The organism is Rhizobium sp. Root708 (genome assembly GCF_001429725.1).
GTDB lineage: Bacteria > Pseudomonadota > Alphaproteobacteria > Rhizobiales > Rhizobiaceae > Rhizobium.
Genome location: NZ_LMHV01000004.1, coordinates 55,858 through 112,933 on the forward strand (window position 1 = coordinate 55,858; position 57,076 = coordinate 112,933).

General features: G+C 60.8%; 52 protein-coding genes and 1 other RNA gene (1 of these 53 cut by a window edge). 36 read left to right on the forward strand and 17 right to left on the reverse strand.

Going from position 1 to position 57,076, the window contains the following annotated elements; genetic code table 11:
- Positions 1–163: 163 nt before the first annotated feature.
- The 4 genes from ASE04_RS04365 to ASE04_RS04380 form a co-directional block, all read right to left on the reverse strand.
- Positions 164–1,396: a lytic murein transglycosylase gene (locus ASE04_RS04365; protein ID WP_056812579.1), complete on the reverse strand. Its 1,233-nt coding sequence runs from the start codon at positions 1,394–1,396 to the stop codon at positions 164–166.
- Positions 1,397–1,477: 81 nt separating this feature from the next.
- Positions 1,478–2,275, reverse strand: a complete 798-nt coding sequence (locus ASE04_RS04370) for a glycoside hydrolase family 25 protein (protein ID WP_056812586.1) — start codon at positions 2,273–2,275, stop codon at positions 1,478–1,480.
- A 130-nt stretch (positions 2,276–2,405) separates the two neighbouring features.
- A complete protein-coding gene (locus ASE04_RS04375) occupies positions 2,406–3,074 on the reverse strand; it encodes a class I SAM-dependent methyltransferase (RefSeq protein WP_056812590.1) in 669 nt (222 codons plus the stop codon).
- Positions 3,071–4,315: a DUF3419 family protein gene (locus tag ASE04_RS04380; RefSeq protein WP_056812593.1), complete on the reverse strand. Its 1,245-nt coding sequence runs from the start codon at positions 4,313–4,315 to the stop codon at positions 3,071–3,073. Before ASE04_RS04380 ends, ASE04_RS04375 begins: the two co-directional genes overlap by 4 nt.
- A 178-nt stretch (positions 4,316–4,493) precedes the next feature.
- Between ASE04_RS04380 and ASE04_RS04385 the strand changes: the two genes are divergently transcribed.
- A complete protein-coding gene (locus ASE04_RS04385; protein ID WP_056812595.1) occupies positions 4,494–5,879 on the forward strand; it encodes a serine hydrolase domain-containing protein in 1,386 nt (461 codons plus the stop codon).
- A 7-nt stretch (positions 5,880–5,886) separates the two neighbouring features.
- On the opposite strand, the gene ASE04_RS04390 is transcribed toward ASE04_RS04385, so the two are convergent.
- The 3 genes from ASE04_RS04390 to ASE04_RS04400 all read right to left on the reverse strand — a co-directional run bounded on the left by ASE04_RS04390 (position 5,887) and on the right by ASE04_RS04400 (position 8,817).
- Positions 5,887–6,798: a lytic transglycosylase domain-containing protein gene (locus tag ASE04_RS04390; RefSeq protein ID WP_056812598.1), complete on the reverse strand. Its 912-nt coding sequence runs from the start codon at positions 6,796–6,798 to the stop codon at positions 5,887–5,889.
- 114 nt (positions 6,799–6,912) lie between these two features.
- A complete protein-coding gene (locus ASE04_RS04395) occupies positions 6,913–7,548 on the reverse strand; it encodes a LysE family translocator (RefSeq protein ID WP_056812600.1) in 636 nt (211 codons plus the stop codon).
- 57 nt (positions 7,549–7,605) lie between these two features.
- Positions 7,606–8,817 (reverse strand): pyrophosphate--fructose-6-phosphate 1-phosphotransferase, encoded by a 1,212-nt coding sequence (locus tag ASE04_RS04400; protein ID WP_056812602.1) that lies wholly within the window; start codon positions 8,815–8,817, stop codon positions 7,606–7,608.
- A gap of 377 nt (positions 8,818–9,194) precedes the next feature.
- On the opposite strand from ASE04_RS04400, the gene ASE04_RS04405 reads away from it, so the two are divergent.
- From ASE04_RS04405 to murB, 18 genes are all read left to right on the forward strand, one after another.
- Positions 9,195–9,902, forward strand: a complete 708-nt coding sequence (locus ASE04_RS04405) for a J domain-containing protein (RefSeq protein WP_056813136.1) — start codon at positions 9,195–9,197, stop codon at positions 9,900–9,902.
- Positions 9,899–10,660: an N-acetylmuramoyl-L-alanine amidase gene (locus ASE04_RS04410; RefSeq protein ID WP_056812605.1), complete on the forward strand. Its 762-nt coding sequence runs from the start codon at positions 9,899–9,901 to the stop codon at positions 10,658–10,660. The genes ASE04_RS04405 and ASE04_RS04410 overlap by 4 nt, the downstream gene beginning before the upstream one ends.
- Before the next feature lie 263 nt (positions 10,661–10,923).
- Positions 10,924–11,484, forward strand: a complete 561-nt coding sequence (locus tag ASE04_RS04415; protein WP_056812607.1) for a lytic transglycosylase domain-containing protein — start codon at positions 10,924–10,926, stop codon at positions 11,482–11,484.
- A gap of 98 nt (positions 11,485–11,582) precedes the next feature.
- Complete coding sequence (locus ASE04_RS04420; RefSeq protein WP_056812611.1) at positions 11,583–12,770, forward strand: NAD(P)/FAD-dependent oxidoreductase; 1,188 nt, start codon at positions 11,583–11,585, stop codon at positions 12,768–12,770.
- Positions 12,771–12,779: 9 nt separating this feature from the next.
- Positions 12,780–13,955, forward strand: a complete 1,176-nt coding sequence (locus ASE04_RS04425) for an NAD(P)/FAD-dependent oxidoreductase (RefSeq protein ID WP_056812614.1) — start codon at positions 12,780–12,782, stop codon at positions 13,953–13,955.
- A 54-nt stretch (positions 13,956–14,009) separates the two neighbouring features.
- Positions 14,010–14,409: RNase P RNA component class A (gene rnpB / locus ASE04_RS05365), an RNA gene on the forward strand.
- A 775-nt stretch (positions 14,410–15,184) separates the two neighbouring features.
- Positions 15,185–15,625: a division/cell wall cluster transcriptional repressor MraZ gene (mraZ, locus tag ASE04_RS04430; RefSeq protein ID WP_056813139.1), complete on the forward strand. Its 441-nt coding sequence runs from the start codon at positions 15,185–15,187 to the stop codon at positions 15,623–15,625.
- A gap of 14 nt (positions 15,626–15,639) precedes the next feature.
- A complete protein-coding gene (gene rsmH, locus ASE04_RS04435) occupies positions 15,640–16,665 on the forward strand; it encodes a 16S rRNA (cytosine(1402)-N(4))-methyltransferase RsmH (RefSeq protein WP_056812617.1) in 1,026 nt (341 codons plus the stop codon).
- Between the two features lies 1 nt (position 16,666).
- Positions 16,667–17,074, forward strand: coding sequence for a cell division protein FtsL (ftsL, locus tag ASE04_RS04440; protein ID WP_056812620.1), 408 nt, complete (start codon positions 16,667–16,669; stop codon positions 17,072–17,074).
- Positions 17,075–17,076: 2 nt separating this feature from the next.
- Positions 17,077–18,828 (forward strand): peptidoglycan D,D-transpeptidase FtsI family protein, encoded by a 1,752-nt coding sequence (locus ASE04_RS04445; protein WP_056812624.1) that lies wholly within the window; start codon positions 17,077–17,079, stop codon positions 18,826–18,828.
- 67 nt (positions 18,829–18,895) lie between these two features.
- The gene (locus ASE04_RS04450) at positions 18,896–20,356 is read left to right on the forward strand and encodes a UDP-N-acetylmuramoyl-L-alanyl-D-glutamate--2,6-diaminopimelate ligase (protein WP_056812628.1); all 1,461 of its coding nucleotides are present in this window, start codon (positions 18,896–18,898) and stop codon (positions 20,354–20,356) included.
- Complete coding sequence (locus tag ASE04_RS04455; RefSeq protein WP_056812630.1) at positions 20,353–21,786, forward strand: UDP-N-acetylmuramoylalanyl-D-glutamyl-2,6-diaminopimelate--D-alanyl-D-alanine ligase; 1,434 nt, start codon at positions 20,353–20,355, stop codon at positions 21,784–21,786. The genes ASE04_RS04450 and ASE04_RS04455 overlap by 4 nt, the downstream gene beginning before the upstream one ends.
- 22 nt (positions 21,787–21,808) lie before the next feature.
- Positions 21,809–22,909, forward strand: a complete 1,101-nt coding sequence (mraY, locus tag ASE04_RS04460; protein WP_056812632.1) for a phospho-N-acetylmuramoyl-pentapeptide-transferase — start codon at positions 21,809–21,811, stop codon at positions 22,907–22,909.
- A gap of 7 nt (positions 22,910–22,916) precedes the next feature.
- Positions 22,917–24,329 carry a UDP-N-acetylmuramoyl-L-alanine--D-glutamate ligase gene (gene murD / locus ASE04_RS04465; protein WP_056812635.1) on the forward strand — a complete coding sequence of 471 codons (1,413 nt, stop codon included), beginning with the start codon at positions 22,917–22,919 and terminating at the stop codon, positions 24,327–24,329.
- Position 24,330: 1 nt separating this feature from the next.
- Positions 24,331–25,485 (forward strand): putative lipid II flippase FtsW, encoded by a 1,155-nt coding sequence (gene ftsW, locus ASE04_RS04470; protein WP_056812640.1) that lies wholly within the window; start codon positions 24,331–24,333, stop codon positions 25,483–25,485.
- Positions 25,486–25,491: 6 nt separating this feature from the next.
- On the forward strand, positions 25,492–26,622 hold the full coding sequence (gene murG / locus ASE04_RS04475; RefSeq protein WP_056812642.1) for an undecaprenyldiphospho-muramoylpentapeptide beta-N-acetylglucosaminyltransferase: 1,131 nt from the start codon (positions 25,492–25,494) through the stop codon (positions 26,620–26,622).
- On the forward strand, positions 26,619–28,034 hold the full coding sequence (murC, locus tag ASE04_RS04480; protein WP_056812645.1) for a UDP-N-acetylmuramate--L-alanine ligase: 1,416 nt from the start codon (positions 26,619–26,621) through the stop codon (positions 28,032–28,034). Before murG ends, murC begins: the two co-directional genes overlap by 4 nt.
- Positions 28,031–29,005 (forward strand): UDP-N-acetylmuramate dehydrogenase, encoded by a 975-nt coding sequence (murB, locus tag ASE04_RS04485; protein ID WP_056812648.1) that lies wholly within the window; start codon positions 28,031–28,033, stop codon positions 29,003–29,005. The genes murC and murB overlap by 4 nt, the downstream gene beginning before the upstream one ends.
- Before the next feature lie 3 nt (positions 29,006–29,008).
- On the opposite strand, the gene ASE04_RS04490 is transcribed toward murB, so the two are convergent.
- Both ASE04_RS04490 and ASE04_RS04495 read right to left on the reverse strand, forming a co-directional pair.
- On the reverse strand, positions 29,009–30,106 hold the full coding sequence (locus tag ASE04_RS04490; protein WP_056812652.1) for a metallophosphoesterase: 1,098 nt from the start codon (positions 30,104–30,106) through the stop codon (positions 29,009–29,011).
- Positions 30,107–30,214: 108 nt separating this feature from the next.
- Positions 30,215–31,519: an MFS transporter gene (locus tag ASE04_RS04495; protein WP_056812654.1), complete on the reverse strand. Its 1,305-nt coding sequence runs from the start codon at positions 31,517–31,519 to the stop codon at positions 30,215–30,217.
- 217 nt (positions 31,520–31,736) lie between these two features.
- Here ASE04_RS04495 and aqpZ point away from each other — a divergent pair, with 217 nt between their 5' ends.
- The 9 genes from aqpZ to ligA all read left to right on the forward strand — a co-directional run bounded on the left by aqpZ (position 31,737) and on the right by ligA (position 44,006).
- On the forward strand, positions 31,737–32,423 hold the full coding sequence (aqpZ, locus tag ASE04_RS04500; RefSeq protein WP_056812658.1) for an aquaporin Z: 687 nt from the start codon (positions 31,737–31,739) through the stop codon (positions 32,421–32,423).
- Between the two features lie 257 nt (positions 32,424–32,680).
- On the forward strand, positions 32,681–33,607 hold the full coding sequence (locus ASE04_RS04505) for a D-alanine--D-alanine ligase (RefSeq protein WP_056812661.1): 927 nt from the start codon (positions 32,681–32,683) through the stop codon (positions 33,605–33,607).
- The gene (locus tag ASE04_RS04510; protein ID WP_056812665.1) at positions 33,595–34,527 is read left to right on the forward strand and encodes a cell division protein FtsQ/DivIB; all 933 of its coding nucleotides are present in this window, start codon (positions 33,595–33,597) and stop codon (positions 34,525–34,527) included. Before ASE04_RS04505 ends, ASE04_RS04510 begins: the two co-directional genes overlap by 13 nt.
- Complete coding sequence (gene ftsA, locus ASE04_RS04515) at positions 34,524–35,855, forward strand: cell division protein FtsA (RefSeq protein ID WP_056812668.1); 1,332 nt, start codon at positions 34,524–34,526, stop codon at positions 35,853–35,855. Before ASE04_RS04510 ends, ftsA begins: the two co-directional genes overlap by 4 nt.
- A 56-nt stretch (positions 35,856–35,911) precedes the next feature.
- Positions 35,912–37,657, forward strand: a complete 1,746-nt coding sequence (gene ftsZ / locus ASE04_RS04520; protein ID WP_056812671.1) for a cell division protein FtsZ — start codon at positions 35,912–35,914, stop codon at positions 37,655–37,657.
- Positions 37,658–37,945: 288 nt separating this feature from the next.
- The gene (lpxC, locus tag ASE04_RS04525; protein ID WP_056812674.1) at positions 37,946–38,902 is read left to right on the forward strand and encodes a UDP-3-O-acyl-N-acetylglucosamine deacetylase; all 957 of its coding nucleotides are present in this window, start codon (positions 37,946–37,948) and stop codon (positions 38,900–38,902) included.
- 275 nt (positions 38,903–39,177) lie between these two features.
- On the forward strand, positions 39,178–40,047 hold the full coding sequence (locus tag ASE04_RS04530) for an outer membrane protein assembly factor BamD (RefSeq protein WP_200960676.1): 870 nt from the start codon (positions 39,178–39,180) through the stop codon (positions 40,045–40,047).
- A gap of 5 nt (positions 40,048–40,052) precedes the next feature.
- Complete coding sequence (gene recN, locus ASE04_RS04535; protein ID WP_056812681.1) at positions 40,053–41,726, forward strand: DNA repair protein RecN; 1,674 nt, start codon at positions 40,053–40,055, stop codon at positions 41,724–41,726.
- Between the two features lie 108 nt (positions 41,727–41,834).
- Positions 41,835–44,006 carry an NAD-dependent DNA ligase LigA gene (ligA, locus tag ASE04_RS04540; RefSeq protein ID WP_056812684.1) on the forward strand — a complete coding sequence of 724 codons (2,172 nt, stop codon included), beginning with the start codon at positions 41,835–41,837 and terminating at the stop codon, positions 44,004–44,006.
- A 22-nt stretch (positions 44,007–44,028) separates the two neighbouring features.
- Here the strand turns inward: ligA and ASE04_RS04545 are convergent, their stop codons facing one another.
- A complete protein-coding gene (locus ASE04_RS04545) occupies positions 44,029–44,556 on the reverse strand; it encodes a GNAT family N-acetyltransferase (protein ID WP_056812689.1) in 528 nt (175 codons plus the stop codon).
- Positions 44,557–44,824: 268 nt separating this feature from the next.
- On the opposite strand from ASE04_RS04545, the gene ASE04_RS04550 reads away from it, so the two are divergent.
- The 3 genes from ASE04_RS04550 to ASE04_RS04560 all read left to right on the forward strand — a co-directional run bounded on the left by ASE04_RS04550 (position 44,825) and on the right by ASE04_RS04560 (position 46,925).
- A complete protein-coding gene (locus ASE04_RS04550) occupies positions 44,825–45,415 on the forward strand; it encodes a 3'-5' exonuclease (protein WP_056812691.1) in 591 nt (196 codons plus the stop codon).
- A gap of 62 nt (positions 45,416–45,477) precedes the next feature.
- Positions 45,478–45,972: a CreA family protein gene (locus ASE04_RS04555; RefSeq protein WP_056812695.1), complete on the forward strand. Its 495-nt coding sequence runs from the start codon at positions 45,478–45,480 to the stop codon at positions 45,970–45,972.
- Between the two features lie 83 nt (positions 45,973–46,055).
- Complete coding sequence (locus ASE04_RS04560) at positions 46,056–46,925, forward strand: aldose 1-epimerase family protein (protein ID WP_056812698.1); 870 nt, start codon at positions 46,056–46,058, stop codon at positions 46,923–46,925.
- Positions 46,926–46,949: 24 nt separating this feature from the next.
- Here the strand turns inward: ASE04_RS04560 and ASE04_RS04565 are convergent, their stop codons facing one another.
- The 3 genes from ASE04_RS04565 to ASE04_RS04575 all read right to left on the reverse strand — a co-directional run bounded on the left by ASE04_RS04565 (position 46,950) and on the right by ASE04_RS04575 (position 49,956).
- Positions 46,950–47,360, reverse strand: a complete 411-nt coding sequence (locus ASE04_RS04565) for a GFA family protein (RefSeq protein ID WP_056812701.1) — start codon at positions 47,358–47,360, stop codon at positions 46,950–46,952.
- 158 nt (positions 47,361–47,518) lie between these two features.
- Complete coding sequence (locus ASE04_RS04570; protein ID WP_056812703.1) at positions 47,519–47,989, reverse strand: chemotaxis protein CheW; 471 nt, start codon at positions 47,987–47,989, stop codon at positions 47,519–47,521.
- Between the two features lie 2 nt (positions 47,990–47,991).
- Positions 47,992–49,956, reverse strand: coding sequence for a methyl-accepting chemotaxis protein (locus ASE04_RS04575; protein ID WP_056812706.1), 1,965 nt, complete (start codon positions 49,954–49,956; stop codon positions 47,992–47,994).
- A 284-nt stretch (positions 49,957–50,240) separates the two neighbouring features.
- Between ASE04_RS04575 and ASE04_RS04580 the strand changes: the two genes are divergently transcribed.
- Genes ASE04_RS04580 through ASE04_RS04590 form a run of 3 tightly spaced genes read left to right on the forward strand, consistent with a single transcriptional unit; the run spans position 50,241 to position 52,869 of the window.
- Entirely contained in the window at positions 50,241–50,843 is a 603-nt protein-coding gene (locus ASE04_RS04580; protein WP_056812709.1) for an SCO family protein, read from the forward strand.
- Between the two features lie 4 nt (positions 50,844–50,847).
- Positions 50,848–51,975: an FAD-dependent oxidoreductase gene (locus ASE04_RS04585; protein WP_056812712.1), complete on the forward strand. Its 1,128-nt coding sequence runs from the start codon at positions 50,848–50,850 to the stop codon at positions 51,973–51,975.
- 15 nt (positions 51,976–51,990) lie between these two features.
- Positions 51,991–52,869, forward strand: a complete 879-nt coding sequence (locus ASE04_RS04590; protein ID WP_056812715.1) for a 50S ribosomal protein L11 methyltransferase — start codon at positions 51,991–51,993, stop codon at positions 52,867–52,869.
- Positions 52,870–53,036: 167 nt separating this feature from the next.
- Here the strand turns inward: ASE04_RS04590 and ASE04_RS31120 are convergent, their stop codons facing one another.
- Positions 53,037–53,210, reverse strand: a complete 174-nt coding sequence (locus ASE04_RS31120; RefSeq protein WP_194273784.1) for a hypothetical protein — start codon at positions 53,208–53,210, stop codon at positions 53,037–53,039.
- A gap of 279 nt (positions 53,211–53,489) precedes the next feature.
- Here ASE04_RS31120 and ASE04_RS04595 point away from each other — a divergent pair, with 279 nt between their 5' ends.
- A complete protein-coding gene (locus tag ASE04_RS04595; protein WP_056812718.1) occupies positions 53,490–55,325 on the forward strand; it encodes an aminopeptidase P family protein in 1,836 nt (611 codons plus the stop codon).
- A 45-nt stretch (positions 55,326–55,370) separates the two neighbouring features.
- Here ASE04_RS04595 and ASE04_RS04600 read toward each other — a convergent pair whose 3' ends face one another.
- Together ASE04_RS04600 and ASE04_RS04605 are read right to left on the reverse strand one after the other, a co-directional pair.
- Positions 55,371–55,679, reverse strand: coding sequence for an AzlD family protein (locus ASE04_RS04600; RefSeq protein WP_056812721.1), 309 nt, complete (start codon positions 55,677–55,679; stop codon positions 55,371–55,373).
- A 2-nt stretch (positions 55,680–55,681) separates the two neighbouring features.
- Positions 55,682–56,398, reverse strand: coding sequence for an AzlC family ABC transporter permease (locus ASE04_RS04605; protein ID WP_056812723.1), 717 nt, complete (start codon positions 56,396–56,398; stop codon positions 55,682–55,684).
- Between the two features lie 127 nt (positions 56,399–56,525).
- Here ASE04_RS04605 and ASE04_RS04610 point away from each other — a divergent pair, with 127 nt between their 5' ends.
- A complete protein-coding gene (locus ASE04_RS04610) occupies positions 56,526–56,774 on the forward strand; it encodes a DUF2164 domain-containing protein (RefSeq protein WP_056813142.1) in 249 nt (82 codons plus the stop codon).
- Here the strand turns inward: ASE04_RS04610 and pncA are convergent, their stop codons facing one another.
- Positions 56,775–57,076: the 3' end of a bifunctional nicotinamidase/pyrazinamidase gene (gene pncA / locus ASE04_RS04615; protein WP_056812725.1), read on the reverse strand. It continues 325 nt past the right edge of the window; only the last 302 of its 627 coding nucleotides appear in the window; the start codon falls outside the window, past its right edge — the gene reads right to left on this strand; it ends in the stop codon at positions 56,775–56,777. It lies immediately after the preceding gene.

The following is a 57,076-nucleotide window of genomic DNA, read 5'->3' on the forward strand; positions in this document are numbered from 1 at the left end:
AAGTTGATGAAACAAAAGAGGTAACCGGTCGAAAAAATTATTCACACTTTTTAACGTGAAGTAAAAAAGGGCGATCCACCGTTAACACTAAAAGCGGGATTGTGGCCGCTTTTGATGTCAAAGCCGGGAGTCGCCGGCTTTGACGGAGGTGATCTGAGAAGGCTTAGAGCGAGCCGAGCAGGGCAGGTGTCGCCCAACCGTCGGCCGGCATGCCGAGACGCTGCTGTTCCTTCTGGATGGCTACGCGCGTGCCGGAGCCGAGAATGCCGTCGATCTGGCCAACGTCATGTCCCATTGAGTTCAGCTTGGTCTGCAGTGCCTTCATCTGGTCGTTCGACAGACCCTGCTCGGGCGTTCCCTTCTGGTAGGGTTCCGAGCCGGAGAGGCGGGTTCCGAAATAGGCGGCCGAGGTCGTGTAGATGAACGACTTGTTCCACTCGAGATAAATCTGGAAATTCGGATAGGCAATGAATGCCGGTCCGAGCCGTCCCTGCGGCAGCACGAGGTCGCCGCGAAGGTTGCCGAAACCGGTATTGCCATCGCGCGGCTTCACGCCGAGCGCGAACCATTCTCCGGCGGTCAGGGAACCGCCGAGGCCGGACTTCTCCCAGGGAAGGCTGTCTGGCAGCGTGACTTCCTGCAGCCACGGCTGTCCCTTCTGGAAGCCGAGGTGCTGAATGAACTTTGCCGCGGTCAGGATCGCGTCCGGACCGCTCTGCTTCAGGCGGACATGGCCGTCGCCATCGCCGTCCATACCATAAGCGATGATATCGCGCGGCAGCATCTGTACCTGGCCGATTTCGCCGGCCCATGCGCCAGTGTTCGTCGCCGGATCGAGGTCGCCGTGCTGGACCATTTCGATGAGCGCGATCAACTGCGGCCGGAACAGTTCCGGCCGACGGCAATCGTGCGCGAGCGTGACGAGGGCGTTGCGGGTGTTGAAATCGCCCTGAACGGCGCCGAAGTCCGTTTCCATCGCCCAGAAGGCAGTGATGACGCCTGCGGGCACGCCGAACTCCTGCTCGGCGCGCGCGAAGACGTCTGCAAACTGCTTCATCTTCTGGCGGCCGATGTCGAGGCGGGCCTGGCTTACGGTACGCTGGGAAAATTCGAGGAAGGTCTGCTTGAAGACGCCCTGGGCGCGGTCGCGGCTCAGGACCTTGGGATCGATCTCGGCTCCGGCCAGAGCCTTGTCCGCTGCTTCGGCGGTTGCACCGGCAGCGATTGCTTCGGATTTGACGCCGGCGAGGAACGTCGGGAGATCGCCGTCGCAGGCAACGGCTGGCTGCTGAGCGGCAGCCGGCTTGGGGTCAGCGGTTTGCGCCGATGCGGCGGTTGCCAGGCTCGCGGTGAACAGGAGAGCGAGCATAGAACTGCTTGCAGGCGTACGGCGCATGATTTTAACCTCGTCGTTGCGGAAATTGCTGTCGATGTCCCAAATGATTGTGACGTAAGCAAGAAAAACGACGGGACGTTACTAAGAATTCGTGTCTTTTGAAACCGCAGCAACCCAGTTGTGCCAGTTCTTCGTCGAACCAGCGAACACATTGATGTCAGTAGGGCCCTTGATGCCTGGGATGACACCCGTTGATGTGTATTGCCAGAACGCCCAGCGACGGTCCGCATAGGTCACGTCAGGATGTTTCGCTACGGAGCGAACCCAGAAATGGTAGTCCTGGAAATAGCCGCTCAGATTGTCGCGATGAAAGTCGACCGATGTATAGATGATCGGGCGCTTTCCGTAATAGGCCTCCAGCCGGTCCATGAAGCGCTGAAGTTCGGCGCGCACGGTTGCCGGATCGGGGCGATATCTGCAGGTCTTCGATTCGCTGTTCCACTCGACATCAAGTACCGGCGGAAGGCGCATCGCTTGCTTCGGAACGTTGCTAATGAACCAATCAGCCTGCTCGTCCGCGGAAGAGCAGAAATAGTAGAAATGGTAGGGCGCGTGCGGGATGCCGACGGCGCGGGCCTGCTGCCAATACTCGTTGAAACGGGGATCGACGCGATCCTTGCCCTCGGTGGCCTTGATGAAGGCGAAGGAGACGCCGGAGTTGCGCACAGTCTGCCAGTCGATGTCGCCCTGCCACTTGGAAATGTCGATGCCGTGGACGGGATTTTGCAAGGGATGCTTCGGGCCGAAGTCCTGCGGGTCGGTATCCTGAAAACGCGTCTTCGGCTTTACCGACGCAGTCTGCAGGTAATCATAACCCGATGATGTGCAGCCGGCCAACATGATGGCCAAAGGCAAGACGCAAGACAGAAGCCGGCGCATGGATGTTCCGTGTTGAACCGAATGATCGTTTTGCCCCACAGCTTGACCTTCGTGAAAGACGCGTCCAGCAGAGAGATGTCCCTCTTTTCATCATATCAACGTAAAAATTCGGTTAGTTTCAAGCAAAATATTAGCGCGCCTTAATAATCGTTGCGCGCCACGCATAGCCCCGGGCGATCGTGCCGAACACAAAGGCTGCTCCATCCTCCGCCGCCTTGGCCTCCAGGATGCCGCGGAGATCGGCTCTCGGGCTCACATGAAACTTGGTCAGCCAGGATTGCAGCATCGCGCGAAACCAGCGAGGAAGGCCTTCCTGCTGCCCGAAATCGACAACGTGAAGCTGCCCGCCGGGGTTGAGCGCTGCGAGGGCCGCGTCGACGGCGCGCTCCCAGTCAGGGATCATCGACAATGCGTAGGAGATCAGGATCCGGTCAAATCCAGGCACGCCGAATTCGCGCGGCGTGAAATTCGTTGCATCGGCTACGCGGAACTCGGCCGAGGCTCCCTTTGACTCGAACGTGTTGCGCGCCGAGATCAGCATTTCCTGGGAGATGTCGAAGCCGTAGAGCTTGCTGCTGCGGTAACGTTGATGTGCCAGAGCGAGGTTGCGTCCCGTGCCGCAGGCAACTTCGAGAAGGCTGCCGCCGCTTGGCACATGTAGCTCGCGGATGGTCTGGTCGCGACCGAGCAGATAATATTTCCGCGTGAGATCATAGATGTGCCGCTGGTAGCGATACATGCCGTCCATCAGGGCCGCGTGGTTGGCCGAGCCCGCTGTTGCGGTATCCGCTTCGCTCATGGGGTTTTTCCATAGATATGGAAGCCGCCGTAGATCGCCGAGCGGTCAAGCGCGGTCAGCGCCAGCGAACGTTCCTCGAGATAGGTCCACTGCTCGCGGATAGCAGGCGAGAGGCGGCCTTCGATGATGCTCTTTTCGGCTGCCGTGCGGAAAATCACGCGTGCGCCTTCGCGGGCCGTGCGGGTGATTTCCGACCACAGGTCGTTCAACTGCTGATCCGTCATCCAGTCCTGCGCGTCGAGGAGGACGTATCGGTCGCGCGATGCGGCCGGTTCGGAAGACAGCAGCTCGGTGAAGCTCGCGTGGTGAACGCTTACGCGGTCGACATTGGCGCGAATGGCGTCGTAGTGCTCCGCCTTCAGATAGGTCGGCAGCGGGCCTTCACCGTTGGGCGCGTAGCGTCGTCCGAATGCCTGCCAGGCGAAGTAGTTGTCGTGCATCGGGAAATGACAGGCGAGCTTTTCGAGACGGTGTCTCAGGACAGGCGCGATCGAATTATCGGCCGTCAGGCTTGCCAGCTCATCATACTGCTGCGGCGGAATGCCAAGGCCGAAGAGCGAGCTCTTCTGGCTGGTGATCCAGCGGACGACCGGCTTTTCGAACAGCGGGGCGATCTTGTCGTCGAAGAACTGCCGTTGTTCGCGCAGCGAGCGCGTCTTCGTCATCTCGGTCAGGTCGATGCCGTGGAGGCGGGCCAGCAAGTGCGCCGCACCGATGAAACGTCCGAGCAGGCCGGTCTTGTAGAGGTTTCTGTCGAATACCGTGATCCGGCGGCGGCCGTACTTGCGCCCGTTCCAGTAGTCACGGGTCGCGTCGTCGAGGTTGGCGGCCAAAAAGCGGTCGAATGCCTGGCTGTTCGAGGCCTCGTAGGGAACCGCGAGGAATCGGACCAGATCGGCATGTGCGGGGAGATGGCTGAAAGCGCCGAGCTTGAGACGGTTCAGCGCGATGTGGTGAGGGTTGAGGTCGACCACATCGATCGATGCCGGGCTTTGCGACAGGTAGGCCAGCATGTTGCAGCCGCCGGAGCCGATCGTGACGATGCGATGGTGCGGTTGCAGTTCCATCGCTTCCATGTCGAGATCGGGATCTTCCCAGATTTGCGGGTAGACGAGACCAGAAAACAGGAGGCCGAACAGGCGCTCCGACAAGCCGTCCTTCGAAAGCGCCTTGTGGCGGAGGAGAGCTGCCTTGAGTTTCCGGTTCTTGCGGAAGCCGGCATCCGGTGCAAATTCCGTCATGTGAGTCTTTCACCCTTTTAGCGTTCAGGGCGTTTAGCCTGCGGGCGCTACAGTTTGATGACGCAGCCTGTGGGAGACCTGGTTGCCGGAAAATGGCAGTCACAGAAAGTGTTCGGGGAAGGGGCTTTCCCGGTCGATTTTTTCCTGCTTCTCTAGCGGCTGGAGTGGAGGGGCGGTCATGGGGTTTATGATGCGTATCGTCAGGAGCTTGGCGGTTCTCGCCGGAGCTGCCGTCGTCGCGGGTGCGGCATGGCTGCACTTCAAGCCACCGGAACTGCTGCGGGTCGGAGATGGCTACGCGGCCAAGATTGTGTGCTCAAACGTGTTCATTGCCGGTCGGGACCCGAAGGAAGTGCTTGCCGATGATGTGCAAGCGCCCGGAAACCCCTTGCTGCGGCTCATTCGCGTAGACGTCGACCGTGAGCAGAAGCGGGTTGCGGCGCGCATTTTGGGGCTGTTTGCACCGAATTATGCGATGTATCGCGGGGCTTTCGGTTGCACGACGGTTCCGGATGGTAATTTTGCGGCTGCGCAAAAGGCCTTGCCTGACGAACCGGGCGTGTCTCAGGCGGCGAGCACGGCCTCGTGGCCGACGGGCGATGACGTGGCCGCCACAGCCGACGGCAGCGTCACCGCATTGCTGACCCGCCAGGACCTTGTCGGCCCGAACATGCGTGCGGTGGTCGTGGTCCATGACGGGCGCATTCTCGCGGAGGCCTATGGTGCCGGATTCGGCCCGAATACGCCGCTGCTTGGCTGGTCGATGACCAAGACGGTGAATGCTGCGATCCTGGGCACGCTGATGTCGAAGGGAAGCATCCGGCTTGATGAAGCCAAGCTGTTGCCGCAGTGGAGCGGGGACGACCGGGCGGCGATCACGCTCGCAAATCTTCTCGGCATGGAGAGCGGCCTGCGGTTCAACGAGAATTACGGCGCCGTCTCCGACGTGACCCGTATGCTTTATCTCGATCCCGACCAGACGGCGCTTCCGGCGGGTCGTTCGCGCAAGTACGAGCCCGGCACGACCTTCAACTATTCAAGCGGCACGTCTGTGCTCATCTCGAGGATCTGGATGGATCGTATCGGCGACCAGCGCGCAGCGCTCGACTACCCGCGCCAGGCGCTCTTCGCTCCGTTGGGGATGTCCAGTGCCGTGTTCGAAACCGACGCCCGCGGCACGTTCTCCGGCGGCTCCTATCTCTATGCGACCGCGAGGGACTGGGCCCGATTCGGCCAATTCATCCTGCAGGACGGTGTTTGGAACGGCGAGAGACTGCTGCCGGAGGGGTTCGTCGGAATGATGCGGCAAGGCACGCGGTCGTCCGATGGTGCCTATTCACAGATGCAGACCTGGGTCCGGCTGCCGGGAGCCGCTGACAACGAGGCAATTGGCATTCCGTCGGATGCGTTCTGGATGGAGGGGCATGACGGCCAGAGCATTGCCGTCGTTCCGTCGGCCAAGCTGGTCGTCGTTCGGCTCGGGCTTACGCCACGCGCGTTCAACTATACGCCGCAACCATTGCTGAAAGAGGTCGTGGCGGCGCTATCTGGCGCCGCTGGATAGGGAGACGTCAGTAGTTGCCCTGAGCAACGTCGTTCATGCCCTTGCGCTTGGCATCGTAATAATAGCCGCGAGCATAGAGGCGGACGGCATCGTCTTCGCTGCTGTCCGATACCAGCCAGGCGCCGCGCAGGTACTTTGCGGCATACTTGACGTTGGTTTCGGCGTCGAAAAGACCTGCCGGCTGGCCGTCATAGCCCATCGATTTGGCAGTGTTGTACTTGATCTGCATGAGACCAAAGTATCCGCGCTTGTTATAGGCCTTCGGATTGTACCGGCTTTCGCGATGGACGACGCGATGCAGCAGCGAGGCCGGAACCTGGTAGATCTTGGAATACTTCTCGATGATCTTGGTGATCTCGCTCTTTTCGACCGTGGGAGCGCCGTCGTCGGTGTCGTCATCGCTGAACATCGGAGGCGCGGTCGGCGGATCCATCGGGCCCGAGGTATCGAAGCCATAATCCATCATCGGATGCGGTGTCGTGTCGATGATCGACAACGCGGCGACCGCGCCGTTCTGCGGGGTGGCCGCAAAGGCGAGCTGCGTCGACGGAGACGGCGTGCCCGGACGCGGGGTCGGGACAACGGACTGAATGGCCGTCATTTCAGGTGTCAGGGGAATTTGTGCGTAAGCGGCCGGTTCGACCTGCTGAGCGGCATCGGTCGCAGGCATGGCTGCGGTCGCGACGGAAGGAGCGGGCTGGTCGATACCGGCAACAGTCGCGGCTTGCGCGCCTTCAGCGGCCGGTACGGCTGCCATGGTTGCGTCTTCGCCCGGGCGCGGCGTCGGAACGACGACCTGTACCGCGGTCAATTCAGCCTGTGAGGTGTATTCGACGCTGGAGCATCCAGTGGCCACGCCGCACAGCATCGTAGAGACGATGAGGCCGCGTTTAAGGCCGGAAAATCCGTTCGCTACCATACTCTCACTTTCGTGAAACGCGCCGCCCCGGCAGCGTCAAAAGTTACCAAGAACCTTATGCCCTGATTTGCCAATTAACCTATTCGTTGCTTTTCGGCAACCCGCCGAAAATATTCACGCTGCAATTCGACGATATCCGGCCGTTACGGCGCCTGCCGCGATCAGCAAAGTGCCGCCCGTGCGGTTGACGGCGCGCTGGACGCTCGCCTTGCGAATGAGGCCGCGCGCGGCATGTGCGGCGAGCGCATACGTCGAGGCGTTGATGGTGGCCAGCACCAGGAAGGTGGCCTCCATGACGAGCATCTGGTTGACGAAGGGGAGGGCCGGATTGAGGAACTGCGGAACGAAGGCGACGAAGAAGACGATGCTCTTCGGATTGAGCGCGGTCACAACATAGGCATGAAGAAAGATCTTGAGGGATTTCTCTTCAGGAAGATTGTCGTTGTCAGCCAGCGGACCGGAGACGATCGGGGCGCGCCACAGCTTGATGCCAAGCCATATCAGATACGCTCCACCGATCCATTTCAGGGTCGTGAACAGCGCCGCCGACGTGGCAAGCAGCGCGCCCAGTCCGAAGAGGGAGGCCGTCATCGCGGTGAAATCACCGAGCGCTACGCCGGTTACCGTCGCAAATGCCGTCTTCCGCCCATGGCCCATCGCATAGGAGACGACGAGCAATATCGTCGGCCCCGGGATGGCAAGCATGATGGCGGATGCGGCAGCGAAAGCAAACCAGGCTTCGAGCGACATGACGACTCCTCCTATTCCTCAGAAACAAGCAAAGACACCATATCTACCTTGCGTCAATCATGCTGCCTTGTATTTCTGGCCGATCGTCGTCATCACGTCATCGAACCACTTCGTGGATACGTCGAAAGGCTTGCCTCCCTTGATTCGGGGAAACTCGATCGTGCGAAGCTTGCCGCCCTGGCCCTCGTCGTGGCCGGTCACGCCCGACACCTTGTTGAGGGCGCTCTCGACGGCAAGGTCGGTCATGCTCTGGATAAGGCGCAGGTCGTCGGCGTTGGCGGGCGCGGAGCGCGCGAAGTAGCCCGACTTCTGGACGAGCGAGCGTTCGGCGTTGAGGAGGCTCGCAAACTGCTTCTGGAACCAGCCGCCGACGTTGATCGTATCGATCTTCACGTGGCCGAATGCGTCGCGCTTGACGGTTTCGCCGGCAGCCTCGCGCTCGGCGACGATGGCATCGAGGCATGCGCCTTCGGAAACGAACACCGTGGCGTATCCGGTGCGATCCATGACTTCCTTCAGGCGAGCAGCTTCCTTCTCCAGATCGAACGCGAGCTCAGGCAGATAGACCGCGTTGATGCTCTTCATTCCAGCGTTGGTCATCAGGCCATCGACATATTCGTTATGCTGGTTGCGCTGAAGGTAGGCGCGTGCCGTCGCAGCCGTCAGCCAGCCGCAATGGCGGCCCATGACCTCGTGGATAATAAGAGTGCGCGGGGCCGCGGTCTGCTCGTTGCTGACGTTGTCGAAGAAATGGGCGCCGACTTCCGCTGCCGTCCAGGCGCCAAGCGACTGCTTGATCGGCACGACGTCGTTGTCGACCGTCTTCGGAAGGCCGACGACGGTGAGATTGTAGCCGTTGGCGGCAAGATAGGCAGCAAGATCAGCGGCTGTCGTGTTCGTATCGTCACCGCCGATCGTATGCAGGATCGAAATGCCATCGTTTGCGAGACGTTCGGCGGCGACGCGAAGTGGGTTTTCGCCTTCCTTGACCAGACCGCGCTTCACGCAGTCGGCGGCGTTGGTCAGCTTCACGCGGCTGTTGCCGATCGGCGAGCCGCCGTAGCGGTGCAGCAGCGCGGCTTTTTCGCGCATCTGCGGTGTGATCGCGATGCTGTCGCCGAGCAGAACGCCCTGATATCCGGATTTGTAGGCGATGAGTTCGATATCAGGCGCGACGTCGCTATATCGCTCGATAAGACCGCCAACCGCGGATGACAGACATGGTGCCAGGCCTCCAGCCGTGAGCATTGCGACTTTCTGTTTGGCCATGATCCCTCCGCCTTCCATTTCAACGCGTCCGCGTGCTTTAGGTAACGCATGGATGCGGCAGGGAAAGGGCGCTGTAAAGTGTTGTTTTCATGAAAAACGGACCGTATCCGGCGGCTTACGGTACAACAACGCGGGAAGAGCGGATATAATCGGTTCAAGCGCAGGCTGCTCGAAAAGAACTATTGTGGAAATCGGATCCGGCGGCGCTCTTTCGTGCCTCGTTCGTTGATTTTCCGATGCCGCCGGAAAACCATTCGGGCGTTCTGACCGTACAGAAATGTGAAAGGTGTTTTCGGTGGTACGACCAATCGTCGCCTTGCAAACCCGCCTTTTATTTGGTCAAGGTGACATTTGTTTTGATTAGGCGAGAGGCCTCGATGTCCTTTTGGGAAAAATTGCTCAACGCGATCGGCAACACTGCCGGGAATGCGCTTTCGGCGGTCGTTGAAGCAATCCGCACGGTTTTCGAGGGAGACCCCGAGACCCGCCGGAAGGTCGCGTTCTCCGTTGCGATTATCGCGTTGTCAGCCAAGATGGCGAAAGCCGACGGCATCGTCAGCGAGAAGGAAGTTAATGCCTTTCGCGAGATATTCGAGTTTCCCCCGGATCAGGCGACGAACGTCGCGCGTCTTTATAATCTCGCGCGCCAGGACGTTGCCGGTTACGGAGCCTATGCCGAGCGCCTGTCTACGCTGTGCGTGACCTGCGCCGCGAATTGCCCCGTGCTCGAGGAGGTCCTGGACGGGCTCTTCCATATCGCCAAGGCCGACGGTCTGATCCATGAGAAGGAAATGGCGTTCCTGGCGCACGTCGCCGAAATCTTCCATATGAGCGAAGAACGCTTCGACCGGATCGCGGCGCGTCATGTTTCCATGGGACGCGATCCGTACAAGGTGCTCGGGGTTTCGCCTTCGGATGATTTCAGCACGATCAGGCGTCGCTATCACGGTCTGGTCAGCGAGCATCATCCCGATCGGTTGATCTCCCGCGGCGTGCCGACCGAGTTCCATGCGATCGCGAACGAACGCATGGCGGCGCTGAACGCCGCTTATGAAGCGATCGAGAAGGAACGTCGCGCCGCATGACCTCGTTCGAGGCTGACTTCAAGAAGGCGATCGTTCAGGCATCCCCGAACCATGGCGAACGCGTCGATGCGCGCGTACCTGATCTGATCATTCTCCATTATACGGGCATGCCGACCTCCGAAGGGGCGCTCGACTGGCTCTGTCGCGAGGAAAGCCAGGTCTCCAGCCATTACTTCGTGCGGGAAAACGGCGAGGTGCTGCAGCTCGTTCCCGAAAGCCGGCGCGCGTGGCACGCCGGCAAGAGCATCTGGCGCGGCGAGAGCGATATCAACTCACGTTCCATCGGGATCGAGATTGCCAATGCCGGTCATCCCGGCGGGTTGCCCGCCTATCCGCAGGCGCAGATCGATGCGGTGATCGAATTGTGTCTCGATTGTGGCAATCGTTGGTCAATTGTGCCCGAAAGAGTGCTTGGGCACTCCGATATTGCGCCCCGGCGCAAGCTCGATCCGGGCGAAAATTTTCCATGGGCGGAGCTTTTTAGGGCTGGTGTCGGGCACTGGGTCGAGCCTGCCGGCATCACCGGTGGAAGATTTTTCCAACGGGGCGATAGTGGGCAGCCCATCGAGGCGCTGCAGTCGATGCTGTCACTCTACGGCTACGGAACTGACATCACAGGCGAATTTTCCGATAAGATGGCCGGTGAGATTGAGGCGTTTCAGCGCCATTTCCGCCCTCAGCGCGTCGATGGAATAGCCGATTTTTCGACGATCGACACGCTGCACAGATTGCTGGCGGCGTTGCCTCATTACTCCTGATCGCAAGCCTCTTATGAAACGCCGAACCTCCCCAGATTTTGGGAGTTCGGCGGCTTGCCACATCATTTCCCTATTATCTCCTCATTGCGATGGTCTAAAGCCGCTCGCTGAACGGCGCCAGATGCTTAGTTTGGGTGATATAGCTGGCGTAAAATTGAACAACGACGAATACCAAGGATGAGTTCCGAAATTCATCTTCTAGTTTTCTGCGCAATGCTTTTGACTGCGTCAGGAAAGTCGTTTGATCGGAGTAATTAGACTACATGAGAAAGTTTATTTCTGCTGTGGTGTGCGCGTGCACACTGCTGATGGGATTCAATTCCGCTTTTGCTGGCGACTGGGGCAACAAGTCTAAGCAGACCTTACCTTTGAAGACCGTCAACCGGACCACCGGCTTCGCGGTTCCAAATATCGAAACCAAGGGCAAAGGCGCGGTTATTCCGAATACCGATACCAAGGGCAAATACTCCGCCATCATCGTCAAGTATGCCAAGCAGTATGACGTTCCTGTAGAACTTGCCCGTGCGGTCGTCCGCGTCGAGAGCAATTTCAATCCGAATGCACGCGGCAGCGCCGGTGAAATCGGCCTCATGCAGATCAAGCCGGCGACGGCAAAGATGATGGGCTACGCTGGCTCCAAGAAGGGTCTCTTCGATCCCGATACCAACATCAAGTATGGCATGAAGTATCTCGCGGCCGCGCATCATCTCGGCGGTGGCGAAACTTGCGATACCATCCTCAAGTACAATGCCGGCCATGGCGCCACGCGCATGAACCCGGTCTCCAAGGCCTACTGCGGCAAAGTCCTGGCAATGCTGGACTGACGTCCGGAAACGCTTATCGGTGAATCACTTCCGGCGCGCACTTAATAATATGAATCAACGCGGTGCGCGTGCTATCTGACCTCGGAACGAGGTGAGACATGGCAGTCGATTTCAAGGTGATCGTGATCGGTCGGGGTATGATGGGCGCGGCCGCGGCCCGCCATCTGTCCGGGATGATCGACGGCGTTGCGCTGATCGGTCCGGGCGAACCCTCTGACCGCAAGAGTCACCACGGCGTTTTCGCCAGCCATTACGACGAGGCGCGCATCACGCGCACCTTCGACGACAATATGGTCTGGGCAACGCTCGCAGATCGATCGCTCGATCGCTATGCCGATATCGAGGCAAGGAGCGGCATCTCTTTCTTTTCGGAAGTCGGATGCCTGTTTGCCGGTCCGAAGCCACGGGCCGGCGAGGGGTACCTTGGGCGGGCGCTTGATGTCGCCGGCGCGCTCGATCTCGATGTCGAGACGCTGGATCCGGCTACGCTGCACGGGCGCTTCCCGCAATTCAACATCGACGGGTCTTTCCAGGGGTTTTTCCAGGGAAGGCGGGCCGGTCATATCAATCCGCGTGCATTGGTGCGGGCGCAGACAGCGCTCGCGCAGGCCGGCGGGGTGGACGTTATCGATGCGACGGTGACCGGCGTCCGCGATGTCGGTTCGTGCGTCGAGGTCGATGTCACCGGCAAGACTTACAGTGCCGAGCGCGTGCTCGTGGCCGCCGGCGGATTCACGAATTTCAACAATCTGCTTCCTTTGCCTGTCGACGTTCGCGTGGCGGCACGGACTGTCGTCTTCTTCGAGTTGGGCGAACGCGAACTGGAACTCTTCGGATCCATGCCGTCGACTATCGTCTTCGGCGAAACCGATGACGATCACGTCTACATTCTTCCGCCGGTCCGTTATCCCGACGGCAAGACATATCTCAAGCTTGGCGGGGACACCGAAGCCCAGGTCTTCGATAGTCTTGATTCCGCTGGCGAATGGTTCCGCTCCGAGGGCAATCTTTCCGAACGCGAGATCATCGCCGCCACCGCGCAAGCACTGATGCCCGGCCTTGCAGGGCGCCCGATCACCTCTGCTTCTTGTGTCGCGACTTTCACGAGAACCGCTTATCCCTATGCCGGGTTCACGGCATCATCCCGCATTGCCGTTCTGACCGGCGGCAATTTCGTTGCCGCCAAATCCAGTGACGAGATAGGACGGCTTGGAGCCGTGCTGATGACAGACGGAGCGCTCGGACCGGAGAATTTCGGCGAGCAACTGACGCCAGTTTTTCGGTGAGGGGATCGCATGGCCGTTGATTTCAAATGTATCGTCGTCGGGCGCGGCATGATGGGGGCTGCAGCCGCAAGGCATCTGGCGCGACAGTCGGACGGTGTGGCCGTGATCGGGCCTGACGAGCCCGTCGATCGCAAGGGCCATGACGGGGTCTTCGCCAGTCACTATGACGAGGGCCGGATTACCCGCTCTATCGACCGCGATCCGACATGGGCCTTGCTCGCCCACCGTTCGATCGCACGCTATGGCGAGATTGCCGAAAGCAGCGGCATCGACTTCTATACCGAAGCGGGCTGCATGATCGCGGCTCCCGAGGGGAGCGATTACCTTGTAAGGACGCGACAGGCCGCAGAGCGCCTGGGTGTCGAGACGGCAATGCTCGATCCCGCCGCTATGGCATCGCAATTTCCTCAGTTTGCATTTCCGGATCTGACGTGTGGGATATTCGAGGCACGCGGAGCAGGTTACATCAGCCCACGCAAGCTCGTGAAGGCACAGTCGCTGCTGGCCGAGAAGGCGGGCGCATCAATCGTGCGGGACTTCGTCGTTTCGATCAATCAGCAGGGCGGTGCCGCCGTTGTCGAGACTGCCGGTGGCAGCCAATTCACGGCCGAGAAGGTCCTGCTCGCCGCCGGCGGGTTTTCCATTTCCGAGAATCTGTTGCGGCCGTCTGTTGATATGTCGGTTAAGGGGCGGACCGTCGCTCTGTTTGAGGTGGACGAGGAAGACGCATCGCTCTTTGCGGGAATGCCCTCCCTCATCCTCGACGCACCCGGGATCGACATCTACCTTTTGCCGCCGATCCGCTATCCCGACGGCAAGCTCTATCTGAAGATCGGGGGCGATCCTGACGATCATGTGTTGCGCAGCGATAGTGAACTCCGAACCTGGTTCCGGACGGAGGGGCGTGAGGTCGCACGAGACCATCTCACCCGGATCGTTGCCGATCTCGTCCCAAAGCTGCGGCCGCGCTCGGTATCGTCGGCCGCGTGCGCCGTCTCGCATACGCCAAGCGGCCTTCCGATGATCGGCTACACGGCATCGCCTGAGATTGCGGTTCTCACAGGCTGCGCGGGCACCTCCGCCAAGAGCTCGGATGAGCTCGGCAGATTGGGTGCGGAGTTGCTTCTGCGCGGCGAAATCGGCGATCAGGGCTACGTCACCGACTTTCGTCCATATTTCCGGTAGTTGCCTGCGGAATTTCGGTGGCATTCGCAAACACTCTCCGTTAAGGGAGCGTTGTCAGTTGGCCGGGCAGCCGCGCTTTACCAATGCCGAAAGGCGGTAGGGTGAGGAAAGTCCGGGCTCCATGGAAACACGGTGCCGGATAACGTCCGGCGAGGGTGACCTCAGGGAAAGTGCCACAGAAAGCAAACCGCCGACGCCTTGGCGTCGGTAAGGGTGAAAGGGTGGGGTAAGAGCCCACCGCATTTCCGGTAACGGCGATGGCAAGGTAAACCCCACCGGGAGCAAGACCGAATAGGGATGACGCGGTAAGCGAAAGTTTGCCGGCCGGTTTCTAGGCCAGTCATCCGGGTGGGTTGCGTGAGGCGGCGTGTAAACGTCGTCCCAGAGGAATGGCTGCCACGTTCCGGTTTCGGCCGGAGCCATACAGAACCCGGCTTACAGGCCAACTGGCGATTTTTTTCCTGATGCTCGGTTCAGTGAGCGGTCTGCTTGTTGGGCAGACATTCGTCACAAATCGTGATGCTTGAAGAAAGCATAGACCAGCGCTTGAATGTCTTTCCGCAGGAAATGCATTGAATTTCCGCGGTCATTCCTTGCTTCGTCAGAGAAACCGGAGCGCCGGGTCTTTGTTTCAGCCCGTATAGAATTCCCTTCAATGTGAAGTTTGTCATGGGTGATACTCCGTGGCTTCTCTGTTTGTTCTCGAAGACGATATAATTCCGTCCTTTAATATTTCAATTGGCTAAAATACTATGTTTCATCCGTGAGAGTTCTGCGGCGTAGCCTTTAGTGGCTTCCACTTAATGATGGGAACGAATCCGGCTCATGAGGTCCTTCGTCCATTTGGCGTAGAGGCGCGAGAGAACGCAGCGGACGATGCTTCATTTTTAGACGGCTGGCGGTCTTTAATTCGCTGGTTCTCAGGCGGTGGATAACGGGCACTGGAGCTGATCCTAACCGTTTGTTAAACTTAACAGCTTATAAATTTCCGACGTGCGTTCGTCGCGAGACGGGCGTTTCCCATTGACGCCCATATGGACCCATGTTATCCCAATTAGGCACTGCACAAGGGCGATTTGATGCCCATTCATCGCAAAGTAGAGGCGTCTCCCTCAGTGGAGATGCTAGGCGGAGTTTGCTTCGCTTGGCTTGCGAGGCTGTGTCTGAGGGTGAGGGTCCCGGGCATCTGAATTTTGCTGGGGCTCTTTCGGAAACGGATGTTTCGTGTCATGAGCCGCTTCCTTTCACATGCGACCAACCGGATCGATTCCAAGGGCAGGGTTTCCGTGCCTGCGGCGTTTCGTTCCGTGCTGGCGCAGCGCAATATCCAGGAGCTGTACTGTTTCCAGGATTTTGTGTTTCCGGCGATCAGCATCGGCGGTTCGGATTTGCTGGAGCGGTTCGAGCGGCAGATTGCGTCAGAGGATCCGTTCTCGCCGGAGGCGAACCGGATGTCGCTTCTTGTTCATGGGGGCGGCGTCTTCATGAAGCTCGATGCGGAAGGGCGGTTGCTGGTCACGAACTTCGTTCGGGACTTTACCGGTATCGCGGACGAGGTGGCCTTCGTCGGTCGGGCGGATCATTTTCAGCTGTGGCAGCCCGAAGCGTTTCAGGCTGCTCAGGCAATGGCACGAGAGGGCCGCAAGCCGATTGGCGGGCGTCCCGGATAGGACAAGGGGACGGAATGGTGGCGAATCCTGGCGGAGGTTCATCTGATGCTGGCGGCGGACCGGTTCGACACATTCCAGTCCTTCTTGCCGAAGTGCTTGCGGCACTCGAGCCTGCTGCGGGCAAGGTCATTCTCGATGGCACCTTCGGTGCCGGCGGCTACACCTCGGCAATCCTTTCGGCGGGTGCCGATGTGATCGCGCTCGATCGCGATCCGACCGCGATCGCGGCGGGCGGTGCGATGGTGGCAGCCTCGGGCGGTCATCTTGCTCTGGTTCACTCCCAGTTCTCTCAGCTTGCCGAGCATGCCCCTGATTCTGGCCTCGATGGCGTAGTGCTCGATATCGGCGTCTCGTCGATGCAGATCGACGAAGCAGAGCGCGGTTTCTCCTTTCAGAAAAACGGCCCGCTCGACATGCGTATGTCGGGTGCAGGTGTCTCGGCCGCCGATGTCGTCAATCGCGCCAAGGTGGCTGATCTCATTCGCATTTTTCATTTTCTCGGCGAGGAGAGCCAGTCTCCCCGGATCGCGCATGCGATAGAGAAGCGTCGCCTTGAAAAGCCGTTCGAGACGACGCGGGACCTTGCCGGCCTGATCGAACTCGTCACGCCCCGCAAGATGAAGGACAAGATCCATCCTGCGACCCGTGTCTTTCAGGCGCTTCGTATTTTCGTCAACGACGAGTTGGGAGAGCTCGCTCAGGCGCTCTTCGCCGCCGAGCGTGCGCTGAAGCCCGGCGGGCGGCTGGTCGTCGTGACGTTCCACTCGCTTGAAGATCGTATCGTCAAGAAATTTTTCAGCGATCGTGCCGGCAAGGCGTCGGGGTCCCGGCATCTGCCGATCGCGCACGAGCGCGCCGCCACGTTCGAACCTGTCGGCAAGTCCATGGTTTCTGCGAGTGAAGCCGAGGCCGACGCGAATCCGCGCGCGCGCTCGGCAAAGCTGCGCGCCGGACGCCGGACCGACGCGCCGGCCGAACCGGCCGATCTTTCGATGTTCAGATTGCCCAACCTTGCAAGTCTCGGGAAGCTCGGAGCCTGATATGCTAAGAACCTTCGACCTTGTCCTGATTGGAGTGATGACCGCAGCGGCGGCCGTCACCTACACGATCAAGCATCGCGCTGAACTGAAGCTGGAAGAGGTTCATCGCCTCGAGGCAGAGATCAAGCTCGAGAAAGACACCATCGACCTGTTGAAGGCCGACTGGGCGCTGCTTTCGCAGCCGAACCGGCTTGAGCGTCTCGTCAACAACTATAATGGCGAGCTTCAGCTGCAGCCGACGCCTTCGACCTCGCTGGTTCATGCGCGCGAGCTGCCGATGCTGAAGTCGCAGGTTCCCGTTCCCGATATTACCGAAGCAAAAGCCGGCTCCGCCAAAAAGGCGAAGCCCGTTCCGGCTGTGCCCGAAGCCGAGGATGAGGATCTCATGGCAACCGGATCTGTGGAGTAGAGATGTCCTTTCTTTCACGTATCATGGTTTCGAAGAGCCAGGCCCACTTCTCCGCGGGCGGCTACAGCCGTAACGGCGGACCTTCGCAGCAGGTTCCCATCCAGGGATCGCGCAAGAAGCGGTCCGGACAGGCCAAGAGCCGCGTCGGTCTTCTGATCATCGGCTTCCTTGGGGTCTACGCCGTCATCGGCGGGCGCCTTGTGGAATACGCGCTGCGTGACCCTGATGTGGTCTCCAGCATTTTGCCGCCCGATCGCCTGATGGCGTCTCGCCCGGATATCCTTGATCGCAACGGCGAAGTGATGGCGACGGACATCCGGACGGTTTCGCTGTTTGCCGAACCGAACAAGGTTGTCGATCCCGACGAAGCTGTCGAAAAGCTGTCGACGGTTCTGCCGGATCTCGACATGAAGGGCACCTACAAGAAGCTTGCCAACAGAACCTCGCACTTCGCCTGGCTGCGTCGCCAGCTGACGCCGAAGCAGCAGAGCCAGATCCTGGCGCTCGGCATTCCGGGCATCGGCTTCCGCCCGGAAAAACGCCGTTTCTATCCGGGTGGTCCGACGGCCGCGCATATTCTCGGCTACGTCAACATCGACAACCGCGGCGTTGCGGGGATGGAAAAGTACATCGACGATCAGGGGCTTGCCGATCTTGCCTCGGTCGGCATGACCAGTGACCAGCCGCTTGAGCCGGTACGCCTTTCCATCGATGTCCGCGTTCAGAACATCGTTCGTGACGTCGTGGCAAACGCGGTCACCAACTACGAAGCGAAGGGCGCGGGCGCCGTGGTGCTCGACGTTCATACCGGCGAAGTTCTCGCCATGGCCTCGGCGCCGGATTTCGATCCGAACAATCCTCTGGAAGGCGCCAAGGAAGGCTGGCTGAACCGCATGTCGAACGGCACGTTCGAAATGGGCTCCACCTTCAAGACATTCTCGCTCGCCATGGCGCTCGACACCGGCAAGGTAAAGCTCACCGACAGCTTCGACGCAACGCAGCCTCTGCGCATCGGGGGCTTCACCATCCACGACTTCCACGGCCAGCGACGTTGGCTGACGCTGCCTGAAGTCTTCCAGTATTCGTCGAACGTCGGTACCGCCCGCATCATCGACATCGTCGGTATCGATGCGCAGAAGGACTACCTGACGAAGCTCGGCTTGCTGACCAGGATGAAGACCGAACTGCCTGAGGTGAAGATGCCGAGCCAGCCGAAGGTCTGGAAGAAGATCAACTCGGTGACGATCTCGTTCGGTCACGGTGTTTCCACGACGCCGCTGCAGACGGCGGTTGCCGGTGCGGCGCTCGTCAACGGGGGCAAGCTTATCGAGCCGACTTTCCTGCCGCGCAACCGCGAGCAGGCCGATGAAGTTGCTGAAGTTGTCGTCAAGAAGACGACCAGCGACGACGTCCGCTATCTCTTCAAGCTGAACGGTATCAAGGGTTCCGGCCGCAACGCCGATGTTCCCGGCTTCAACGTCGGGGGCAAGACCGGCACGGCCGACAAGGTCGTCAACGGCCGCTATGCGACGAACCTCAACTTCAACGCATTCCTCGCAGCGTTTCCGATCGACGATCCGAAGTATATCGTGCTGACTTTCTGCGACGAGCCACACAACGGCGAGAAGGGACAGAACATCGCCGCCTATACCGCTGCGCCGATGGTGAAGAACATCATTTCCCGCGCGGCGCCAATTCTCGGTGTGGAACCCAAGTTCGGTGACGACGGCTCGGCCATGTTGGTGTCTTATTAAGGCTGAATGAATGTCGAAGCCGATTCGCCACGGGGGCGCGGCGGCTCGAGAGAGAAAAGTACATTCGATGAACTTGCGAGACATCGCCGGGAACGCGTTTCCTGAACTTGAAGAACAACTGGCTGGCTCCGTCGGGGCGCTGGCGGTTTCCGGCATTTCGTCCGACAGCCGCAAGATCGAACCTGGCATGGTGTTCGTGGCCGTTTCCGGGACCAAAGCGGATGGCGCCGGCTTCATTGCCGATGCGGCCACGCGTGGCGCCGTCGTGGCAATTGCCTCCCACGGCATTGAGTCTTCGATCCCCGTCCTCGTTCTCAAGGATCCGCGTCGCTTCCTGTCCATCGCGGCTTCGCGCTTCTATGGGAAGCAGCCGGAAACGATGGTTGCCGTAACCGGTACGGCCGGCAAGACATCCGTTGCCTCGTTCACGCGGCAGATCTGGGCCTATGCGGGCCATCCCGCCGCAATGATCGGCACCACCGGCGTCGTGTCTCCGACGCGCAACGAATACGGCTCGCTGACGACGCCGGATCCGGTTTCCCTGCACAAGCTGCTGGCGGAACTTGCGGACGAAGGTGTCACCCATGCCTCGATGGAGGCATCCAGCCACGGGCTCGACCAATGCCGGTTGGATGGCGTGAAGCTTGCCGCAGCGGCCTTTACCAATCTCGGCCGCGATCACATGGACTATCACCCGACGGTCGAGAGCTACATGGCCGCGAAGATGCGGCTGTTCGATACGCTGCTTCCGAAGGGCGCTCCCGCGGTGATCTTCGCCGACGATGCGTGGTCGGAGCAGGCGATCAAGGCCGCGCGCGACGCGGGCCACGATATCCGCACCGTCGGCCGTAAGGGCGATTACCTGGCGCTGAAGCGCGTCGAGCACTTCCGTCACAAGCAGGTGGCCGAAATTCACGCCGACGGCGAGATCTTCGAGGTCGATATTCCGCTTGCCGGCGATTTCCAGGTGGCCAATGCGCTGGTGGCAGCGGGCCTTGCGATGTCGACAGGCGTGCCGGCAAAAGTTGCCATGGCTGCGCTTGAAAAGCTGCAGGGTGCATCGGGCCGGCTTGAGCTGGTCGGTCACAACAAGGACGGCGCGCTCGCCTATGTCGATTACGCCCACAAGCCGGACGCGCTTTCCAACGTCCTCGAATCCGTTCGGCCGTTCACGACCGGCCGGGTGATCGTGGTATTCGGCTGCGGCGGCGACCGTGACCGCGGCAAGCGCCCGATCATGGGCGAGATCGCCTGCCGTCTGGCCGATGTCGTGATCGTCACCGACGACAACCCGCGCTCGGAGGAGCCGGCGTCCATCCGTGCCGAGATCATGGCTGCGGCGAGCTGCGCAACCGAAGTCGGGGACCGCGCCGAGGCAATTCAAGCCGCGGTTGCGATGCTCACATCGGGCGACACGCTGATCGTTGCCGGCAAGGGCCACGAGGAAGGGCAAACGATCGGGAGCGTCACCCTGCCATTTTCGGATCATGCCGAATTGCGTAAGGCTTTGGAGGAGCTGAAATCGTGAGCTGGCTCTGGACGACGGAAGACATGATTGCCGCGATGGCGGGGCGGCCGTTCGGCACCCTACCTGAGGGTATCACCGGAATCTCCATAGACAGCCGCTCGATTGGACCAGGCGAGGCGTTCTTTGCCATCAAGGGCGATCGCGTCGACGGTCACGATTATGCCTCGATGGCGATGGCGAACGGCGCAGCGCTTCTCGTCGTCAGCGAAGCGCGTCTTCCCGCCATGGGCCGCCTTACCGTTCCGATGATCGTCGTCGAGGACGTTCTGGCGGCGCTCGGCAAGCTCGCCCAGGCATCGCGTGCCCGTTCGCGCGCCCAGATCATTGCCGTGACGGGCTCTGTCGGCAAGACGACCACGAAGGAAATGCTGCGACGTGTCCTATCGCCGTCGGGCAAGGTGCATGCCTCCGTTGCTTCCTTCAACAATCATTGGGGCGTGCCGCTGACGCTCGCCCGTATGCCGCTCGACACCTATTTTGGTGTCTTCGAAGTCGGCATGAACCACCCCGACGAGATACGGCCGCTTGTGAAGATGATCCAGCCGCATGTCGCTGTCATCACCACGATCGCGCCTGCGCATCTCGGCAACTTCAAGAGCATCCGGGAGATCGCGACGGCGAAGGCCGAAATCTTCGAGGGCGTGGTGCCCGGTGGTCAGGTCGTGCTGAACCGGGACAATGACCAGTTCAATTTTCTGGAACGCACGGCGCAGGCCTGCGGCATCCAGCACATCCATTCATTCGGACAGCATGCCAAGGCGGATTTCCGCCTGGCCGAGTTCAATGGTTCGGATCAGAGTTCGACCCTGTGGATCACGATCGACGGCGACACCAAGGAAGTCGCGATCGGTGCGCCGGGGCGGCATATCGCCGAGAATGCACTGGCGGCCCTCGGCGTCGTGCAGATCGTCGGTGCGGACATGCAGCAGGCCGTCGGCGCCCTGGCGACACTCCAGCCGGAGAAGGGCAGGGGTCGCCGCCACAGGCTGACGATCAACCATGGCACCTTCACTGTTATCGACGAGAGCTACAACGCCAATCCCGCTTCGATGAAGGCGGCAATCGCCGTGCTCGCAAGCTCCGTCCCAACGGCCGGCGGGCGCCGCGTGGCTGTGCTCGGCGACATGCTTGAAATGGGCGACTACGCGCAGAAAGTTCACGCGGACCTAGCTGGGCCATTGCTGGCTGCCGGCATCGAGCACGTCTGGCTGGCCGGCCCGGAGATGGCTGCGCTAAAGGAATCGCTCCCCGAGAGCATCCAGGTCGTTCACTACGAGAACACCGCAGAACTAACGGAATATGTACTGAACTCTGTCGCGTCGGGTGACGTGCTGATGGTAAAATCGTCACTGGGTATCGGTTTCGGCAAGATCGTTGCCGCGCTCCTTGACAAGTTCCCGCCATTTGCCGACACGCAACGCGATTTTTGAGCGGGTAAACAAGGGGCCCTGAATGCTGATTTGGCTTGTCGAACTGTCGGAACACCTGAAGTTTTTGAATCTCTTCAGGTACATCACCTTCCGTACGGGCGCCTCCCTGTTTACGTCCGCCTTCATCGTCTTCCTGTTCGGACCGATGATCATCAGATCCTTGCGCATCCGCCAGGGCAAGGGCCAGCCGATCCGCGCCGACGGGCCGCAGACGCACTTCAAGAAGGCCGGCACGCCGACCATGGGCGGCCTGATGATTCTCGCCGGCATCGTCGGGTCGTCGCTGCTCTGGGCCGACCTTTCCAACGTCTACGTTGTCGCGACGCTGCTGGTGACCCTCGGCTTCGGCGCGATCGGCTTCTACGACGACTATCTGAAGGTCACCAAGCAGAGCCACAAGGGCTTCTCCGGCAAGGCCCGCCTCGGCATCGAATTCGTAATCGCCGGGATCGCCGTCTATTTCATGATGCGCACGTCGCTGGCTTCCGGTCCTGCGGGTTCGACATTCGGGTCTTCGATCGCGTTCCCGTTCTTTAAGGACTTCATGCTCAATCTCGGCATCATGTTCGTCGTCTTCGGCGGCTTCGTGATCGTTGGCGCCGGCAATGCCGTCAACCTGACAGACGGGCTTGACGGTCTTGCCATCGTCCCGGTCATGATTGCCGCGGCCTCCTTCGGCGTGATTGCCTACCTCGCCGGTAACGCTGTTTTTGCGAACTACCTCCAGATCAACTTCGTGCCCGGCACCGGTGAGCTTTCTGTGGTGCTTGGCGCTGTTATCGGCGCGGGCCTCGGCTTCCTGTGGTTCAACGCGCCGCCCGCCGCCATTTTCATGGGCGATACCGGCTCGCTGGCGCTCGGCGGCACGATCGGCACCGTTGCCGTTGCCACCAAGCACGAGATCGTCATGGCGATCATCGGTGGGCTGTTCGTCGCCGAAACGCTGTCTGTCATCATTCAGGTCGGCTTCTTCAAGATGACCGGCCGGCGCGTGTTCCTGATGGCGCCGATCCACCACCATTTCGAAAAGAAGGGCTGGACGGAAAGTCAGGTTGTGATCCGTTTCTGGATCATCGCCGGCGGTCTCGCCTTGCTCGGCCTCTCCACCCTGAAGCTGCGGTGAGGCGGCAATGATTCCCGTTACGACGCTTGCTGGTAAGAAAGTCGCGCTCTTCGGGCTCGGCGGGTCGGGCTTTGCCACGGCCCGAGCCCTGAAATTGGGCGGCGCGGAAGTGACGGCATGGGATGACAATCCCGATAGCGTGACCAAGGCTGCAGCCGAAGGCATCCATACGGCCGATCTGCATACGATCGACTGGAGCGTCCAGTCGCTGTTCGTGCTTTCGCCGGGCGTGCCGCTTACGCATCCGAAGCCGCACTGGACAGTCGATCTCGCGCGTGCCGCCGGCGTCGACATCGTCGGTGACGTGGAGCTTTTCGTCCGGGAGCGTCGGGCGCATGCTCCCGATTGCCCGTTCATCGCCATAACCGGCACCAACGGCAAATCGACAACGACAGCCCTGATCGCGCATATCCTGCGATCCAGCGGTCGCGACACCCAGCTCGGCGGCAATATCGGGACGGCGGTGCTGACGCTGGAGCCGCCCAAGGCCGGACGCTTTTACGTCGTCGAATGCTCGTCCTACCAGATCGATCTTGCGCCGACGCTCAATCCGTCCGCAGGCATCCTGCTCAACCTGACGCCGGATCATCTCGATCGTCACGGCACGATGCAGCATTATGCCGACGTCAAGGAACGGCTGGTGGCCGGCAGCGACGTCGCAGTCATCGGCGTCGACGACAGCTACTGCGAGATCATCGCCGACCGCGTCGAGCGGGCCGGCCGCAAGGTCATCAGGATTTCCAAGCGTCTGACGCTTGCCGACGGCATTTATGCCGAAGGTACCAGGCTCATCCGGGCGGCGGGTGCTGCGATGAACCCCATCGCGGATCTCGACGGCATCCAGACGCTGCGGGGCAGCCACAATGCACAGAATGCTGCTGCTGCCGTTGCTGCGTGCCTTGCCGTCGGTGTCTCGGAGGATGAAATCCGCGCCGGGCTCGCGTCGTTCCCCGGTCTCAAGCACCGCATGCAGCCGGTCGGGCGTCGCGGCAACGCCGTGTTCGTCAATGACTCCAAGGCGACGAACGCCGACGCGGCAGCTCCAGCGCTTTCGAGCTATGCCCGGATCTACTGGATCGCGGGCGGGCTTCCGAAGGCGGGCGGCATAGCGTCGCTGACGGGCTTCTTCCCGCGGATCGCCAAGGCCTACCTGATCGGCGAAGCGGCGGCGGAGTTTGCCGCGACGCTCGGCGAGGCGGTGCCTTACGAGATCTCGGGCACGCTCGAGCGCGCCGTCGCGCATGCTGCCGCGGACGCTGAAAAAGATGAAAGCGGCCCGCTCGCTGTGATGTTATCCCCGGCTTGCGCAAGCTTCGACCAATATAAGAACTTCGAAATCAGGGGCGATGCATTTGTCAGCCATGTGGCAGCGCTCGACGGAATCACCATGCTGATCGGTTCGGCAACAGGAGATAAATGACATGGTAAGCCGCGCGGAACGTGGGCCTCTGGCCGATTGGTTCTGGACCATCGACCGCTTTTTTCTGGCGATGTTCATCTTCCTGATGGGCATCGGCTTCATGCTGTCGTTCGCGGCATCGCCCGCGGTCGCGGAGCGTATCGGGCTCGAGCCGTTCCACTTCGTCAAGCGACATGCCGCATTCATGATCCCTTCGATCGGGGTGATGATCGGGCTTTCGTTCCTGACGCCGCGCCAGGTGCGGCGCACGGCGATCATCCTTCTGATCGTGGCGCTCAGCATGATGTTGCTGGCGCTGTTCTTCGGTGTCGAAGTCAAGGGTTCGCGTCGTTGGGTTACCATGGCGGGCATCTCGATCCAGCCGTCGGAATTCATGAAGCCGGCCTTTGTCGTCGTCTGCGCCTGGCTGTTTGCCGAACATGCGCGCCAGCCTGAAATTCCGGGCAACCTGTTTGCCATCATCCTGTTCGGAATAGTCGCGGCCCTGCTTGTGGCGCAGCCGGACCTTGGCCAGACCATCCTGACGACAGCCGTCTGGGGCGGCATGTTCTTCATGGCCGGCATGCCCTGGATCTGGATCATCCTGCTTGGCGCCGGCGGTGTCGGAGGCCTCTTCAGTGCCTATTATGTCTTCCCGCACGTGGCGCTTCGTATCGACAAGTTCCTGACCGGGGAAGGCGATACCTTCCAGATCGACACCGCACGCGAAGCCATCATCCGCGGCGACTGGTTCGGCCAGGGGCCTGGCGAGGGCATCGTCAAGCGCATCATCCCTGACGCGCATACCGACTTCATCTTCTCGGTCGCGGCCGAGGAGTTCGGCATCGTCTTCTGTATGGCGCTCGTTGCGCTGTTCTCGGTTCTCGTGCTGCGCGGTCTCTCGCATGCCTACAAGGAGCGGAACGACTTTAACCGTTTTGCCGTCGCTGGCCTCGTGCTGCAGATCGGCATACAGTCGATCATCAACGTGGGCGTCAATCTCGAACTGCTGCCGGCCAAGGGCATGACCTTGCCACTGATTTCCTATGGTGGTTCGTCGATGGTCGCTATCAGCGTCACGGCCGGGTTCATTCTCGCGCTGACGCGTCACAGGCCGGAAAAACGTGCGCAGGACCGGAGCCTCTTCCGCGTCGCGCACGGAATGCCGGCGGAGTAAGAGTTCATGAGCAAAGGCATCGTCCTGCTTGCCGCCGGGGGAACCGGCGGCCATGTGTTTCCCGCGGAAGCTCTGGCCTACAAGCTGAAGGAGCGCGGCTATTCCGTGCACCTCGTTACCGACAGCCGCGCCGAGCGCTATGCCGGCAAGTTTCCGGCCGATGAGATTCACGTCGTTCCATCCGCGACGATCGGTTCGAAGAACCCGGTCGCCGTCGCCCGTGCGCTGTGGAAGCTGTGGAGCGGGATGCGGGCTGCCAAGAAGCTGATCGCGCGGTTGAAGCCAGCCGTCGTCGTTGGCTTCGGCGGATATCCCACCGTGCCGCCGCTGCTGGCCGCGACGCGCCTCGGCGTGCCGGCGATGATTCATGAGCAGAACGCGGTAATGGGGCGTGCCAACAAGGCACTGGCGTCACGCGTGCAGGCGATTGCGGGCGGGTTTCTGCCTGACGGCGGCGGTCAGTTTCCCGAGAAGACGGTTGCGACCGGTAATCCGGTCCGTCCAGCGATCATCGAGGCTGCGAACACTCCTTATGCGCCCTCGCGCGCCGGAGAGCCGTTCAATCTTGTGGTTTTCGGCGGTAGCCAGGGTGCACAATACTTCTCGAAGGCGATGCCGACGGCGATAAGCCTGCTCGACGACGAGCTTCGCGGACGTCTCAGGATCACCCAGCAGGTTCGGTCCGAGGACATGGGCATGGTTGGCGATTGCGTCGCCAAGCTGGAAATGGGCGCTTCGTCCGAGATCGCGCCGTTCTTTACCGACATGGCCGAGCGGTTGGCCAAGGCGCATCTGGTGATCTGCCGCTCCGGCGCATCGACGGTCTCGGAGATTTCGGTCATCGGCCGCCCGGCGATCCTTGTTCCCTATCCGCATGCGCTCGATCATGACCAGGCGGCGAACGCCGCGGCACTTGCCGCGACGGGCGGGGCCAAGGTTATCCCGCAGGCGGATCTTTCTTCCGAGAAGATCGCATCAATCCTGACGCATGTGATGAACGACCCGGAAAAGCTTGCAAAGATGGCCGCTGCCGCAAGGCAGGCCGGCAAACCCGACGCTGCGAACTTGCTTGCCGACATGGTAGAGGCTATTGCGGCTCGACGTACAATTGCAGAGTTCAAGGGGAAACGCGCATGAAAATGCCGAAAGCCATCGGGCTCGTCCATTTCATCGGTATCGGTGGCATTGGAATGAGCGGTATCGCCGAGGTGCTTCACAATCTCGGCCATCGTGTGCAGGGCTCCGACCAGGCAGACAGCGCCAATGTGCAGCGCCTGCGGGAAAAGGGTATCGAAGTCTTCGTTGGCCACAAGGCCGAAAACCTTGGGGATGCCGAGGTCGTCGTCGTTTCGACAGCCATCAAGAAGAGCAATCCCGAACTGATTGCCGCGCGCGAGAAGCTGCTGCCGGTGGTTCGCCGTGCCGAAATGCTGGCCGAGCTGATGCGCTTCCGCAATGCGATCGCGATCGGCGGCACGCACGGCAAGACCACGACGACATCGCTCGTGGCGACGCTTCTGGAGGCCGGCGGGCTCGATCCGACCGTGATCAACGGCGGCATCATCAATGCCTACGGCACCAACGCCCGCATGGGCGAGGGCGAGTGGATGGTGGTGGAGGCCGACGAGTCCGACGGCACCTTCCTCAAGCTTCCCGCCGATGTCGCCGTCATCACCAACATCGATCCCGAGCATCTGGATCATTACGGCAACTTCGACGCCGTGCGGGCTGCATTCCGCCAATTCGTCGAGAACGTACCGTTTTACGGTTTTGGCGTGCTCTGCCTTGACCACCCTGAAGTTCAGGCGCTGGTCGGCCGCATCGAGGACCGCAAGATCGTCACCTACGGTGAAAACCCGCAGGCCGATGTCCGCTTCATGAACGTCCGCATCGATGGTCCGCGTTCGATTTTCGACGTCGAGATCCGTCGCCGCCGGACCGGTCAGGTGATCAGGCTCGACAATCTCGTCATGCCGATGCCAGGCCGCCACAACATCTCCAATGCCGTCGCCGCGATTGCTGTGGCCAACCGCCTTGGCATGTCGAGCGAAGATATCGCAAAGGGTCTGGCCTCGTTCGGCGGCGTCAAGCGCCGCTTCACGCTGACAGGCGAGTGGAACGGCGTGCAGATCTTCGACGACTACGGTCACCATCCGGTCGAGATCAAGGCGGTGCTTCGGGCCGCGCGCGAAGCCTGCAAGGGACGCGTGATCGCAGTGCATCAGCCGCATCGCTATTCGCGTCTGGCGAGCCTTTTCGAAGAATTCGCCGCCTGCTTCAACGATGCCGACAGCATTTTCCTCGCTCCCGTCTATGCGGCAGGCGAGGAGCCGATCGAGGGCGTAAACTCGGAAGCGCTTGTTTCGCGGATCAAATCCGCGGGACATCGCGACGCGCGTTTCCTCGCTTCGCCGGAACTCTTGCCGCAAATGGTCGCGGAGATTGCAAAGCCGGGGGATTTTGTGGTTCTGTTGGGGGCTGGGAGCATCACTTACTGGGCGGCTGCGCTGCCCCAACAATTGGAAAGCCTTTCGGGAATATCTGCATGAAACAGGTGAATGGGGAAAAGCTTCTTGCGTCGCTCGGCGACGGCGTAAAGGATATCCGCGGACGGATTACGCCGGATGCGCCGATGGACCGGGTCACATGGTTTCATGCCGGTGGCCTTGCGGAGCTGATGTTTCAGCCGCACGATGAAGACGACCTCATCGCCTTCCTGAAGATTTTGCCGGCCGAAGTGCCGCTGACGGTCGTCGGCGTGGGCTCGAACATCCTTGTCCGCGATGGCGGCATTCCGGGCGTGGTGCTGCGGCTCTCGGCAAAGGGCTTCGGCTCCGTCGAGCTCGCCGGTGAAAACCGTATTCGTGCCGGCGCGATCTGCCCGGACAAATACGTCGCGGCCATGGCGATGGACAACGGCATCGGCGGTTTCCATTTCTACTACGGGATTCCGGGTAGCATCGGCGGCGCTGCGCGCATGAATGCCGGCGCGAACGGCGGCGAAACGCGCGAACGGGTGGTCGAAGTTACCGCCATCGATCGGGCCGGAAACCGGCATGTCCTGTCGAATGCCGATATGGGCTACGCCTATCGCCATTCGTCTGCTGCAAGCGACCTGATTTTCACCTCCGTGCTGTTCGAAGGCTATGCCGAGGACCGCGCGAAGATCCGCGCCGAGATGGATGCCGTCCGCAACCATCGGGAGACGGTTCAGCCGATTCGTGAAAAGACCGGTGGCTCGACCTTCAAGAACCCTGAAGGTCATTCTGCCTGGAAGCTTATCGATGAAGCTGGATGCCGTGGTCTTGTGATCGGCGGCGCGCAGATGTCGTCGCTGCACTGCAACTTCATGATCAACAACGGTCAGGCGACCGGATACGATCTCGAATATCTTGGCGAGCAGGTTCGCCGCGAGGTGTTCGAGAAGTCCGGCATCAAGCTGGAGTGGGAAATCAAGCGTCTCGGCGTCTTCATGCCGGGCCGCGAAGTGCGCCCCTTCCACGGCGTTGCCAGCGAGTGATCATCAGGCGAAGCGTTTGCTGAAGGCCGTCGAAAAGGTGACGCCGCCGCTGCTATCGATAGCTTCGCCGATCGCCACATCCATCGTGTTACTCGTGACCCGCACGAGGCAGAAGCCGCCCATGAAGGCGGCTTTTGCTTTGAACACGTCCAGCGCACCGACCTTGTAGGCCATCGGCGTGTCGTGCTCGTGGCCGTGAAAGATGCCGATAACGTTGTAGCCTTCGAGGGTTGCGATCAATTCCTGACGTTCTGATTCACCCCACCAGTGGGGCGCGCCGCTTCCCGTGAGGTTGAAGGTCTTCTTGTCGGGATCCCAGCGTTCCAGCGAGAACTGGTCCCAGCCATAATGCTGGAAGATCACCACCGGGCGTCCGTCCGATGCGTAGGTTTTGAGATCGCGCTTCATCCAGTCGAGGCTGCTGGCGGTTCCCTTGGTGTCGTCGCCGCCATAGCGCTGAGCCTGTATGAGGTGCAGGCCGCCCCAGTTCCACGAGTAGTTGTCGGAGGCTTCGTCGTAATTGTCGACAGGCACAAGCGGCTTGAAGAAGACGCTTGGCTTGTGGTTCATCTGCACGTAGTCGCGCAGCTCGTCGCGGTACCAATCCGTCTGCGGCGGGCGCCCGTCCTGGTCGAGGTCGTGATTGCCGAGACCGACATAGACGGGGAAATGGACCTGGTCCGCGCCGCGCCCCTGCTGGTAGCGGTGCGAGAACTGCATCAGCTGCGATCCTTCCGCAAACTCGGCTGTCTGTCCGCCGCCATCGTCGGTGACGTCACCGCAGACGATGACGCCGTGCGGCCTGGCGATCGGCTGACCGGCGAGCGTCATCCCGGTCGGCTTTCCCGATATCTCAGCTGGCCATGTCTGATGGTGGATGCTGTTGAGCGCGAGGATGTGGTGCAGGAGATTTGCGTCCGTCTTGCCTTGCTCCTGGCAGTTCGGGCTCAGTCCATCTCCGAAGCGGCAGGCATGGACGTCGTTGATGACGAGGAAGGTGACATCGACCGCAGGGAAGGTCGCCGCTCTCGATAACGACGGCAGCGCCATCGCAAATCCGGCGCCCATTCCTTGGCTCAGCAGCGATCGTCGCGTCAGCATTCCTTTTTCCTCCGTTCCGCGAGAACTTAGGCGCCAGGCGTTAACAGACAACAACAAAAAAGGCCGCGGCAGTGTGCTGCCGCGGCCCTTGATTGATGTGTTGCGGGATCAGACTTCGTCGCGGCGCGAAGCCAGGATGCAGATGAGCGTGATCACAGCCGAAAGGCCGAGATAGTAGCCGACATACTGCATGCCGTAGTTCGCCTGCAGCCAAGTGGCGATATAGGGCGCGAGCGAGGCGCCGAAGATGCCGGCAAGGTTGAAGGTAATCGAGGAGCCGGTATAGCGAACCGCGGTCGGGAAGGGCGCGGCAAGGGCGGTGCCGATCAGACCGTAGGTCATGCCCATCAGCGCCATCGCGACGATGGCGAAAACGACGATGCTGCCTTCGCCGCCGGTCATCAGGCCAGGCAGGAAGAAGGAGAAGACGCCGATCAGCACGGTGGTGACGATCAGGACCTCACGACGACCGAAGCGCTCGGCAAGCTTACCGACCAGCGGAATGAAGATACCGAAGGCAATCGAACCGACGATCTGGATTTCCAGCGCATCGAGGAACGGGATCTTCAGAACCTTGACGTTGTAGGACAGGAGATAGGCCGAGCCGATGTAGAACAGCACGAAGGTGGCGAGCGCCACGAAAGTGCCGAGGAACAGGCTGCGCTTGTGCTTGCGGAAGAGTTCGGCAACCGGAACAGCAACGCGCTCCTGCTTGTCGATCGTCTTCTGGAAATCGGGTGTCTCGGTGATCGAGAGACGAACCCAGAGGCCGATGGCAATCAGCAGGATCGAGGAGATGAACGGTACGCGCCAGCCCCAGCTCAGCAGCGCTTCCTGGGACATGACCTGCAGCAGCAGCCAGAAGATGCCCGAGGACAGGAATAGGCCGACCGGAGCGCCAAGCTGCGGGAACATGCCGTACCAGCTGCGCTTGCCTTCCGGCGCGTTCTCCGTCGCGAGCAACACGGCGCCGCCCCATTCTCCGCCGAGGCCGAAGCCCTGGCCGAAGCGGCAAAGTGCCAGCAGCAAAGGCGCGAGGACGCCGATCGAATTGTAGGACGGCAGCAGGCCGATCACCACCGTGGAGATCCCCATGGTCAGCAGAGCGGCAACGAGCGTCGTCTTGCGGCCGATCCGGTCGCCGAAGTGGCCGAAGACCACGGCGCCCAGCGGACGGGCAAAGAAGGCGATCGAGAAGGTCGCGAAGGATGCAAGCAGCGCGGTCGTCGGATCGCTGTTCGGGAAGAACAGCGTCGGGAAAACCAGGACGGCGGCGGTTGCATAAACGTAGAAATCGAAGAATTCGATCGTGGTGCCGACGAGGCTCGCGATCAGAACACGCGCCGGCGAGTTGACTTGCGCATTGTTCGATGAGGCGGGAGTCGGCGATACTCTGGATATCGCGTCTGACATTTTCATTCCAATCGGGATTGTAAGGATGCCCCGGGAGGCAGCGTCGGCTCTTAACGCAATTTTAATTCGGCGCAAATGGCTATTGCGTAACAAACGGAAAAAACATTAGCAGGCTTGGTATTTTTCGCCCGTGCTGCTGTTGCAGCGCATTCGCTTGACCAGAATCAATATCTAGCGGATTTCTCATAAACGCTCTGGTTGAGAGCAGGAGGGAAATATGCAGAAAAGTCTTATTGCAGAATTTCTTGGTACTTTTTGGCTTGTTTTCGGTGGTTGCGGCAGTGCGGTTCTTGCCGCGGCATTCCCTGAACTTGGCATCGGTTTCGTTGGCGTCGCGTTTGCGTTCGGTCTGACTGTCCTCACCATGGCCTATGCTGTCGGCGGCATATCTGGCGGGCATTTCAATCCGGCGGTAACGCTCGGACTGACGGTCGCGGGCAGATTTCCCAAGGGGCATTTGCTTCCCTACATCATTGTGCAGGTCGCCGGGGCGATCGTCGCGGCCGGCGTTCTCTACATTGTCGCAAGTGGCAAGGCGGGTTTCGAATTGGGTGGTTTTGCCGCGAACGGTTATGGGGAACATTCACCCGGCGGCTACTCGCTGATTTCGGCTCTCGTCATCGAAGTGCTGCTCAGCCTGTTTTTCATCTTCATCATTCTGGGCGCCACCAGCGGCAGCGTCCCGGCCGGATTTGCGCCGATTGCCATCGGGCTGGCTTTGACGCTCATTCATCTTATCTCGATTCCCGTCACCAACACCTCCGTCAATCCGGCGCGGTCCACCGGGCAGGCTCTCTTTGTCGGCGGGTGGGCTCTACAGCAATTGTGGCTCTTCTGGGTGGCTCCGCTTATCGGCGGCGCTCTTGGCGGAATCGTCTGGAAAGCGGTCGAGAACAAGAGCTAGCGGTCAACTGCTATCGTCATCGGTTTCACCCCGCATCGGCCGTCCGATGCGGGGTTTTTACATGCCAGCGACCCGCTCGACCCGATCCCTGTCTGGCCCTTTCGGAGCTCCGCCGTGAGATGAAGTTAACGAAAGTAAACGCTTCGTTAACCATAATGCTGCTCTAATACACGCATTCCAAGCGAGCCGGATTCGGCAGGAAACAAGCTTGGTGCAAGCATCGCATTCCAGAGTGCCAGTAATTTTTGGGGGTACCTATGAGTCGCAACCACGTCGCTGTCCTGATGGGCGGATTTTCCTCGGAGAGGCCGGTCAGCCTTTCGTCGGGGATGGCGTGCGCGGATGCGCTTGAGGCTGAAGGGTTCCAAGTCACGCGGATTGACGTTGATCGCGACGTCTCGGCGAAGCTCTCGGCCCTGCGTCCCGATGTGGTCTTCAATGCGCTGCACGGACCCTTCGGTGAGGACGGCACGATCCAGGGCATCCTGGAATATCTCGAGATTCCCTATACGCATTCGGGCGTTCTCGCTTCGGCGCTGGCGATGGACAAGGCCAAGGCAAAGGGCGTTGCCGCCGCTGCCGGCATCCCGGTGGCGCTGTCTCAGGTCATTAATCGATTCGCCTTTCCGGCCGATCACCCGATGAAGCCGCCTTACGTCGTTAAGCCGGTGCGCGAGGGGTCGAGCTTCGGTGTAGTCATCGTTCAGGAGGATCAGACTCATCCGCCGCAGGTCATCGGCTCTCCCGAGTGGCGCTACGGCGAAGAGGTTCTCGTCGAGCGTTACATTCATGGGCGTGAGCTGACGTGCGGTGTGATGGGCGATCAGGTGCTCGGTGTCACCGAGATCGTTCCGCTCGGCCACGGCTTCTATGACTACGACGCCAAGTACGTTGCGGGTGGCTCAAAACACGTCATTCCGGCGGAAATTTCACCGAATATTTACCAAAAAATACAATCATTGGCATTAAGGGCGCATCAAGCGATTGGTTGCCGTGGGGTTAGTCGGTCCGACTTTCGTTACGACGATCGCTTCTCCGAGGATGGCGAGCTCATCTGGCTGGAAATCAACACTCAGCCGGGTATGACGCCAACGTCTCTGGTGCCTGAAATGGCCGGATATGCCGGTTACTCGTTCGGTGAATTTCTCCGGTGGATGGTGGAGGACGCTTCTTGTTCTCGGTGACGGTCAAAAGAGTGGGGCGGCCCAGCCATCGCGTGGAGCCCGCGTATCCCGAAGGTGATGGGCGCATGGTCCTGCCGCGGCCCCTTCGTCGCGTCGTGCGCTTCCTTGTCAGCCTCGGTAGCGGCCGCATCCATATTCCGGCTCATGTCGGCACCGTATCGGCTTTGGCGTTCCTGTCCGCGACGGGTCTCTACGGCATGTCCCTCGGCGGTCACACCGAGGCCGTCGCGCAGGCGACGACCACGGCTGCCGGTTTTGCTATCGAGGATGTGAAGGTTTCCGGCAACTCCGAAACTTCCGAGATCGATATTCTCCAGCTCATCGGGCTCGACGGTACGACGTCGCTCGTTGCCCTCGATGTCGACGCCGCGCGCCAGAAGATCGCGAAGCTTCCCTGGGTCGAGAGCGTCGAGATTCGCAAGGTTTACCCGAAGACGATCGAGGTGAAGCTGAAAGAGCGTGCGGCTTACGCGATCTGGCAGCACGGCACGGAATTGTCCCTGGTCGAGAAGGGTGGGGCGGTCATCGCGCCGCTTCGCGACAACAAGTTCTCGCAGTTGCCGCTGGTCGTTGGCCGAGGTGCCGAGGTTGCGGCCGTTTCGCTCGAGGACGAGTTCTCGAAGTGGCCGGATATCAAGGCGCGCGTGAAGGCCTACGTCTGGGTCTCCGGTCGTCGCTGGGATCTGCACATGGACAACGGCATCGTGGTCAAGCTGCCTGAAGACGAGATCGATCTCGCGCTCGCCCGCCTCTCGAAGTTCGTGAAAGAACAGGACCTTCTCGATCGCGATATCGCGGCGGTCGACCTTCGTCTTTCCGATCGCACTGCAATTCAATTGACGCCAGAGGCGATGGCCCGGCGTCAGCTGGTCCTCGATCAACGCACCAAAGATTTGAAGAAGGCGGGGCAGAATATATGAGCTTGTTCGGTTCATCCCATTTCGGATTGCCGCGCCTGAAGCCGCTTTCGTCGAAGCGGTCGCATGTCGTTTCCGTGCTTGATATCGGGTCGACGAAAGTCGTCTGCATGATCGGACGGCTGACGCCTCGCGAAGAGAGCCAGGTTCTTCCGGGCCGCACGCACAACATCGAAATCATCGGCATCGGCCATCAGCGTTCGCGCGGTATCAAGACCGGAGCGATCTCGGACCTCGATGCCCTCGAAAGCGTCATCCGTCTCGCTGTCGATGCCGCCGAACGTATGGCTGGGCTTACGGTCGAAAGCCTGATCGTTAACGTCACGGCCGGTCGTCTCACCAGCGACATCTACACCGCGACCATCGATCTCGGTGGTCAGGAAGTCGAACTGAACGACCTGAAGAAGGTTCTCTCCGCAGCTTGCCAGCAGTCGCTGCGTCAGGACCGTGCGGTTCTTCATTCGCTTGCCACCGGCTTCTCGCTCGATGGCGAGCGAGGCATCCGCGATCCGTTGTCCATGTACGGTGATGTGCTCGGCGTCGACATGCATGTCGTGACGGCAGAGCGTACGGCTCTCAAGAATCTCGAGCTCAGCGTCAATCGCGCGCATCTCTCGGTCGAGGGCATCGTCGCGACGCCTTACGCTTCCGGTCTTGCCGCTCTCGTCGACGATGAAGTCGAGCTCGGTTGCGCCGCAATCGACATGGGCGGCGGCACGACGACGATCTCGGTCTTTGCCGAAGGCAAGCTGGTGCATACGGATGCTGTCAGCCTTGGCGGTCATCATGTGACGACCGATCTGGCGCGTGGTCTTTCGACCCGCATCGAAGACGCGGAGCGCCTGAAGGTGGTTCACGCTTCGGCTATGCCGAACTCTTCCGATGAGCGCGAACTGATCTCGATCCCGCCGATCGGCGAGGACGACCGTGACCTGCCGACGCAGGTGCCGCGTGCGCTGGTTTCGCGCATCGTCAGCGCCCGCATCGAAGAAACAATGGAATTGATTCGCGACCGGATCCAGCGCTCGGGCTTCAGCCCGATCGTCGGAAAGCGTGTCGTGCTGACGGGTGGCGCAAGCCAGCTGACCGGCCTTGCCGACGTCGCACGCCGCATCCTGGCCCGCAATGTCAGAATCGGTCGTCCGATGGGTGTGTCGGGTCTTCCGACCGCTGCGAAGGGCCCGGCCTTTTCGACGGCAGTCGGCCTGATGATCTATCCGCAGGTCGCGGACATGGAAACACATGCGTCACAGAGCGGTCTGCTCATGTCGCTTGGCGGAAATACCAGCCGCATTGCCCGAATGGGCCAGTGGCTGAAGGAAAGCTTCTAGAGATTTAATGAATTGGCCGGCGTGGCGATGCGGCCATAAGGAGAAGGAACGGTACCATGACTATCAAGCTGCATAAGCCTGACATCACAGAGCTGAAGCCGCGGATCACCGTGTTCGGTGTTGGCGGCGGCGGCGGCAATGCTGTCAACAACATGATTTCCGCGGGCCTCCAGGGCGTCGACTTCGTCGTCGCCAACACGGATGCCCAGGCCCTGACGATGACCAAGGCGGAGCGGATCATCCAGCTCGGCGCCAGCGTCACCGAGGGTCTCGGCGCCGGTTCGCAGCCGGAAGTCGGCCGTGCAGCTGCCGAAGAGTGCATCGACGAGATCGTTGATCATCTGCAGGGCACGCACATGTGCTTCGTCACCGCCGGCATGGGCGGCGGCACCGGCACTGGTGCTGCTCCGGTTGTCGCGCAGGCAGCCCGCAACAAGGGCATACTGACGGTCGGCGTCGTCACCAAGCCGTTCCACTTCGAAGGCGGACGCCGCATGCGTCTGGCCGAATCGGGTATCCAGGAACTGCAGAAGTCGGTCGACACCCTGATCGTCATCCCGAACCAGAACCTCTTCCGCATTGCCAACGACAAGACGACCTTCGCCGACGCGTTCGCGATGGCAGACCAGGTTCTCTACTCGGGCGTTGCCTGCATCACCGACCTGATGGTGAAGGAAGGTCTCATCAACCTCGACTTCGCCGACGTCCGTTCGGTCATGCGTGAAATGGGTCGCGCGATGATGGGTACCGGCGAGGCTTCCGGCCAGGGCCGTGCAATGCAGGCTGCCGAAGCCGCGATCGCAAACCCGCTGCTCGACGAAACCTCGATGAAGGGCGCACAGGGCCTGCTGATCTCCATCACCGGCGGTCGCGACCTCACCCTCTTCGAAGTCGACGAAGCTGCGACCCGTATCCGCGAAGAAGTCGATCCGGATGCGAACATCATCCTCGGCGCGACCTTCGACGAATCGCTTGAAGGCATCATCCGCGTTTCCGTCGTTGCCACCGGCATCGACCGTGCGATGAACCAGGACGCCGGCAAGGGCTTCCAGCAGATCCAGAAGCCGATGATCCGTCCGTCTGCGGCCGTTGCTCCGGCACCGGCCGCAATTCAGCCTGCACCTGTCATGCAGCAGGCACCAAAGGCCATCGACCCGATCGCGCAGACCATTCGTATGGCGGAAGCCGAAATGGAACGCGAACTCGAGATCCACGCACCGCGCGCCGCCGCACCGGTACAGCAGCCTGTTCAGCAGGAAACGTTCCGTCCGCAGAGCAAGATCTTCGCAGCTCCCGAAGCCGCTCCGATCATCCGTCCGGCACCGGTCCAGGCCGCTCCGACTTATGCCCCGGTCATGCAGCAACCGGCTCCCCAGCCGGTGATGAGCCAGCCGGCGCCGGTCATGCAGCAGCCTGCTCCTGTCATGCAGCAGCACGTTGCACCGCAGCCGTCCATGCGCATGCCGAAGGTCGAGGATTTCCCGCCGGTCGTTCAGGCCGAAATCGATCACCGCACGCAGCCTGCGGCGCCGTCGCATGCCCATGAAGATCGCGGCCCGATGGGACTTCTCAAGCGGATCACGAACTCTCTCGGTCGTCGGGAAGAGGAAGTCGTTCCCGAGATGACATCGGCTCCTGCCGCCGCATCGCAGCAGCGCCGTCCGCTTTCTCCCGAAGCGAGCCTTTATGCTCCGCGTCGCGGAAACCTGGACGATCAGGGCCGCAACGTTCCGCAGGCTCGCATGATGCAGGAAGACGACCAGCTTGAAATTCCCGCGTTCCTTCGTCGCCAGTCGAACTGACGCAAAACAGAGAATCGCCACGAAAAAGGCCCGGGGGGACACCCCCGGGCATTGCTGTTTCCGCAGACCGGAATCCAGGCAAATTGCGCTTTTATTTCAAACGCATGCTTTCGTAACAAAGCGAAAGAAACAGTGATTTGGATTGCGGCCCTACCGCACGTATGTATGAGCTCAAGGAACCGTCTTCATGCGCCTTGCGGCTGAATCTGGACGGAGTGAAATGAGCTCGGCGAACGGTTATCGGCATATAGGCCGGGGCAATCGTCGGGGATAATAAAGGCAAGATTTATGGTTATTGGCATGTTGGGTTTTCAAACGACGGTATCGCGCCCGGTCACGCTTTCCGGGATCGGCGTTCATTCCGGTGCTGACGTTTCGATCACCTTCAACCCCGCTGAAGCCGACACGGGCGTTGTGTTCAACCGCATGCACGAGAACGGCGAAGTTTCGGAATATCGCGCCGTGTCCTCGCAGGTCGGCAACACGGATCTCTGCACCGTTCTCGGCTTCTCGCCGGCGCGCTCCGTCGCGACGATCGAGCATGTCATGGCTGCGGTCTATGCACTTGGCCTCGACAACGTTCTGATCGAAGTCGACGGCGCTGAAATGCCGATCATGGACGGCAGCTCGATGCCCTTCATCGAAGCAGTCGAGCAGGTCGGCCTCGTGTCTCTCGGCGTCAAGCGCCGTTACATCCGCATCACCAAGCCTGTCCGTATCGAGCACGGTGGTTCGTGGAGCGAGTTCCGCCCTTATGACGGCATGCGTTTCGAAGTCGAGATCGATTTCGATTGCCCGCTGATCGGCCGTCAGAAATGGGAAGGCGATATCACCGCAGCGACCTTCAAGGCTGAGCTGTCCCGGGCTCGTACATTCGGCTTCATGCGCGATGTCGAACGTCTGTGGGCTTCCGGTCATGCGCTTGGTTCCTCGCTCGAGAACTCCGTCGTCATCTCCGACGACAACACTGTCATCAACGTCGAGGGCCTGCGTTACGCCAAGGACGAGTTCGTACGCCACAAGGCGCTCGATGCCGTCGGCGATCTGGCTCTTGCCGGTGCGCCGTTCATCGGCTGCTATCGCTCCTATCGTGGCGGCCACAAGATGAATGCCAATGCTCTCAAGGCACTGCTCAGCGATCCGACCGCCTATGAAGTGGTCGAGACGTCTGCGCCGCGCCAACGCGTTGCTCCCCGCGATTTCATCCGGGTCAACGCACCGGAATTTGCTCCCTGGTCGGCATGACCTCCATCGCAATTTCAGGCCAGGGCCGCCTCCTCCGGGGGGCGGTTTCTTTTATGTGGGGCAGGCATCCGTGATTCCCGATAGGCGTTTGGCAGCAGAGGTTTAGCGGCAACATATGTGCCGTTTGTGGAGGCAAAACGGGCGATTATGACCTGCGCCGCCACAAAAATGCGTTAATGCATCATCATTGCGTTGCTCTAGCCATGCATTTGTGGCTAGAAACGCCAGCAAGGCGTGGCTGCCGTTGAGGGATGGCGGCGGTTGGGAATGTTCCGATGGGTTATGCAGGGTCTGAAAGTATGATGAAGACAGCGCGCGCTTTGTTCGCATCGCTCTTGGTGCTGAGCGCAGGTGCCTTAATTTCCGGATGCCAGTCGGACCCCGATATCGATATTACCAAGCTCGGCCTCGAAAACGATCCGCCGGATGTTCTCTACAATCAGGGCCTTGCCAACATGAAGGCCGGCAACATGGCCGAGGCGGTGCGCAAGTTCGACGCCATCGACCGTGAGAATCCGTTCTCCGAATGGGCGCGCAAGGCGCTCGTGATGAGCACCTTCGTCAAGTACCGCCAAGGTCGCCTGGACGATGCGCTTGCATCCGGCAACCGCTACATGGCGCAGTACCCGAAGTCCAAGGATGCCGCCTACGTGCAGTATCTTATCGGTCTCAGCTACTCCAAGCAGATCGTCGACGTGACGCAGGACCAGCGCGCTGCGGCGAGGACCGTCGAGGCGATGCAGGCCGTGATCGATAACTATCCGGATTCGGAATATGTCGATGACGCGCAGGCCAAAATCCGCTTTGCCCGCGACCAGCTGGCCGGCAAGGAAATGCAGGTCGGTCGCTACTACATGGAGCGTAAGGAATACCTCGCAGCGATCTCGCGCTTCCGGAACGTCGTCGAAAAGTATCCAAGCACGAACCAGATCGAAGAAGCGCTGGCGCGTCTCGTCGAGGCCTATTACGCAATGGGCATCGTCGAAGAAGCACAGACCGCGGCCGCGGTGCTCGGCCACAACTATCCTGATAGCCAGTGGTACGCCGACTCCTACAAGCTCCTGAAGAGCGGTGGCACTGAGCCGCGCGAAAACCCGGGCTCGTGGATTGCTGCTGCAGGCAAGAAACTCATGCTCGGTTCCTAAGGCAAATGCTGATCCAGCTTTCGATCCGCGACATCGTTTTGATCGAGCGGCTGGATCTTGCCTTCGAGACCGGCCTCTCGGTTCTGACCGGCGAGACCGGCGCTGGCAAATCCATCCTGCTCGATAGCCTCTCGCTTGCCCTTGGCGGGCGGGGAGATGGCGGTCTTGTTCGCCATGGCGAAGACAAGGGGCAGGTGACGGCCGTTTTCGATGTCGGCCCGGAGCACGGCGCTCGTAAGCTGCTGCGCGAAAACGGCATCGACGATGACGGCGATCTCATCTTCCGCCGTGTTCAGAATTCGGACGGGCGTACCAAGGCCTATGTCAACGACCAGCCGCTCAGCGTCCAGCTGATGCGCCAGGCCGGACAGATGCTCGTCGAGATTCATGGCCAGCACGATGACCGAGCCTTGGTCGATGCACATGCGCATCGGATTCTTCTCGATGCTTTCGCAGGCACCAACGAAGACGCTGCTGCTGTTTCAAATCTCTACCGGATCTGGCGCGACACCGAGCGGACGCTGAAGAAGCAACGCGAGAAGGTGGAGAATGCTGCCCGCGAGGCAGACTATCTGCGATCGTCCGTGGACGAGCTCGAAAAGCTCGCGCCGCAGGACGGCGAGGAAGACGAGCTTGCCGAGCGTCGCCAGAAGATGATGAAAGCCGAGCGAATCGCCGGCGACATCGCCGAGGCTTCCGAATTCCTCAACGGCAACGCCTCTCCTGTGCCGCACATCGCCTCGCTGGTGCGCAGGCTGGAGCGCAAGAGCCATGAGGCCCCGGGTCTGCTGGAGGACACGGTTGCGCTTCTGGACGCGGCTCTCGACCAGCTTTCCAACGCCCAGATGGAAGTCGAGGCGGCGCTGCGAAAGACAGAGTACGATCCGAAGGAACTCGAACGCGTCGAAGAGCGTCTGTTCGCCTTGCGCGCGGCCTCCCGCAAATATTCTGTTCCGGTCACCGAGCTGCCGGCGCTGGCCGTCCGCATGATCAGCGATCTTGCCGATGTCGATGCTGGCGAGGAGAAACTCGCCAAACTTCAGGCCGAGGTCGGTGTCGCCAGGGCAAACTACGAGGCCACGGCGCGCACGCTTTCCGACAAGCGGCATCAAGCGGGTGACGCCCTTGCTGCTGCGGTCATGGCGGAGCTGCCGGCGCTGAAGCTCGAACGTGCACGTTTCATGGTGGAAATCACCACCAATCCAGAGGATGCAAGTTCCGAAGGTATCGACGTGGTCGAGTTCCACGTCCAGACCAATCCCGGCACGCGTCCCGGTTCAATCATGAAGGTGGCATCGGGCGGCGAGCTTTCGCGATTCCTGCTTGCCCTGAAGGTGGCGCTTGCCGATCGCGGCTCCGCTCCGACGCTTGTTTTCGATGAAATCGACACCGGCGTCGGTGGCGCTGTCGCGGATGCGATCGGTCAGCGCCTGAAACGGCTTTCCGATCGCGTGCAGGTGCTGTCGGTGACGCATGCCCCGCAGGTCGCGGCGCGGGCGGCAACGCATCTCTTGATCTCGAAGGGCCCGGCTGCCGAAGGCTCCGAGAAGATCGCGACCCGTGTTGCGACGATGGCGCCCGGCGACCGCACCGAAGAAATCGCCCGTATGCTGGCGGGTGCCTCGGTAACGGAAGAGGCGAGGGCCGCGGCCGCGCGGCTTCTGGCCGGGAACGGCTGATTTCGCAATCACCGAATTGGAGAGAGGCGTCGCAGAAGATGTCTCGCTCTCTTTCAATCCATCCATTTTGCTCTAAAACGACTCCAGATTCCGTGGAGCGAGAGCCGAATGTCGACCGAAGCCGTAGCCGTTGATGCCCTGACGATCGAAGATGCCGCCGCCGAGCTTGAACGTCTCGCCAAGGAGATCGGCCGCAACGATGAGCTCTATCACGGCGAGGATCGTCCAGCGATCTCGGACGCGGAATATGATGCGCTGAAACGGCGGAACGATGCGATCGAAGCGCGGTTTCCCGAGCTCATTCGTGAGGATAGCCCGTCGCGGCGCGTCGGTGCCGCGCCTTCGGAAACCTTCACACCCGTCGTACATGCGCGACCGATGCTGTCGCTCGACAATACGTTTTCGCAGGAAGACGTGCAGGACTTCGTGGCAAGCGTCTATCGCTTCCTCGGCCGCCTGCCGGACCAGTCGATTGCCTTCACGGCGGAGCCGAAGATCGACGGGCTCTCCATGTCGATCCGCTACGAAAACGGCAAGATCGTGAGTGCTGCCACGCGAGGCGACGGCACGACAGGCGAAAACGTCACGGCCAATATCCGGACGATCAAGGAAATCCCCCAGACGCTGCCTGCGGGCGTGCCAGATGTCGTCGAGGTGCGCGGCGAAGTCTATATGGCCAAGAGCGACTTCATGGCGCTGAACAGGCAGATGGAAGCGGAGGGCAAGCAGACCTACGTCAACCCGCGCAATACGGCGGCCGGCTCGCTGCGCCAGCTCGACGCCAAGGTCACGGCCAGCCGCAAGCTGCGATTCTTCGCCTATGCCTGGGGCGAAATCTCGGAGCCAAATGATCTGCCGAAAACCCAGTTCGACATGGTGCAGACCTTCAAGGAATGGGGTTTCCCGGTCAATCCGCTGATGAACCGGCTGAACTCGGTTGCCGATATCCTGGCTCATTACGATGAAATCGGCCTGAAGCGGCCGAATCTCGACTACGACATCGACGGTGTCGTCTACAAGGTCGATGGCCTGGAATTGCAGCAACGGCTCGGTTTCCGCTCGCGCAGCCCACGCTGGGCGACCGCGCACAAATTCCCGGCGGAGCAGGCTTTCACCAGCGTCGAGAATATCGATATCCAGGTAGGGCGCACCGGCGCGCTGACGCCGGTTGCGCGGCTGACACCAATTACAGTCGGCGGTGTCGTCGTGACCAATGCGACGCTGCATAACGCCGACTACATCGAAGGTATCGGCAATTCAGGCGAGCGCATTCGTGAAGAGGGTCACGACATCCGCATCGGCGACACGGTCATCGTGCAGCGGGCAGGAGACGTCATTCCGCAGGTGCTCGACGTTGTCATGGAGAAGCGACCGGCCGATGCGGTCCGCTATGATTTCCCACAGAAATGCCCTGTCTGCGGAAGCCATGCGGTAAGGGAAAAGAACGAGAAGACAGGCAAGCTCGATTCGGTGACACGCTGCACCGGCGGTTTCATCTGCCGTGCGCAGGCCACCGAGCACCTGAAGCATTTCGTCTCGCGCAACGCCTTCGATATCGAGGGCCTCGGATCGAAGCAGATCGATTTCTTCTTCGAGAGCGAGGATCCGGCGCTGCAGATCCGCACGGCGCCCGATATCTTTACGCTGGAGAAGCGGCAGGCGTCCTCCCTTACAAAGCTCGAAAACATCGAGGGATTCGGGAGAGTCAGTGTCGGCAAGCTTTATGCGGCGATCAACGAACGGCGCAGCATTGCGCTGCACCGGTTCATCTACGCACTCGGCATCCGCCACATCGGCGAGACGACGGCGAAGCTGCTGGCGCGCTCCTACGGCACCTATGCGGATTTCGGCGCAGCGATGGAAGCCGCCGCGCCGCTGTCGGGCGATGCGTGGAACGATCTCAATGCCATCGAAGGCATCGGCGAGATCGTCGCCCGCGCGATCGTGGAGTTCTACAAGGAGCCGCGCAATGTCGAGGTGATCTCGCGCCTGGTGGCCGAGTTGAACGACGGGACGCCCTTGCCGGCGGAGCAGGTCGCGGCTTCGAACAGCCCGGTGGCCGGAAAGACGGTTGTCTTTACCGGCTCGCTCGAGAAGTTCACGCGCGACGAGGCCAAGGCGCGAGCCGAAAGCCTCGGCGCCAAGGTCGCGGGCTCGGTGTCGAAGAAGACCGACATCCTCGTTGCAGGCCCAGGCGCTGGGTCCAAGCTCGACAAGGCGCGCGAGCTCGGCGTTCAGACGATGGACGAGGATGAGTGGCTGGCGCTGATCAGCGGGTGAGGGCGCTAGCCTTCGCCTCATTCTACAGTCTGATCCGCGCCATCGTGTAGGCGTCTACATAGGTGCCGTCTCGGAAGCCGAAGGCCTTTAACTGGCCCTCCGTCTCGAAACCGAACTTCGTGTAGAGCGCAAGGGCGGCAGCGTTATCCGTGTAGACCGTGAGCTCCAGCCGCTTGATATCAAGCCAATTGTCCGCCGTATCGACAAGGGCCTGCATCAACGCGCTGCCGACGCCTTTTCCGGTGAAATCATCGTGCACGCCCATGCCGATGCTCGCCGCGTGGCTGCGCCGTCCCTGGAGGCGCATAAGATGTGCGTCGCCGACCGGCACACCATCGAACTCCGCGACAATGCTTACGTTGCCCTGCGGCATCGTCTCGAAACGCTTCCGTGTCTCTTCGACGCTCTGATAGGGAAGACGAAGCGTGCCGTGGCGAAAGCCTGGCAGGTTGAGCATGGCCGTTACCGGTTCGATATCGCTTGCGCGCATCGCGCGGATCGTCACGCCCGTCACGGGCGGTTTGAGTGGTTGTACTTCCGGATTGTCCAAAACGCTCTCCTTGAATTTGTGGAGGAGAGCAAGCTTCGAAAACCCTGCTCACCTCGGCAGGGTCTTCGGGATCGATCGGTCGATTAACGCGCCAATGCTCCCCCGAGCCCTGCATGGGCCGTGGTGTGGTGCATGGTCGTAAGAATGGCGCGTGATCCGATCATGCGAGGAAAGTCGTTGATGGCGGCGCTTGAGTCAAGCCGGGGTGTTTACCTCCGGCTCTCCGCAACGCTAAATCGGTGCAAAGATACCGACTCACGGATGCCACTTGAAAACCATCGCCATTGATTTCGAAACAGCCAACGAGCAGCGCGGCAGCGCCTGCTCGGTGGGATTGGCGTGGATCGAGGACGGCGAGGTGACCCGCGTCGAGGAGCGGCTGATCCGGCCGAAGGAGATGCGCTTCTCGGGCATGAACATCGCCATCCACGGCATTCGTCCGGAGCATGTCGAGGATGCGCCCGAATTTCCGGAGGTCATGGACGAGTTTCACGACGATTTCCGGGGCGCGACGATGATCGCGCACAATGCGTCGTTCGATTTCAGCGTCTGGCGCGCGAGCCTCGATCTCTACAGGCAATCCTATCCGGAACTGACCTATCTCTGCAGCCTGAAAATGGCGCAGCGAATCTGGCCGCACTTCCTGTCGCACAGGCTGAACATCATCGCCGAGCATCTCGGTCTGCGCTTTGCCCACCACAATGCCGCAGAAGACGCTGCCGTCTGCGCGCATGCCGCGATCGCCATGGCAAAGACGGTTGGTGCCGCGGCTGTGAATGCCATTCCGTCGCTGATCGGCATGAAGCCCGGCAGGCTGATGCCTGAAGGCTATGAAGCCTGCACCTGCCGGAAGGCGTGATCGCTTCCTTGTAAAGACATCGCACGCTCTTACCTTAGATGCGGTGCAATCAGGGAGCCGCCATGTCCAGAAACAGCTATCGAGCGCTTGCCGCCGCCTCGTTCATTGGTCTTGCCGCCGGGCCGGCGGCGGCCGATGTCGTCGGTAAGGTTGGGGTCGACTGGATCGGTAACGACATCATCGTCGATGCGGTGGCCGACCCGCAGGTGAAGGGGGTGACCTGCCATGTCACCTATTTCGACCGCAGCGTCATCGACCGCGTGAAGAACGGCAAGTGGTTCGAAGACCCCTCGAACAACTCCATCTCCTGCCGCCAGACGGGGCCGATCGAGATCGGCGATATCGACCTGTCGAAGGGCGGCGACGAGGTGTTCAAGACAGGCATTTCGCTGATCTGGAAGAAGCTCGTCGTCAACCGGATATACGACAAGGAAAACGACACCTTGATCTATCTCGTGCATTCCCGCGAACTGACCGACGGCTCGGCCAAGATGGCGATTTCGACGATCCCGCTCTATGGGCAGAGCGTGACCTGGAAGAACGGCAAGCCACAATAGGGTGGGTCTGCGCCAAACTGTCGATGGAAATCGGCGGGCGGCGCAGTTATGGTCCGCCACGGTCAACTCGAAGAGGACGTTCGATGCCAAGCCTGACACGGATTGCCAACCAATATCTGACGGTCGATGTCTCCTCTCTGGGAGCCGAGATGCAGGTGCTCGACAGCAGTGACGGCAGGTCGTGGCTCTGGAATGGCGATGCCGCTTTCTGGGGCGGGCGTTCCCCCATCCTGTTTCCTATCGTCGGCAAGGCGCCCGGCGACGCTGTCATGATCGACGGCCAGAGCTATCCGATGAACCAGCACGGCTTTGCCCGGCGGGCGGAATTCACGCTTGCATCTTCCAGCGCCAGCATGTGCCGCTACGAGCTTGCGTCATCGTCGGCGACGATGGCGGCCTATCCGTTCGATTTCCTCCTGGCGGTCGAGCATACGCTCGATCAACGGACGCTGACGGTTGCCGCCGAGGTCACCAATCGCGACGAGAAGCCGATGCCCTTCGGGCTGGGCTTTCATCCCGCCTTCGTCTGGCCCTTGCCGGGCGCGGCAGGGCAGGATCACATCGTAACACTCGACAACGGCGGTGAGCCCGGCCTGGCTCGACTGGAAGGCGGGCTGATTGCGCCTGGACATCTGGCCTCTCCCTTCGAGGGGGGACGGCTTGTGCTTGATCACAGCATGTTCGAGCAGGATGCGATGATCTTTCCTGAGGATGCCGGGAAGGGGCTGCGCTACGGCGCCGAGGGTGGCCCGACGTTGCATTTCACCTTCGAAAATCTGCCCAATCTGGCGCTCTGGCAAAAGGTAGGTGCGCCGTTCCTCTGTGTCGAACCCTGGCATGGGATGGCCGCCGAGAAGGATGGCTCGAAGGAACTGGCGAAGCGGCCTTACAGCCTGACACTGCCGCCGGGCGAGAGCCGGCGCTTTGCTTTTAGCGTCGAGATCGTCGAGTAGCATTCGAGCAGCGATCAGCTGGGGCTAGGGGCGGCTCTGCGGATGGGCCGGAAGCTCGTCGCAGATGACGTCCCATGAGACCTTCTCCGAGGTCCAGACGTGAAAGCTCGGCGGATAAGCATCCGGCGCGTCGAGGCTGACAGTCATCATGTCCACCAGACCGGGCTCCGCATCGTTCCGATAGCTGAGCGGGGAACCGCATGCGCCGCAGAAGGTGCGCAGGACGCCCTTCGACGACGTGAAGGCTTTCGGAACCCCTTGTTCGTACACCAGCGATCGCGCCGGGAAGGTGACGAATGGCAGGGTCGGCGCGGACGCCACCTTGCGGCACGTCCGGCAGTGGCAGATGCCGCTCGCCAGTGGCGCTTCGTCTATCCAGTAGCGGATGGCGCCGCAGGCGCATCCTCCGGTGTAGCCGGCGTTCTCTTCGTTCATCTTAATCGGCCCGATGTCGTTCCGATGAAAACGTCCGGCCGTGTGCTTTGTTCGGACGGCAGCACGCTACGCCGTTCATGAAAAAACCGCGCGCAACGGTTTGGTGCGAGCGGTTTCAAAGGCTTTCCAGGCGAGCCCCGCGAGGCTCGTCGAATTCGTCAGGCGGCTTCGCGGGTCAATTCGTCGGCAATGACGGTGTCGAGGTTGAGGAAGCAGACCATCGTCTTCTCGAGGGCCACGATGCCGCGGCAGAAGGCGCGCTGGGCTTCCGGGATGATTTCCGGTGCTGGCTGCAGGTCTTCGCTCTTGATGGTCATCATGTCGGAAACCTGTTCGACCAGCAGGCCGACGAGTTTGCCGGCGATATCGGTGACGATGATCGCGGAGCGCTCGGAAGGCTCCGTCATCTTCATGCCGAGGCGGCAGGCCATGTCGATGACCGGGATCACCGCGCCACGCAGGTTGATGAGGCCGAGGACGTAAGGCGGCGTGTGCGGCATCGGCGTCACGGGCGCCCAGCCGCGGATTTCGCGGATCGCCATGATGTCGATGCAGAATTCCTGCTCGCCGAGATGGAAGGAGACAATCTCGAGATGCGAGCCGGTCTGGTTGATGACGGTGTTGTTCATGATCAGAATTCTTCCCAGTTGTCTCCGGCCGGTGCGGCCATGGCTCTGGCGGTTGCACCGCCGCTGAATGCGCCCGCGACCTTGCCGATCAGGCTTCGTGCGGGAGATGGTTTCGGATGCGAGACTGCTGTGGCTTCCCGCGGCGTGGAACGGGCATTCATGCCTTCGCCGATCTTGAACGTCTGGATCAGGTGGATCAGGCTATCGGCATCGGTGGCGAGCGCATGGCTTGCTGCGTTCGTTTCTTCCACCATGGCCGCGTTCTTCTGCGTGACCTGGTCCATCTGGCTGATGGCCGTATTGATTTCGTTCAGTCCGGTGGATTGTTCGCGTGCAGAGGTTACGATTGATTTAACATGTTCGTCGATCCGCAAAACATCTTCGCCGATCTGGCGAAGCGCTTCGCCGGCGGCGGTCACGAGTTCACCGCCAGCCTTCACCTCGGTGTTGGATTTTCCGATCAAGGCCTTGATATCCTTGGCCGCGCCTGCTGCCCGACCGGCAAGCTCACGCACTTCCTGCGCAACGACCGCGAAGCCCTTGCCGGCTTCGCCCGCGCGGGCTGCCTCGACGCCTGCGTTCAGCGCAAGCAGGTTGGTCTGGAAAGCGATCTCGTCGATGACGTTGATGATGGTGCCGATCTCACGCGAGGCGGTGGCGATTCGCTCCATGGCGGCCATCGCGTCGGTCACGACCATATCCGATTTCGCCGTGCTTTGGCGAGTATGAGCGACCATGTGGCCGACTTCTTCGGCACGGTTGGTGGCATTGCGAACCGTTGCGGTGATCTGGTCGAGCGCAGCCGAGGTCTCCTCGAGCGATGCCGCCTGTTGTTCGGTGCGCTTTGCGAGGTCGTCGGCGGCCGAGCGCATCTGCCGGCCGTTTGCCTGGATGGACGCGCCATTCTGGGAGATGCCTGACATCGTCTGGCGGAGCGTCGCGGTGGTCCGGTTGAAGTCGGCGCGCAGCGGTTCCAGCTCGGGCTTGAAGGCGCGGTCGATCGTGACGGTCACGTCACCGGCGGCGAGACGGGTCAGCGCCTGGCCGAGCTCGCTGACCGCCTTGCCGAGCTCTTCGGTGTCGGCAAGCTTGGCCGCTTCACGGCTGCGACGGTCGGCGTCGCTCTGCTGGCGTTCGCTTTCGCTGCGGGCTTCGAGCGCCTGCTTGTCGATTGCGGCCTGGCGGAAGCTTTCCGCGGCGCGTGCCATGTCGCCGATCTCGTCGCCGCGATCGGTTGCGGGAACGAGGCTGTTTATGTCGCCGCTCATGATGCGCTGCATGCTCTTTCGGACAGCGTCGATGCCGCGCCGGATGGAGCCGCCGTGAATGTACTGCAGCATACCCATCATCAGGATGGCGATGATGCCGAGGCCAAGCTGAATGTAGACGGCGTTTTGTGAGATGGCATTTGCTTCATCGATGCGCTTCTTGGCAACGTCGCCGCCATCGAGCGCGAGCTTATCCAGCGTCGTGATGAGTTTGTCGCCGCCCGCATCGATGGCGTCGTCGAGCTTGTCGAATTCGCTCTCCGCCGCGCCAGTCTCCACGGCGGCCTTCAGGTCGCCCAGGATCTTCTGCTTCAGCGCGGAGACATCCGAGTCGTAATTGGTGAGAACACCAGGGGCGTTCAGTTCGTCGGCGAGCAAATGCATTTCCTTCGAACCGCCTGACAGCGTCTCGACTGATGCATTCATCAGCGCGATCCGCTCCGGTGCGACGACCTTGTCGCCGCGGTCGACGATCGTGTCCATGGCCGCCAGGATCAGGGTCAGATTGGCTGTGCGCATGGCGTTGATGTGATCGACGCTCGCCTGGATTTCGTTGGCGCGGCGCAGGGCGCCATCGACCACCGTATTTTCGTACCAACCGACCGCCAGCATGGAGCCGAATCCGATAAAGGCGGCGCCCGCCAAGGTTCCGAGCCTCTGGCTGACAGAGAGGCTCTTGCGCACTTTCGCATGTGTCATGTGAAGACTATCCCCTCCGCGCCGAGGCGCGGGCATGTTTCTTTCGCTCACAAGCGGATAATCCGGCGGGGTGCCTACCAGACAGACGTCATGCCTTCGAACTTTTGGGTCGTTCCATCCATGGCTAAATATAGATATGTTTCTTTAAGCTATTGCTAACGATGTGCGTCTGCGCGGGGGGATGGCAATAAACCGCGGATAGGGAACGTCTTGTTGAATTGCGCCCGGCGGAACGAAACGATATCAGGCGGGAAAGCGCTTAAACTGTCCGGGAAAGTAGATCGATGAAGAATGTACGCATCGCCGTCTGGGTTGCCGTGTTGCTGATGGCAGGCATTCTTGGCTGGCTGACGCTGAACGTTACCAAGACCAAGGAAGCTATGTCCGAGGGGCCGTTCGGCGTCCCGTTCACGCTTGTCGCGCAGAATGGCCAGCCGATTACCGAGCAGGCGTTCCGAGGCAAGCCGACGGCGCTGTTCTTCGGTTTCACCCATTGCCCGGAAGTCTGCCCGACGACGCTGTTTGAAATGAACGGCTGGCTGGAAAAGGTCGATCCCAGGGGGGACAAGTTGCAGGCTTATTTCGTGACTGTCGATCCCGAGCGGGACACACCCGATGTCATGAACCAGTATGTATCGAATGTGTCGAAGCGGATCGTCGGCATTTCCGGAGCGCCGGACAAGGTTGCCGACGTTATCAAGGGATACCGCGTCTATGCCAAGAAAGTCCCTGTCGACGAGAACAACCCGAACGGCGACTATACGATGGATCATACGGCCTCGGTCTTCCTCCTGGATTCCGACGGGCGTTTCTCCGGCACGATCGCCTATGGAGAAAATCCCGATACGGCGGTAAAAAAGCTGGAGAACCTCGTCAACAAGGGATGACGACATGGCGCCCGGACATCGAAGCATCCTCATCGTGGGGGCCGGCACGACCGGCCTGACGGCGGCCCTTGAACTCGCCCGGCGAGGATTTCGTCCCCGGCTCGTCGATAGTGATGTCGGACCTGTGCCGCTCGTCGAGAGCCGTGCCTTGGGTGTCAACGCCCGCACGTTGACGCTGTTGTCGCCTTCGCGCGTCAGCGACGCCCTCCTGCAGGAGGCCCATCAGCTCAAGCAGTTTCGAATGGTTTCGAAGAACCGCACTCTCGCGGCACTTGATACAACACGGATATCAGGACCCTACGGCGCCCTTTATGCGCTTGCCCAGGGGCATACCGAACGCCTGCTTATTGTTGCGTTGTCGAACTATGAAGTCACGCCGGAATGGCACACGTCTGTAGAGGCCGTGTCGCTCGACTCTCCAAAGCCCCAGGTGACACTGCGCAAGCCTGACGGATCGGAGGAAACGGCTTCTTTCGACATCGTTATTGGTGCTGATGGGGCGCACTCCGCCGTGCGCCGGGCGATCGGCTTCGGATTTCCCGGCGATGCGCTGGAGAGCAGTTTCTATCTCGCGGACTTTCGCTATACCCGCGACATCGATCCCAATTTCGCTGAAGTCAGCCTTGTCGATCCCGGGATGATCGGACGCTTGCCGGTGGAGCGGGATGTGCTGCGGTATATCTCGACGCTGCCGGATTTCGAAAGCCGCATCGTGCATCCGGCGCCGGTGGCCGAGCGGCTCTGGGCGTCCGATTTCCGCATTCATTTCCGCCATGTCGAGACGATGGCGAAGGGCAGTGTGTTTCTTGCCGGCGATGCCGCGCATATTCATTCTCCGGCGGGTGCCAGGGGCATGAATCTCGGGATAGAGGACGCGTGCTGGCTGGCCTGGCTGATCTCTGAAGGACGCGAACGCGAGTACTCCTCCTTGCGCATGCCGGCCGTGATGACTGTCTTGAAGCAGACCCGGATGCTGACATCCCTGTTCACCATGAAGAGTCCGCTGTCGACGGCGCTGCGCGATCTTGTGGTGCCGGTGCTTTTCAGAATACCTGCCTTTTCACAAAAACTGCTTCGCGGCGTTTCCGGATATGATACGCCGTCTCCGCCATGGATCGATGGCGCACAATAACGGGAAAGACCGACCTTGAGTGAAATACGCCTTTACGTCACGACCACCGAAGTACTTGCCGGTGAGATCCTCGATCTGCTGAGCGAGGTGTTCGGCGAAGAAGATTTCGCGATCGCGACGACGGAGATCGACGAGAAGAAGGACATATGGGAGGCGTCGGTCTACATGATGCGCGAAGACGAAGCCGAGGTGCGGTCGCGCGTCGAGGAGGCTCTGAGCCACGCGTTTCCCTGGGCGGTCGTCGTGCGAGAGGTCATTCCCGACATCGACTGGGTGGCCAAGTCACTTGAAGGGTTGAAGCCGGTACGGGCAGGGCGGTTCCTCGTTCACGGGTCTCATGATCGCGACAAGGTTCGCATGGGCGACATCGCGATCGAGATCGAGGCCGGCCAGGCATTCGGCACCGGTCATCACGGCACGACGGCGGGCTGCCTGGAGACGATCGATCGCGTGGTGCGGGCGCGGCGTGTTCGGAATGCCCTCGATCTTGGAACCGGCAGCGGCGTCCTGGCGATCGCGGTTCGCAAGCTGAAGAACATTCCGGTCCTCGCGACCGACATCGATCCGATCGCGACGCGGGTGGCGGCCGAGAATGTGCGCGCCAATGGGATTTCATCCGGGATCAAGGCGGTGACGGCGCCCGGCTTCCATTCGACGGCATTTGCCGAGAACGGTCCATTCGACCTGATCATCGCCAACATCCTGGCGAGACCGCTGATCAAGATGGCGCCGCAGCTCGTCAATCATCTGGCGCCCGGTGGCTCCGTCATTCTCTCGGGGATTCTGGCGTCTCAGCGGTGGAAGGTGCTTGCTGCCTATAACGGCGCGCACCTTCGCCATGTGCGCACGATCTGGCGCAACGGCTGGGTGACGATCCACCTCGATCGTCCGTGAGGAGCGGGCGGATCAGGACAAAATAAAAGGCGGTGCCAATGGCACCGCCTTGAGCCGGTTTCCCGGCCGATCCCGCGAGCTCGAAGGAGGAGGAGCGCTCGAGCGGGCTTCTACTGGTTCTGATCGCCGGTCCGATGAGGGAGGAGGAGAACGGAGCGGCGAGTTGCTCAGAACGCGTAGCTGGTTGCGACCTGGTGGCGCGTAACTCTTTGACCGGCGCCGAGCAGCTTGAGGGTGTCCTCGTTCAGCGGGCGGCGCGAGCCGATAACGTGACGCACGGTCTGGCGCTCGCCAGCCTGTACCGGGCTGCTGTAAGCGAAGCGCGACAGAGGGGCAGTCATCTTGAAATTCCTTTTGTTCGTTGGCGGTCCGTCTCGAACCGTTGTGATGGCGCCTATATAGCTATTTAGAAAACTTGAGGCAGAGGGTTTCGTTCATGGGAGCCATGCAGGGAATGCATAAAGCGTGCCAAACCTGAAAATGGCGCCTCATTTCTGCCAAAATAATAGCCGGCGGTTGGCATGGCGGCGGTTCGCCTCTTTGCCATTCATCGTGAATTTACGATAGGATAGCCGCCAATCTCTACCGCGGGATTCGTCCTCAACATCAGGTTTCCGAGCATGTTCCAATCTTTTGAAGTCACGTCCACGCCACAATTCGGCCGCGATCGGGTTTCCGGTCTGCGCGAAAATTTCGATGCCTTGGGGATTGATGCGTTTCTCGTGCCGCGCGCGGACGAATTCAACGGTGAATATGTCCCAGCCTGCGCCGAGCGTCTTGCCTGGCTGACCGGTTTCACGGGCTCGGCCGGCATGGCGCTGGTCACCAGAACGCAGGCGATCGTATTCGTCGACGGCCGCTATGTCACGCAGCTTGCCGAGCAGGTGGACGGCTCGGTCTATACCGGCGGTGATCTTGTCAACGAGCCGCCACACGCCTGGCTTGCCAAGCATGGCTCGAAGGGATTGAGGCTCGGCATCGATCCGTGGCTGCATTCGGGTGCGGAAGTGCGACGCCTCGAGAAGGCACTGGGCGAGATCGGTGGGACGCTTGTCATCCTGCCGCATAACCCGCTTGATCGCCTCTGGAGTGATCGGCCACAGGAGCCGCTCGGAGCCGTCAACATTCAGAATATCGCCCAGGCTGGGGTGCTGGCCACGGACAAGCTCGCGACCATTGCGGCTGATCTTGCCAAGCGCAACCTCAAGGCCGTTCTGATCGCCGATCCGTCCTCGGTTGCGTGGATCTTCAACATTCGCGGCAGTGACGTGCCGCACACGCCGCACCCGCTAGCGCGCGCCATCATCTATGCCGATGGCAAGGCCGATCTCTTTCTCGACAAGCGCAAGACAGGAATCGAGGCGGAAGCCTATCTTGCGCAGCTCTGCCAGCAACTGCCGCCGTCGTCGCTCGACGGAAAGCTTGCCGCCGTTTCAAAGGACGACGGTCGCGTACTGATCGACCCCGATCTGACGTCATACGGCCTCACTGATATCATCCGCGCTGCCGGCGGCGTCGTGGTCGAGGGAGGAGATCCCGCGAAGCTGCCGCGCGCCGTGAAGAACAACGTCGAGATCAACGGTTCTGCCGCCGCGCACCTTCAGGACGGCGCGGCCATGGTCGAGTTCCTCTATTGGCTGTCGCAGACGAAGCCGGGGACAGTCAGCGAGATCGAGGTTGCCGAGAGGCTCGAGGCCGTCCGCGCGCGTGTCGGCGAGAGCATGCAGAATCCGCTGAAGGATATCTCCTTCGACACGATCTCGGGAGCCGGCGAGCATGCGGCGATCATGCACTACCGGGTGACGACAGAGTCGAACCGAAAACTCGAGGCGGGCGAGCTGTTCCTCATCGATTCCGGGGCGCAGTACGTCAACGGCACCACGGATATCACGCGGACGGTTGGCATTGGGTCCGTCAGCGAAGAGCAGCGGCGTTTCTTCACGCTCGTATTGAAGGGGATGATCCAGATCAGCACCGCCCGTTTTCCGAAGGGGACGCGCGGCTGCGATCTCGATCCGCTGGCGCGCATCGCCTTGTGGCGCGCGGGCGCGGATTTCGGTCACGGCACCGGCCATGGCGTCGGCTCGTATCTTTCGGTGCATGAAGGCCCGCAGCGGATTTCGAGATTGTCGACACAGGAGCTCCTGCCGGGGATGATCCTGTCGAACGAGCCCGGCTACTACCGGCCCGGTGCTTTCGGGATCCGAATCGAAAATCTCGTCTACGTGCGCGACGCCGAGGCGGTCGAGGGCGGCGATCAGCCAATGCTTGGTTTCGAAACACTGACCTTCTGCCCGATCGATCGCAGCCTCGTGATCCCCGAGTTGCTGACCCATGACGAGCTGCACTGGTTCAACAGCTATCACGAACGCACGCGCGAGGCGTTGATGCCGCTGATCCACGACCGGGACATCAAGGCCTGGCTCGAGAACGCGACGCTGCCGCTCGAATACTGAGGCTAAGAATATGACGGACGCCGGTTTGCTCCGGCGTCTTTCCGATCAGGCGCCGATCGTGTGGCGCCACGTCATGACGATGACCCATGCGACCGCGAGCATCCAGGTGTGCGACACCCGGAGGCCGACGAGCAGGGCAGCGATAAGCGCGAGCTTCGAGTCCCACCCACCGGAAAAGAATGCCGGTGCGACGAGTGTCGTCAGCACGGCTGCGGGCACGGCGGCAAGGGCTGCTTCCATGCGCGGCGGTATCCGCTTCATCGTCGTGATGAGGATGTAGCCGCCAATGCGGGTGCCGTAGGTCGCGACCGCTGCGGCGACGATGATCAGCGCCATATGAAGATCAAAACTCACGGTCACACCTCATGCAGGTCGGATTCGAGTTCCTGTTCATGCGGCGGAGGCGGGAGCAGGGCGGCAAGAACAATGCCTGCGGCTGCACCCAAGCTCACATGCCAGGGCGAGCCGACGTAACGATATGCAATTATCGACGCGATGGCGCTGACGACCGCAACCGGCAGGAAATTGTCGCGGTGGCGGAAATCGAGAACGATCCCCAGGAAATAGGCCGGCAGCAGGATGTCGAGGCCGATCGACTTCGGATCGCCGATCAGGCTACCGAGCAAGCCTCCCAGAAGGCTGACGCATATCCAGGGGATGTAGATGACAATCCCAAAACCGAAATACCAGGCGAAGGACACCTCCTTGCCAGCTTCGCCGCGCTTTACCGTTTCGGCAAACTGCGGATCGACGAGCAGGAAGAAGGTGAAGAACTTCTGCACCGCGGTGAAGTGTTTGATGTAGGGGGCAATGGCGGCCGAATAGAGCACGTGGCGAAAATTGACGGCCAGGATCGAGGCGACGATCAGCCACGCCTGCACGTCATGGCCGAACAGCTCGAGGCCGACAAGCTGACTGGCACCTGCATAAACGGTGGCGCTCATGAACGTCAGTTCGGCAAGCGACATGCCGTGGTCGACGGCGAGGGCGCCAAACAATGCGCCGAACGGTGCGGAGGCAACAGCGACGGGAAAACCGCCGCGCATGCCTTCGATGAAATTCGCGCGACTCATCGGCGACGATCCTTCTGGAAGTTTGCCTCCGTCTATTGGCGCAGATGGTTCACTGCAAACGAATTTCCTTGATTGACCGATCGATTTCGCTGAACGGTTCAACGGGGAAATCAACGCCGAGGACATGATGAAGCCGATTGAATTTTCGAAGGAAGACAAGGCTGCGCTGATCGCGCGCATCCAGCACTACTTCGACAGCGAACTCGACCAACCGATCGGTCTTCTGAAGGCGGAATTCGTGATGGACTTCTTCGCCAAGGAGATCGGCGGGGCCTATTACAAACAGGGGCTGGAAGATGCGCAGTCGGTGCTCGCCAAGCGCATCGACGACTTCTCGGATGACATCTACCAGCTGCAGCGAGACGCTACGGACTGATCAGCCCGATATCGCCTGTTCGCTGGTGATGATGGCGATGCCCTTCTGGCGCATTTCCTCGATGGCGGCTGCGACGCCATCCGGCGTGATGCCGCGGCTTGCGTCTTCGATGAAACGAACCTTGATACCCGGCATCATCTCGAGCGCATCGAGGGCCGAGAACTTGACGCAATAGTCCGTCGCCAGGCCGCAGACGTCGAGGTCGGCAATACCCTGATCCTTGAGATAGGCGGCAAGGCCAGTGTGGGCGTCGCGGTCATTGTCGCGAAAGGCCGAATAGCTGTCCACCGAGCGGTTCAATC

Bases quoted from the DNA above. Each gene is read 5' to 3' on its own strand.
- ASE04_RS04530 (WP_200960676.1), top strand. From the start codon at position 39,178: ATGGGTTATGCAGGGTCTGAAAGTATGATGAAGACAGCGCGCGCTTTG.
- ftsZ (WP_056812671.1), top strand. From the start codon at position 35,912: ATGACTATCAAGCTGCATAAGCCTGACATCACAGAGCTGAAGCCGCGG.
- ASE04_RS04495 (WP_056812654.1), bottom strand. From the start codon at position 31,519: ATGTCAGACGCGATATCCAGAGTATCGCCGACTCCCGCCTCATCGAAC.
- ASE04_RS04405 (WP_056813136.1), top strand. From the start codon at position 9,195: ATGTCCTTTTGGGAAAAATTGCTCAACGCGATCGGCAACACTGCCGGG.
- ASE04_RS04395 (WP_056812600.1), bottom strand. From the start codon at position 7,548: ATGTCGCTCGAAGCCTGGTTTGCTTTCGCTGCCGCATCCGCCATCATG.
- ASE04_RS04425 (WP_056812614.1), top strand. From the start codon at position 12,780: ATGGCCGTTGATTTCAAATGTATCGTCGTCGGGCGCGGCATGATGGGG.
- ASE04_RS04445 (WP_056812624.1), top strand. From the start codon at position 17,077: ATGTCCTTTCTTTCACGTATCATGGTTTCGAAGAGCCAGGCCCACTTC.
- recN (WP_056812681.1), top strand. From the start codon at position 40,053: ATGCTGATCCAGCTTTCGATCCGCGACATCGTTTTGATCGAGCGGCTG.
- ASE04_RS04490 (WP_056812652.1), bottom strand. From the start codon at position 30,106: ATGCTGACGCGACGATCGCTGCTGAGCCAAGGAATGGGCGCCGGATTT.
- ASE04_RS04390 (WP_056812598.1), bottom strand. From the start codon at position 6,798: ATGGTAGCGAACGGATTTTCCGGCCTTAAACGCGGCCTCATCGTCTCT.
- ASE04_RS04505 (WP_056812661.1), top strand. From the start codon at position 32,681: ATGAGTCGCAACCACGTCGCTGTCCTGATGGGCGGATTTTCCTCGGAG.
- ASE04_RS04595 (WP_056812718.1), top strand. From the start codon at position 53,490: ATGTTCCAATCTTTTGAAGTCACGTCCACGCCACAATTCGGCCGCGAT.
- murG (WP_056812642.1), top strand. From the start codon at position 25,492: ATGAGCAAAGGCATCGTCCTGCTTGCCGCCGGGGGAACCGGCGGCCAT.
- ASE04_RS04555 (WP_056812695.1), top strand. From the start codon at position 45,478: ATGTCCAGAAACAGCTATCGAGCGCTTGCCGCCGCCTCGTTCATTGGT.
- ASE04_RS04570 (WP_056812703.1), bottom strand. From the start codon at position 47,989: ATGAACAACACCGTCATCAACCAGACCGGCTCGCATCTCGAGATTGTC.
- mraZ (WP_056813139.1), top strand. From the start codon at position 15,185: ATGAGCCGCTTCCTTTCACATGCGACCAACCGGATCGATTCCAAGGGC.
- ASE04_RS04450 (WP_056812628.1), top strand. From the start codon at position 18,896: ATGAACTTGCGAGACATCGCCGGGAACGCGTTTCCTGAACTTGAAGAA.
- ftsA (WP_056812668.1), top strand. From the start codon at position 34,524: ATGAGCTTGTTCGGTTCATCCCATTTCGGATTGCCGCGCCTGAAGCCG.
- rsmH (WP_056812617.1), top strand. From the start codon at position 15,640: ATGGTGGCGAATCCTGGCGGAGGTTCATCTGATGCTGGCGGCGGACCG.
- ligA (WP_056812684.1), top strand. From the start codon at position 41,835: ATGTCGACCGAAGCCGTAGCCGTTGATGCCCTGACGATCGAAGATGCC.
- aqpZ (WP_056812658.1), top strand. From the start codon at position 31,737: ATGCAGAAAAGTCTTATTGCAGAATTTCTTGGTACTTTTTGGCTTGTT.
- ASE04_RS31120 (WP_194273784.1), bottom strand. From the start codon at position 53,210: ATGACTGCCCCTCTGTCGCGCTTCGCTTACAGCAGCCCGGTACAGGCT.
- ASE04_RS04365 (WP_056812579.1), bottom strand. From the start codon at position 1,396: ATGCGCCGTACGCCTGCAAGCAGTTCTATGCTCGCTCTCCTGTTCACC.
- ASE04_RS04410 (WP_056812605.1), top strand. From the start codon at position 9,899: ATGACCTCGTTCGAGGCTGACTTCAAGAAGGCGATCGTTCAGGCATCC.
- ASE04_RS04400 (WP_056812602.1), bottom strand. From the start codon at position 8,817: ATGGCCAAACAGAAAGTCGCAATGCTCACGGCTGGAGGCCTGGCACCA.
- ASE04_RS04585 (WP_056812712.1), top strand. From the start codon at position 50,848: ATGGCGCCCGGACATCGAAGCATCCTCATCGTGGGGGCCGGCACGACC.
- lpxC (WP_056812674.1), top strand. From the start codon at position 37,946: ATGGTTATTGGCATGTTGGGTTTTCAAACGACGGTATCGCGCCCGGTC.
- ASE04_RS04370 (WP_056812586.1), bottom strand. From the start codon at position 2,275: ATGCGCCGGCTTCTGTCTTGCGTCTTGCCTTTGGCCATCATGTTGGCC.
- mraY (WP_056812632.1), top strand. From the start codon at position 21,809: ATGCTGATTTGGCTTGTCGAACTGTCGGAACACCTGAAGTTTTTGAAT.
- ASE04_RS04375 (WP_056812590.1), bottom strand. From the start codon at position 3,074: ATGAGCGAAGCGGATACCGCAACAGCGGGCTCGGCCAACCACGCGGCC.
- murD (WP_056812635.1), top strand. From the start codon at position 22,917: ATGATTCCCGTTACGACGCTTGCTGGTAAGAAAGTCGCGCTCTTCGGG.
- ASE04_RS04420 (WP_056812611.1), top strand. From the start codon at position 11,583: ATGGCAGTCGATTTCAAGGTGATCGTGATCGGTCGGGGTATGATGGGC.
- ftsL (WP_056812620.1), top strand. From the start codon at position 16,667: ATGCTAAGAACCTTCGACCTTGTCCTGATTGGAGTGATGACCGCAGCG.
- ASE04_RS04560 (WP_056812698.1), top strand. From the start codon at position 46,056: ATGCCAAGCCTGACACGGATTGCCAACCAATATCTGACGGTCGATGTC.
- ASE04_RS04565 (WP_056812701.1), bottom strand. From the start codon at position 47,360: ATGAACGAAGAGAACGCCGGCTACACCGGAGGATGCGCCTGCGGCGCC.
- ASE04_RS04580 (WP_056812709.1), top strand. From the start codon at position 50,241: ATGAAGAATGTACGCATCGCCGTCTGGGTTGCCGTGTTGCTGATGGCA.
- ftsW (WP_056812640.1), top strand. From the start codon at position 24,331: ATGGTAAGCCGCGCGGAACGTGGGCCTCTGGCCGATTGGTTCTGGACC.
- ASE04_RS04415 (WP_056812607.1), top strand. From the start codon at position 10,924: ATGAGAAAGTTTATTTCTGCTGTGGTGTGCGCGTGCACACTGCTGATG.
- ASE04_RS04605 (WP_056812723.1), bottom strand. From the start codon at position 56,398: ATGAGTCGCGCGAATTTCATCGAAGGCATGCGCGGCGGTTTTCCCGTC.
- ASE04_RS04380 (WP_056812593.1), bottom strand. From the start codon at position 4,315: ATGACGGAATTTGCACCGGATGCCGGCTTCCGCAAGAACCGGAAACTC.
- ASE04_RS04575 (WP_056812706.1), bottom strand. From the start codon at position 49,956: ATGACACATGCGAAAGTGCGCAAGAGCCTCTCTGTCAGCCAGAGGCTC.
- ASE04_RS04385 (WP_056812595.1), top strand. From the start codon at position 4,494: ATGGGGTTTATGATGCGTATCGTCAGGAGCTTGGCGGTTCTCGCCGGA.
- murB (WP_056812648.1), top strand. From the start codon at position 28,031: ATGAAACAGGTGAATGGGGAAAAGCTTCTTGCGTCGCTCGGCGACGGC.
- ASE04_RS04610 (WP_056813142.1), top strand. From the start codon at position 56,526: ATGAAGCCGATTGAATTTTCGAAGGAAGACAAGGCTGCGCTGATCGCG.
- murC (WP_056812645.1), top strand. From the start codon at position 26,619: ATGAAAATGCCGAAAGCCATCGGGCTCGTCCATTTCATCGGTATCGGT.